The sequence below is a fragment of the Alkanindiges illinoisensis genome (assembly GCF_004377485.1).
GTDB classification, from domain to species: domain Bacteria; phylum Pseudomonadota; class Gammaproteobacteria; order Pseudomonadales; family Moraxellaceae; genus Alkanindiges; species Alkanindiges illinoisensis_A.
The window spans coordinates 1-46,762 of record NZ_SNTY01000018.1; the positions used below are offsets into that span (position 1 = coordinate 1).

Genomic DNA, 46,762 nt, shown 5'->3' on the forward strand with positions numbered 1-46,762 from the left:
ATATTCAAAAACATATTGCAGACATGTATGGACTGGATGTTTCAGATGGTGCAATTACCAACATTACAGACAAACTCCTCCCGCAGTTACAGGCATGGCGACAACGTCCACTGGATGCTGTTTATCCGTTTATGTGGCTAGATGCGATACATTATAAAGTGAGAGATAAAGGCATTTATGTCAGTAAAGCAATCTATACCATTTTAGCTTTAAATACTGAGGGCAGGAAAGAATTGTTGGGCCTATATCTATCGGAAAGTGAGGGTGCAAACCACTGGCTTACTGTTCTGTCGGATTTACAAAATCGAGGTGTTCAGGATATTCTGATTGCTTGCGTGGATGGCTTAAAAGGCTTTCCTGAAGCCATAGCAGCGATTTACCCCAAGACTGAGGTGCAACTGTGTATTGTTCATCAGATTCGTAACTCTCTACGCTATGTAGCCAGTCGTGACCAAAAGGCGTTTATGGCTGATTTAAAGCCAATTTACCGTGCTGATACCAAAGGAGCAGCAGAAGCGGCACTCGATGAACTGGAAGCAAAATGGGGTGAACAATATGGTGTGGTTATCCAGTCATGGCGTAACAAATGGCATCTACTTTCAGCTTATTTCAAATATCCAAAAGCGATTAGAAAACCGATCTATACGACCAATGCGGTTGAGGCTGTACATCGCCAATTCCGTAAACTGACCAAAACCAAAGGGGCTTTTCCTAATGATGATAGCTTGATGAAATTACTGTACATTGGTATTCAACAAGCTTCGGAAAAATGGACAATGCCTGTCACCAACTGGGGACAGACTATCACTCAATTATCTATTTACTTCGAGGGGCGTTTAGACGATATAATTAAAATCTAGTAATTTGGCTGACACAGATTTTTGAACGCCCCCCTTTTAATGCGGTAAGTTTTATATAAATCTAAAGTGTTTAGATTATTATCTTTTATTTAAAGCACTTTAGGTTCTTATTCTGCTCTAAGCAAAATATTAGATTTTCTTTAAATATTTTGAGTTAATTCTATTAGGGTGCATCTGTTCAACTTGATTAAAGCATAGGCAAGCATAGATTCTTGCCTACTACATCCTTAAATTACATATCTCAGCCTGCTTGTTAAAAGCCTACATGACTTATCCAGCTTTCAGCTCATCCAGATAATCAGCCCAGGCCTGCATCATTGCTTTACGCTGATCTAAGAAGCGGGTGCGGTTATAAGCACCACCTAGTGCATCAGGCACCCGGTGAGCCAACTGGTGCTCAATCACATCACGATCCATACCCAGTCGTTCATGCAGAATAGTACGCGCCATTGCCCTGAATCCATGGCCGGTCATTTCTGTCTTGGTGTCATAACCCATACGACGTAGAGCTGCGTTAATGGCGGCATCACTCATCGGACGGTTAGGGTCACGGCCACCAATAAAAACGTATTCGTATATCCCTGTTGATTGATGCAATTGCCTTAAAATTTCTAAAGCCTGCCTTGATAAGCTGACAATATGATCCTGCTTGGTCTTGGTGACAAAATAGCGCCATTCAGCCCGGTCAAAATCAATTTCTGACCACTTGGCCTGCCGTAATTCGCCTGGACGTACAAAGAACAGGGCAGCAAGCTGTAGAGCACACTTAACGACGAAGGTGCCATTAAACCCATCGATTGCCCTTAATAAGGCACCAGCATCACTTGGTTCGGTAATCGCAGCAAAGTGGGTTTTATGGCGCTTGGTGAGCACACCGCGTAATGCACTTGAAGGATCATTAACATTAGTACCGATTGCAATGCCATAGCGAAAAATCTGCCCACATTCCTCCAATGCCCGATAAGCTGTATCAACAGAGCGATCTTCAATACGGCGGATCACTTCAAGCAGTTGCGGCGCACTAATTTCTGCAATGTTCCTTTCACCCAGATAAGGCAATAAATCAACTTCAAGCCGACGCTTAACCTTATTAGCAGTACTGGTTGCCCAAGCTGCCTGTTTTTTGCCATACCACTCTAAAGCAACATGCTGAAAGCTGTTTAACCCGGCATCTTCCTTCTGCTGAACTTTTTTCAGGGCATTGGGATCAATGCCTTTTTTCAATAGCCTTCGCGCATCTTCCTTTTTCTCTCTGGCTTCGGCAAGTGACACTTCAGGATAGGTGCCAATGCCATAGGACTTCTGTTTGCCTTCAAAACGGTAGGCCATATACCAGGATTTACGGCCAGTGCTGAACACATGAAGTTGTAAGCCCTGAATATCGCTGTATTTGTCAGGGGATTTCTGGGTGGCAGGGGGAATCGGTAATTTCTTAATTTTGGCATCAGTGAGCATCTTGGCATCCTCAAATCATAAGGGTTATGAGTGATTTGGCTGATTTGTTGGTATGGATTTTTAAATACCATCATATACCAACAGATCTACCAACAAAATGCCTAGATTCCAATGGATCATATCGGATTCGCTTGGACAACAAAAAAGCCTTGGAGCTATATGCTTCAAGGCTTTTCGGACGATTTTGGACTTCTTTAAATCTAAATATGGTGGAGATAAGCGGGATCGAACCGCTGACCTCTACAATGCCATTGTAGCGCTCTACCAACTGAGCTATATCCCCATGGGTTGCAGATGTTAAGCAGTCAGCGCCATCCTGTCAATCATTAAGTTGGATTGGCGTCATCATCTGCTGAATTTTTCGGCATTTGCAGGCTTTCATTCAGTTTTTGCCAGGCTTTGGTTTCATTTTTACTCACACCACCCAGTACTTCCAGCGCCGCACGCAGGCGGGCGTAGGTGAGGTCAGCGCCCAGAATCACCATGGATTCCATCACTGGCGTACTGCTGGTTGAGCCAGCAATCGCCACAAAAAATGCCGGCATAAAGTCACGCAACTTAATGCCCATTTGTTCAGCCAGCGTCATCAGGGTTTGGCTGACACTATCCTTGTTCCAGCTAATCAGCGCCTCCAGGCGCCATACCGCCAGTTGCAGGCTCTGACGCACTTGTTCTTCGCTTAGCTTCTTGCTGGCAAAAGCCTCAGGCCCAACTTTAGGCACACGGTTAAAGAAAAAGCCTGCCCAGTCAATCGCATCAGACAGGGTGTTAATACGTGGCTGGATTGCTGCCGCAATTTGTTCCAGTTTTTCCCGGTTGCCGCGCCATGCCAGAATTTTGTCCAGTAATTGTCCCGGTGTTAGACCTTTAATCCATTGTCCGTTTAGCCAGTTAAGTTTTTCCACATCAAAAATTGGCCCGCCTAAAGACACGCGCTTAATATCAAAATTGGCAATCATGTCATCAAGCGTAAATTGTTCACGCTCATCCGGCATCGACCAGCCCATGCGACCCAGATAGTTCAGCAAGGCTTCCGGTAAAATGCCGATATCACGATAATAGGTAATGCTGGTGGGATTCTTGCGTTTGGACAACTTGGATTTGTCGGGGTTGCGCAGCAGCGGCATGTGGCACAGTACTGGCATGTCCCAGCCAAAATATTGATACAGCAATTGATGTTTAGGGGCGGAAGGAATCCATTCCTCACCACGAATCACATGGGTAATTTGCATCAGGTGGTCATCCACCACATTGGCCAGATGGTAGGTGGGCATGCCATCGGTTTTCAGCAAAATCTGCATGTCCACCTGTTCCCATGGAATTTCAATCGTGCCGCGTAGCATGTCATCAATCTGGCAAGTGCCACTTTCCGGAATTTTCATACGGATCACATGCGGTTCACCGGCAGCCAAACGTTGCTGGACTTCCGAATCGGATAGTTTTAAGCCACGGCCATCATATTTTGGCGTTTCGCCGCGTACCTGTTGATCGCTACGCATTTGATCCAGTTCTTTACTAGTGGCAAAGCAATAAAAGGCGTGGCCTTTTGCCACTAGGTCTTCAGCATATTGCCGATAAATGCCCATGCGCTCGCTTTGGCGATAGGGCGCATGTGGCCCGCCAATATCCGGCCCCTCGCTCCAGCTTAAGCCCAGCCAGCGCAATGAATCCAAAATCATTTTTTCAGACTCAGGCGTTGAGCGGGTCTGGTCAGTGTCTTCAATCCTTAAAATGAATTCACCACCATGTTGCCGGGCAAAGCACAGGTTAAATAGCGCAATATAAGCAGTTCCAACATGAGGGAAACCGGTTGGCGAGGGCGCAATACGGGTACGGACAGTCATAGGTCTTGGCGTGCAAAATTTCTAAATTGCAGCGATTATAGCGGAAAACTTACGGTAACGTCCCGCTATTCATGCGCTGGCCGCTGCTGGCAGATTTAGCAAAATATAAGATAAGAAAACATATTTTAATTATTTTTCATGGCAAAGGTTTTTGCGTAATCTTGCCAGCATAATCAATATGCAAGGTAATTACTGATGCGCACACGGGGGATAAGAAAAGTTGCAGTGACGCTGCTGATCGGCACGGGGATCATGAGCAGTGCTTTTGCAGAAACCAAATTCTTAAATGTGTCCTATGATCCAACGCGTGAGTTTTATCAGGAATACAATAAATCATTTGCTAGTTTCTGGAAAAATAAAACAGGTCAGGACGTTGATTTTCAGCAATCACATGGTGGCTCAGGCAAACAGGCCCGTGCCGTGATTGATGGCTTGCAGGCTGATGTGGTGACACTGGCGCTGGCTAATGATATTGATGAGATCAGTAATGCTGGGTTAATTGATAAAAACTGGCAAAAAGAGTTTCCCAGCAATTCCGCACCTTATACCTCAACCGTGGTGTTTCTGGTGCGTAAGGGCAACCCTAAAAATATTAAGGACTGGAATGATTTAACCAGGCCCGGTGTGGAAATTATTACTCCCAACCCAAAAACTGGTGGCGCACCGCGCTGGATTTATCTGGCAGCCTGGGGTTATGCACTGAAGCAGCCTGGTGGTAATGATGCCAAGGCGCGCGAGCTGGTTAAGCAGTTGTATCACAATGTTAAAGTGCTGGATTCGGGATCACGCGGTTCGCTCACCACGTTTGCCGAGCGTGGCATTGGTGATGTGCTGCTGTCCTGGGAAAATGAGGCACTGCTGGCAACCAAAGGCGGGCTGGACAAAGACCAGTTTGAGATTGTTTATCCGTCTGTTTCGATTTTGGCAGAACCATCCGTGGCGATTGTCGATAAAAATGTCGACAAGGATGGTAACCGCAATCTGGCCAAAGGCTATTTAAACTATCTGTATTCGCCTGTCGGGCAGGGGTTGGCTGCCAAGTATTTTTTCCGGCCACGTGACCGACAAGTACAGGCCAAGTATGCCGCACAGTTTCCCAAAATTAAGCTATTTACCATTGGTGATGTATTTGGGGGCTGGCGTAAGGCTCAGCAAACCCATTTTGTCAATGGCGCGATTTTCGACCAGTTGTATGAGTCCAAAAACTAAACTAACAAAACCTAGAATAACAGGACTCCAGCCAGCTCCTATGCTGCTGGTTAATTCAATGTACCTTGCATTGAATTAATCAGCAGTATGGTGAGGCCAAGCTTATAGATAGTGCATTAAGGTTAGTAGAAAAAAGCTCAGAAATAATTAGCCCGCTAAACTTTAGACAAGAAAATTAAATAATTCTAATAAATGTGACCTGCTACAAAAAGTTGCTTTGCGCAGCCGTGCAACAACATGATAATGTCGCCCCTTGCAGGTCTTATTCTTTACAAGTGTTGCGGTATGTCCCATATTTCTGTGCTATTACATGAAACGATTGATGCGTTACTGGCTGGACGCACAGAAGGTATCTACATTGATGCCACGTTTGGGCGTGGAGGCCATACCCAGGCTTTGTTAAACCGCTTAAGTGCCAATAGCCGGGTCATTGCATTTGATAAGGACCCGCAGGCACAGGCTGTGGGTGCCGAACTGATGCAGCAGGATGCACGCCTGACTATGGTGCATGCCAGTTTTGCCGAACTCACGGTTCAGTTGGCACAGCTCGGTACTGGTTTGGTTGATGGGGTCATGGCAGACCTGGGCGTGTCTTCACCGCAGCTGGATCAGGCCGGGCGAGGCTTTAGCTTTATGCAGGATGGCCCACTGGACATGCGCATGGACAATAGCAAGGGGCTTACGGCCAGGCAGTGGCTACAGGATATTGAAGAAGAAGACCTGGCCAATGTATTATTTCAATATGGCGAAGAGCGCTATAGCCGCCGGATTGCCAGAGCCATTAAGCAGGCTGGCCTGATTGAAACCACAGGTCAACTGGCACAAATTGTCAAGGAAGCGCATCCCAAATGGGAAAAACACAAGCATCCGGCCACGCGTAGTTTTCAGGCAATCCGGATTGCCATTAACCATGAACTTGATGATTTAACGAACTTTTTACCACAGGCTGTACAGGCCTTAAAGCCACAGGGACGATTGGCAGTGATTAGTTTTCATTCGCTGGAAGACCGCTTGGTCAAGCAGTTTATCCAGCAGCAATCTACATTGCCGGAGCAGGGCTGGTTGCCGCAACCAGAGCCTGATCCACGAACCATTAAGAAAGTTGCCCGTATTGCCCCAAGCCCTGCGGAAGTGAGCGAAAACCCGCGTGCCCGCAGTGCATGGCTGCGTGTGGCTGAGCGTTTGGAGCATGCCTAATGGGTATTCGATCAGTCTTGCATTCGCCATCATTAAAAACATGGTGTTTACCGATATTACTGATACTGCTGATTGTGGGTAGTGCCATTGCTGTGGTACAGCAGGTATTCATGTATCGGCAGGAGTTCAGGGGCTTGCAAGAGGTGCGTGAGGCCCGCGAAGACCTGGATGTGGAGTGGGGTCGCCTGCTGATTGAACAGCAGACCTTTGGTGCGACGGCACAAATTGGTAGCCGTGCTGTCATGACCCTGCGCATGTATTCTCCGCCACCTACCCAAACCGTGGTCCTAACCACACCGACGTTGTAAGCGGGCTTATTGCATCAATGAAAAAAAATATTCTTGCGGGCGACCAGAAAAAACGAGCCAAACAGCGCTCTGTGACTCAAAAGCCCAGCCTTGCCGTTGATTTGTGGCGCTTTAAAATCCTGTGGGGCTGTGTGGCGGCATTTTTTATGATCCTGATTGCCCGGGCCTTTTATGTGCAGGTACTGGATCACCAGTTTTTGCAGAAAAAAGCCGATGCCATGATTTTGCGTACCGATACGCTCAAGGCAACCCGTGGCGTGATTAGTGACCGTAATGGAGTCCCGCTAGCGATCAGCACCCCAATGGTTAACCTGTGGATGGATCCCAAGGAATACTTTGAGGCCGTGGCAGAGCATCGGGAAATTGAACAAAAGCTAAAAGAAAATCCCACCAGTGCGCGATTAAAGCGGCAACTGGCCCGAACCAATTTTGACTTAAATGCACTGGCTGATGCCATTGGTGAAGACCGTGAAAAGCTGATCAAGCTGGTTAGTGACAAAAAAACATCGCGCTATATTATTTTAAAGCGCCAGTTACCACCACCAACGGCCAAGGTGATCCTAAGCCGCAAGTTCCAGTCGGTTTATCCGGAAAATGATTTTAAGCGCTATTATCCGCAAGCGCAGCCCAATGCCCAGATTATTGGTCTAACCAACCGCAATGGTCGCGGGGTTGAAGGTCTGGAAATGGCCTGGAACAAGCTGCTTACTGGTGAAGATGGCAAAATGCGGGTCATGCGTGACCGCCGCGGCAACCGGATTAAGGATGTTGAGCTGATCAAGCCGGAAACACCGGGTCAGAACATGACCTTAAGTATTGATTCGCGCTTGCAGTATATTTTGTATCGCGAGTTAACCGCGGCTGGGATCGCGCAAAATGCACGTTCTGCCACTGCAGTGGCGGTGGATGTGAAAACCGGTGAGATTCTGGCCATGACCAGCTGGCCGTCGTTTAACCCGAATGATCCCAATGGCCTGACCAATAAGGATGCCATGCGTAACCGTGCAGCCATTGACATGTTTGAGCCGGGTTCCACCATGAAGCCCATTTCCATGCTGGCTGCACTGGAAAGTGGCAAATGGCAGGTGAACAATACGGTCAATACCAACCCCGGCAGCATGATGATTGGCAACCACCGGATCAGTGATACGCATAATTATGGCGTGCTGGACATGCGCGGGATTATTGTTAAGTCATCCAACGTGGGGATTGCAAAAATCGCCTTGTCACTGCCTTATAGCACCATGCCCACTTTCTTTAAACGGCTGGGTTATGGGCAGCGAACTGCCGTGCACTTTCCCGGTGAAGCTGCAGGCTTGATTCTGCCATCCAAACTGTGGAATGTATCCGAAGTGGCCACCATGTCGTATGGCTATAGTTTAAATGCCACGGCATTGCAGGTGGCTCAAGCCTATGCCACTGTAGCTAATAACGGTGTGGCGCATCCCCTCACCTTAAAAAAACTGGACAAAGTACCAGCAGGTGAACAATTGATTGATCCTAAAATCACGCAGGAAGTGCTGAGCATGATGGAGGGGGTAATCCAGCCGGGCGGGACAGCCACCCGTGCTGCCATTCCGGGCTATCGCGTGGCGGGTAAAACCGGGACAGCACGTAAGCTGGTGAATGGCCGTTATTCCACCACAGAGTACCGTGCCCTGTTTGCAGGCATTGCCCCAGTGAGTAATCCACGGATTGCCATGGTGGTAGTGGTCGAAAATCCGGTGACCAAATACGGTGGACTGGCGGCTGCCCCGGTGTTTAGTAAGGTCATGCAGGAAACCTTGCGCTTACTAAATGTCCCGCTAGACCGGGCACTCGACCTGCCAAAGTTAAGCCCGGCAGACTAAGGTGAGCCATGTTAGAGCCTAATTTAGCGGTTGTATCTTCACCCTGTTCACTGGGGCAGCTTTGGCCTGAATATGCTGATAATCACTGGCCAACCCAGCCAATAAACAATCTGGTTCTGGATAGCCGTAGCGTTAAAAAAGGCGATGTGTTTTTTGCCCTGCAAGGCACCGCACAGGCTGCACGCATGGCTGAGTTTATCCAGTCAGCGTTGACGCAGGGTGCTATGGCTGTGTTCAGCGAGGTGGCAATTAACCAGTTTGATGATGAGTTTGTTGGCCAGTTTGAAAACCAGCCGGTATTTTTTATTGAAGATTTACGCCAGTGGATTGGCATACTGGCCCAGCGCTGGCTACAACACCAGCAAACAGTAACGCTGCCGCGGATTGCAGCAGTTACCGGCACCAATGGCAAAACTACCGTAACTCGCCTGCTGGCCGAGCTGTTGTATCAGGCAGATTTCAAAAGCAGCGTCATGGGCACCACAGGCAATGGCATTTTGCCCAATATTGAGCCATCGACGCATACCACAGTAGATGCTATTCACCTGCAACAGCAATTGCATCGCTTTGGTGAGCAGGGCGCACAGTATGCCTGCCTTGAGGCCAGTTCACATGGGCTGGATCAGGGACGGCTGGCTGGGACGCCAATCGAAGTGGCCATTTTTACCAATTTAACCCGTGATCATCTGGATTATCATGGCACGCTGCAACACTATGCCGCCGCCAAAGCCAAACTGTTTGCCTTTCCTTCATTAAAATACATTGTCTTAAATGCAGATGATGCAGCATCGGCCATCATGCAGGATGCAGCCGTGCAAGCCGGGCATGGGAATGCTCAGGACGCAGGGCAGGGATCAGGACAAGGTGCAATGATCTGGACGTATTCCTTAAAAGATTCCACAGCCGATTTTTATGTTCGCCATGTTCAGTATTCACTGTCCGGTGCCGCATTGGCCTTAAGTACGCCACACGGCGAGTGCACCTTGCATAGCCCGTTACTGGGACATTTTAATGTGGCCAATTTACTGGCGGCGATGGCTGGTGCACTGGCATTTGGCCTGAGCCTTGCACAAATTCAGCAGTTTGTGCCATTGCTGCAAGGTGCGCCGGGCCGGATGCAGGTGGTTCAGGATCAGCAGCGGCTGTTTGTGGTGGATTATGCGCATACCCCCGATGCCCTCACGCAGGTGTTGGCCAGCTTAAAGCATCATGTCACGAATGAAGGCCAGTTATGGGCAGTCTTTGGCTGCGGTGGCGACCGCGACCGGGGCAAGCGTCCGTTAATGACTCAGGCTGCACTGGCACTTGCAGATCAGGTGTTGTTAACGGCAGATAACCCGCGTAGTGAGGCAGTGGAGCAAATTCTGGATGATATGCTGGCTGGTATTGACGAGCAGCAACGCCAAAAATTACAGATAGAAGCAGATCGCCGCCTTGCCATTCGTTTTGTGGTTGCTGAGGCTAAGCCACAGGATATTGTGGTGATTGCAGGTAAAGGTCATGAAAATTATCAGGAAATTGATGGCGTGCGCCACTGGTTTGATGACGTGGTGGAGTTAAGGGCAGCATTGGGTTTAAAGGGCGCATCATCAACCGGCTATCCGGCATAGCTGGTGTTCGTAAGTATATTGGTGTTTTTAGGCATATTAAGGCATATCGAGTAAATCATGGGTCAGTCTGATACTCTTCCAACATCTTCGGCTGCTACTGCGCCGTGGAGCAGTGAGCAATTACAGCAAGCCACGCAAGGCCAGTGGCATAACCTGCATGCACAAACGCCAGCATCATTTAACCGGATTGTGACTGACAACCGCCGGGTGCAGCCCAATGATGTGTTTCTGGCACTGGTGGGTGAGCGTTTTGATGGCCATAACTTTGCGGCTGATGCGGTTGCAAATGGTGCCAGTGCAGTGATTGTTTCTCGTGTGATTGAACAACTGGCGGTGCCCCAACTGGTCGTGCCGGATACGCGCTTGGCATTGGGGCATCTAGGAAGTTATCGCCGCCAGCAGCAACCGGATTTAACCGTACTGGCCCTCACTGGCAGTAGCGGTAAAACCACAGTCAAGGAAATGCTGGGCAGTATTTTGCGCTTGAGTGCGCCTACGCTGGTAACCCGTGGCAATTTAAACAATGACCTTGGCGTGCCTATGATGCTGCTGGAATTGCTGCCGGAGCATCGCTACGCCGTGATGGAACTTGGAGCCAACCATGTGGGCGAAATTGACTATACCTCAAATCTGGTGCAGCCACAGGTTGCCGGTGTGCTGAACATTGGCACAGCGCACATGGGGGAATTCGGCGGACGTTTGGGTATTGCAAATGCCAAGTCGGAAATTTTTAAACATTTAAAAGCCAATGATACCCATCCGGCGATTGCCATTGTGCCTGCACATGGGGATTTTAGTGACGTGGTGCAGCAGGCCGCTAGTCGTCATAAAACCATTTCATTTGGTACGGGCGGTAATGTCTTTGCCGAGAATATTGAATTACAGGCTACCAGCAGTCAGTTTGAGCTGGTGACACCGCAAGGCCGGATTGCCATTTCCTTGCCGTTTGCTGGCCAGCACAATATTGAAAATGCACTGGCAGCAGCCAGCTTTGCACTGGCGATTGATGTTCCCCTGCAACAAATTGCGCAAGGTCTGGAATCCGCCGTTGGCGCACAGGGTCGCCTGACTTTTAAAAAGTATGGCAACTGGCTGGTTATTGATGACACCTATAATGCCAATCCACATTCCATGCGCGCTGCCGCACAGGTACTGGCCGCGCAGGCAGGCCGCAAAATACTGGTGCTGGGTGACATTGGCGAACTGGGTGAAGCGGCTCGTGAAGAGCATTATTCACTGGGACAGGATTTAGCAAGCCTAAAACTTGATGCTGTATTTGCAGTGGGTGAATTTGCAGCACAAACCATTGATGGCTTGCAGTCACAAAACCAGCAGATGCAAGCACAGGCATTTACTGAAAAACCTGAGTTACTTCTACATTTGCGTCAATTTTTGGCACAGGCTAAAACGTCCAATGCCAGCTTATTATTTAAAGGCTCACGCTATACCAGAATGGAAAGCCTGATTGCTGATTTGATTGATGGCCTGCCTGCTGGCGCAATTGCTGGCTAAACTGCCAATTTAGGGGAGAACGCGTAATGCTGTTATGGCTATCTGAATTACTGGCTACACACTTTAGCTGGTTTCAGGTTTTTCGATATTTAACCCTGCGTGCCCTGTTGAGCGTGCTGACCTCAATGGGCATCGGCCTGCTGGTTGGGCCTTATATGATCCGCAGGTTGCGTGCGCTTAAATATGGTCAGGCAGTCAGTAGCTTTGCCCCGGAAAACCATGCGGTTAAAATGGGCACACCCACCATGGGCGGCATCCTGATATTGATCAGTATTGGTATTAGTACCTTGCTCTGGGCAGACTTGCGTAATCCCTATGTGTGGATTGTGCTGGGCGTGATGGTGGTATTTGGTGCCGTTGGCTGGGCAGATGACTGGATCAAGATTCGCTATAAGGATAACAAGGGCTTGCCCGCGCGCAAAAAGTTTTTCTGGACGTCAATTGCGTCATTGGGAGCTGGTATTGCGCTGTATGTTATTGCTGCCCAGCAAACCAATCCCGTGCATAGCGCCGGCATGCTGGATCTGCTGATTCCATTTTTCAAAAACCTGAGCTTGCCATTTTCAGTGATTCCGTATGGCCTGGCCTTCATTGTATTTACCTATCTGGTAATTAATGGCGCCAGTAATGCCGTTAACCTGACCGATGGACTGGATGGTCTGGCTATTATGCCGGTGGTGATGGTGGCTGCTGCACTGGGCGTATTTGCATACCTGTCCGGCGATGTGCGCTTTGCCGATTATCTACATATTCCCTATGTGGTCTATGCCAGTGAATTGGTTGTCATTTGCAGTGCCATGGTTGGGGCAGGACTGGCATTCCTGTGGTTTAATGCGCATCCTGCCCAAATCTTTATGGGTGATGTGGGTGCACTCGCCTTAGGCGCCATGCTGGGCACGCTGGCCGTGATGGTGCGTCAGGAAATTGTATTTGCCATCATGGGCGGTGTATTTGTCATGGAAGCCGTATCGGTGTTCCTGCAAATTGGTTCATTGCGCATGCGCCAGAAACGGGTATTTTTAATGGCACCACTGCATCATCATTATGAAAAGCAGGGCTGGAAGGAAACCCAGGTGGTGATTCGTTTCTGGATTATCACCATTATTCTGGTGGTCATTGGCCTGATGACCCTGAAATTGCGATAACTTGTTCACTAAAAAATAAACAGAAGCTGGCTAGTCCAGCTTTTTTTATACTTGTTGCTTACAGTTATCATTTGGCTGTCACAAATACTGCCTAAAATCTTTAACGGGTTAAATCGTTGAATCATGTGGAGTGTGTACAGTGACATTGCCTCAGTATTACCGTACGCCTAAGGGAAATCAGGCACTTGAAAACCGTTCGGTCAAACTGACTTCGCGCCAGCGCGCCTTGCTGCTGATGATCGAAAATGGCAGTGCCAGTCATTTAAGCCAGCAGCAGTTACGTCAGCTAGCCACCCCGGATAATCTGGCAGTACTACTGGAACACCAGCTGATTGCTGCACCAGAAACCAATAAGTTCCCAGAAGCGAGCACGGTGGCAGAAACTAATGTGCAGGCCATACCGTCGGTGTTCACTCCAGAAATTCAGCCTAGCGCGCCAATTCATGTTGAGGCTGGCATTTCACAGCACCAGCAAATCATCACTGAAAATCAAATAGCCCAGCCAGCCAGCGCTATAATATTACAAACCCATCAGGAAATTGTTACACCTGAACGAATGCCGGATTTAATCCCCAGTCTTGCTGGACAGGATATTATTATTTCTGCTGACCTGCATTCAGCGGCCATGTTGCCCAGTAATCCAGTTTATTTAAGTTTTGATGAGGTCAAGCAATTGATGATGAGTAGCCTGCGCGAATATTGTGGTTTGCTGGCCAGCGCACTTATCAAGGATATTCAGCATACCAGTAGCATTACCAAGCTACGCATGTGTCAGATGCGCTGGGTGACGACCCTCACCGAAACCCGTGCACCATCAGCACAAATCAAACGATGGGTAGAACAAATCAACGATAGTCTGAACCATGTCAGTGAAAGCCCAGTCAGCTCCCATGAGGCATTGACTTTATAAACAGCAGGACAAATCAGTGTCAGATCAGTTGAAACCCAAAAGTATTCTTAATGTGGTTTTTAAAAAATAATTATTAAAAAAACCACGGCTAAGGAGTCAGGTAAAAATAGCAGGGTAAAATTACTTCACGGTTAAAAACCCCTTACAATAGCGCTGCTTTTAAACAGGATAGCGCCATGACCATTATTTGTCCCTTGTGTCACACCGCGTTGCTGCAGGAAAAAACACGCTGGGTTTGTAGTAACCAGCATAGTTTTGACGTGGCAAGGCAGGGCTACGTCAACTTATTGCCTGTCCAGCATAAAAACAGTAAAAGTCCGGGTGATACCGTCGAGGCCGTACAGGCACGCCGTGAATTTTTGCAGGCAGGTTATTATCAGCCGCTTAAAGATCAGCTAATGAACTGGCTGGCTGAGTTACAGGCGCAGTTCGTGCTGGACATTGGCTGCGGTGAAGGGTTTTATACCAGTGGCATGCCAGAAGTTGCTAGTCAAATCATTGGCGTAGATATTGCCAAAACTGCCATACAAATTGCGGCCAAGCGCTACCCGGATATTAGCTGGCTGATTGCCAGTGCGGCCAAGTTGCCAATTGCCAGCCAGTCGATCGATGTCATCACCAGTTTTTTTAGTCCATTGCCCCGGGAAGAAATGGCGCGTGTTGTTAAGCCTCATGGTTACTTGCTGGTAGTAACCCCGGCAACAGGCCATTTACATGAAATGCGCGCGGCTCTGTTTGAGCAGGTCAATCCGCATCAGCCGGAAAAATTTATTGAAACGTTGGCACCAGATTTTTGCTTAATCCGGCAGGATGTTCTCACCTATGCACTAACGCTTGAGCAGAGTGCATTGCGGCATTTGATTGCCATGACACCTTATGCCTGGAAAGCCAAAGCAGATAAACGACAGCAATTGGAACAGGCTGATTTACTAAAAACCAGCGCCAGTTTTCAGGTTTATTTATTCCAAAAGCAGGGTTAAACCACTTTGCCCAGATTACATCTAATCAGGGCAAAATGATGGAGATTAACAACGTAATGCTTAAAGTGCTTTTGCCCTAGAAAATTTCTGAAGGGGCAACCGGACGTACTGGCGGCTTACTGGCTGGTGTGGCAGGAGACGTATTGGCAGGGTTGCCAGCAGTACTACTATTATTGTTGGCATTGCCATTATTGCCAGCAGGTGGTGTGGCAGGTGTAGTAGTAGGGATGGAAGGCGAGTCTGGCAGGTTTAGGTCATCGTCATCAATACCCATATCCGGCAAGTCTGCAAAATCATCAACCACAGTAACCTGCAATGGCTTGGGTTTATATAGCGGGGTTGCTACTGGAGGAACGCGACGCTGTTTGCGCTGTTCATCATTGGCAACCGGATCAAGCATGGGATCATCGGCATTACGATCCAGCGTCACCCATTTGCTAGGCGTGTCCTTAAGCGCATCGCCCATAAACTTGATCCAGATCGGCAGCGCAGCAACGCCGCCATATTCACGCCGTCCCAGTGTTTTTGGATTATCAAAACCCACCCATGAAATGGTCACCAGATTGCCATTAAAGCCAGCAAACCAGGCATCTTTGGCGTCATTGGTGGTTCCAGTTTTACCGCCCAGATCATTACGGCCCAGCTTTAAAGCCGCACGGCCTGTCCCATGTACAATCACGTCCTGCAAAATATTGGCCATATCAAATGCTGAACTGGACTTGATAATCCGGGTAGCCTGACGATAAGTTTTGCCGTTGCTGGCAGAAGTCGTTATCACTTGTGCAGGATTACTGGAAGCTGCATTTTGGTTTTCAGTGGCAGAAGGGGTCGATTCAGAAATTGATGCTACTGTTTTTTCAATAGGCTGCCCTTGCTTGTTACTTAACTCAACCACCTCACCATTATCATTAGCTGGCGTAGCGGTTGCGTTAGCCTGTTCAGGATTGCTCATGCAACTGGCGCAGGCATATAGCGGATTGGCTTCAAACAGGAGCTTATTATCTGGATCAACAACTTTTTCAATGACATACGGCTGAATACGAAAACCACCATTGGCAAATGTGGCATAGCCAGTTGCCATTTGGATGGGTAAAACCTGCGGTGTTCCCAGTGCAATGGTGAGGTTACGGGGAATTTTGTCTTCCACCAGACCAAAGTGAACCAGAAAATTACGTGCCCGGTCCAGCCCAACCGATTGCAGCAAACGGACTGATACCAGATTGCGTGACAGATACAAGGCGCGGCGCAAGGTAATGCTGCCCAGATAACGCCCATCCGAATTTTTAGGTTGCCATTTTCCGACTCTTAGCGGGCTATCGCTAACCATGCTATAGGGTGTCATGCCGCGTTCCAGTGCCAGGGTATAAATAAATGGCTTGATGGTTGAACCGGGTTGACGCCAGCCCTGTACAGCACGGTTAAACTTGCTTTGGGCAAAGTCATAACCGCCAACTACAGCTTCTACTGCACCATTATTGGGGTTTAACGCAATCAGTTGACCCTGAACTGCTGGAATCTGGGTGAGCACCCAGTTGGTTTTCTTGTCATCGGTTGGGCGCAGGCGAACAATATCATTGAGCTTAACCACCTGACTGGCATTGGCCGGAGTCCCGCCAACACGATCGGCACTATAATAACGTCGTGCCCAGACCATCCCATCCCAGCCTACAGTTGTGGTTTTACCATTGGCAAATACCGCTTCAAAGCTGCGGGAATTTACCTTGGTGACCTTGGCAGGCCAGGTATTGGCATACGGGACAAACTGTTTTAAGGGTTTGTCATTGGCCTCTGCACCGCGCCAGCCATGCCGACGGTCATAGGCTTCCAGCCCTTCGCGTACTGCAGTTTCTGCCATGCTTTGACGTTTGCTATCAACGGTGGTGTAAACCTTATAACCGGAATTAATGACCTGCTCACCAAAGCGCTTGACCATTTCAGCCCGGATCAGTTCGGCCAGGTAAGGATGTCTGGTTTGAACCCGATATTCCCGCATATTAAGCCGAATCGGTTCTTCTATGGCATTTTGATAGGTTTGCTGATCAATTGAACCTAATTGCAGCATACGCGCCAAAATCCAGTTGCGGCGTTCGAGTGCACGTTCCGGATTTACCACCGGGTTGTAGCGGGAAGGGGCTTTAGGCAAACCTGCAATCATGGCCATTTCGGCTACTGTCAGGTCTTTTAAATCCTTGTTGTAATAAATACGTGCTGCAGCTGCAATGCCATAGGCATTTTTACCCAGAAAAATCTTGTTGACATACAGCGTTAAAATTTCTTCTTTAGTCAGGCTTTGCTCAATCTTGCGCGCTAGAAAAATCTCGGTCAGTTTACGGCGCAGGGTGCGCTCAGGGGTTAAATAGTAATTTTTGGCGACCTGCATGGTAATGGTAGAACCGCCAGTTTGTGCCCCGCCACTCACCGATTCACTGACGGCACGTCCAAGGCCCTTAAAACTTACCCCATTATGTTCAAAAAAAGACGAATCTTCTGCAGCCAGAAATGCTTGTACCAGTTTTGGCGGAATCTGATTGTATTCCACGGGCATGGACAGCTTTTCGCCAAATTCGGCAATGAGTTCGTTGTCCTTGGTATAAACCTGCAATGGCTTTTCCAGTGCTGCTTCCTTTAACAGGTGCATGTCTGGCAAGCTCGGGTAAATATACAAATACATGCCATAAAAGCCCATTGGAATTGCCATAACCATCACAATTGCGAATAAAAAAAATGGATAGATACGGCCCGAACACGATAGCTTTTTCATAACAAGTGCGTTTTAATACCTGCAGGGATCGGAATTGACGCAGTATAGCGCCAGAAACTTAGGATTGTTAGTTTTACTATATTTATTATGGTGAGCTATTCGCACTATGTGTTGGCGCAGCTTGTGTTATATTCCGGATGTTTAGAACAATAACAGGGAACTTACGGTGCTTTCCTTTCAGCGTAAACAAAATAAAAGTCTTGTCGGGGTTGATATCAGTTCCACTTCTGTCAAATTACTTGAATTGGACATCAGAGATGGACGGTACTGGGTAGAAAGCTATGGAATTCTGCCATTACCTTCTCATGCAGTTGTTGAAAAAAACATTGCTGATCCTGAAAGTGTTGGTGAAACCATTGAGCGTCTGCTTAATCTAACCAATCCCAAAAGCAATGGCGCAGCAGCGGCAGTCGCTTCCTCTGCAGTGATCACCAAGATCATTGAAATGGATGCTGACATGACCGATGACGAACGCGAAGTGCAGATTCGTCTGGATGCTGAACAGTACATTCCATATCCACTGGATGAAGTCAGCCTTGATTTCGAGGTTGTTGATATTTCACCAACTAATCCTAACCGTGTCAGTGTGCTTTTAGTTGCGTCGCGTACAGAAAATGTAGATATGCGCAGTGAAGCACTAGAACTGGCTGGATTAGTACCTCGCGTCATTGATGTCGAATCGTATGCCATTGAGCGTGCTTTTTCCCTGATTATCGATACGCTACCGGGCACGCCGGATATTGTTGCGATTTTTGATATCGGTCACACCATGACGACCTTAAGCGTGCTTAAGGATGAAAAGATTATTTATAGCCGTGAACAGCTATTTGGCGGCAAGCAACTGACCGAAGACATTCAGCGCCGTTATGGTTTGTCCTTTGATGAAGCCGGTCGTGCCAAGAAAGAAGGCAACCTGCCGGATGACTATGAGCCAGAAGTCCTGATTCCTTATATGGATGCGATTGTGCAGCAGGCTGCGCGCTCATTGCAGTTCTTTTATTCATCAACGCAATATAATGATGTTGACCATATCCTGCTTGCTGGTGGTAATGCCAATATTCCGGGTCTGGCCCGCTTGCTACAGGAAAAACTGGGACATCGGGTTACGATTGCCAATCCATTTTTACAAATGGGCTTTGCCTCGCAGATTGATGCAAACCAGATTGAAAATGATGCGCCATCATTGCTGATTGCCTGCGGTTTGGCTTTACGGAGTTTTGATTAATGGCAAAAATAAACCTACTGCCATGGCGCGAAGCGCTCCGTGAGCAGCGAAAAAAAGAATTTATTAGTATATCAATTGGGGTGTTTTTACTGGGTCTTGTGCTCTCGGCACTCGCCTGGGCGTTTGTCAACCAGCGCTTAAACGATCAGCAACAGGCCAATCAGCTGGTGCAAACGGCCAATAGCGAACTGGATGTACGCTTAAAAGCACTAGATGGTCTACAAGCCCACCGTGATGAAATTATTGAGCGCATGAAGCTGATTCAGGATTTGCAAGGCAAGCGTCCGGTGGTGGTACGCCTGTTTGATGAGGTGGCACGTTTAACCCCTGATCAAATGTTTATTACCCGGTTTGAGCGTAAAGATGACAAGTTCATCATTAATGGCCGTGCAGAAAGTCCAAATACCGTATCCGAATTTTTACGTAACCTGGAAAATTCGCCCTGGTTTAGAAATGCTTTTATGAACTCCTATACTGCCAAAGCGACGGATACCCAGCCCAAGCCATCAGGGACTGTATTGCCGCGACCAGAAGATAGTTTTGGCGAATTTCTGGTTACTGTAGATATTAGTGATGAGGCAGCTACCATGGATGCTAGTACTAATGCCAGCGTATCGGCTCCTGTCAGTACTTCGGCACCAGCACCAACAACAGGGGGTCAACAGTAATGGACGATTTTGACGACTCTACACTCGAAAAAGACGAATTATTGGCACCAAAGAAAAAGCCGTTTAATTTTCAGGAGTTTATTAATAGCTTTAACTCTCTTGACCCCCAGAATATGGGGAGCTGGCCCACTTCAGTCAAAATTACCATTTATATTTTTATATTATTAATGACGCTTGCACTGGCTTATTTTGTGCTGATCCGTCCGCTGTTAAACGATATTGATAACGCCAGAGCACAGGAAGAAAGCCTGTTGAATGAATATCGTGAAAAAGATTCCAAGCTGAGAAATTTGCAATTATATCAAAAGCAAATTGAAGATATGGAGCGCACCTTTGGTGAACTGCTACAGCAGCTACCCAAGGAAACCGAGATTCCCGGTCTGGTTGAAGACATTAACTTTACCGGAGTTAGCAGTGGCTTACGCTTTAACAATATTAGCGTACAGCCTGAGGTAAAACAGGAGTTCTTTATTGAACTGCCAATTTCGATTGTGGCGCAGGGTGACTATCATGCGTTTGGTTCATTTGTTAGTGGCTTGGCAGCATTGCCACGTATTGTTACCTTGCATGACTTTGTAATTGAAACCTTACCGGAAGCAGAAACCAAAAGTGAAGTTCCTGTGCTGAAAATGACAGTACAGGCAAAAACTTACCGTTATAATGATCAGCCCGCTGAAGACTCAACAGCACCAGCAGCAGGAGCACCAAAATAATGAAGCTCAAGCTCCTCACAATTACAATACTTGGGACTGTCCTGTTAACAGGCTGTAGTTCACGGCTTGATGTGGTTAACGAACAAATGCAGCAAATCCGCAGTCAGCCACCACAACCTGTACCCCCTGCACCGGTATTTTTGCCAGTGCCTTCTTTTGCCTATTCTGCCCAGCAGTTAAGAAGTCCATTTATGCCGCCCAGTCTGGCCATGGAACTTAGAGTAGCGGCAGGCCGGCAAATCATGCCTGATCTTTCGCGGCCGCCGCAGTACCTTGAGCAGTTCCCTATTGAAGCCTTGGTGATGAAGGGTACATTAAGACGCTCAAATGGATCGCTATATGGCTTGATCCAGGCACCGGAAGGCGGTGTAGTCAGGGTAGAAAAAGGTAATTACCTGGGCAAAAACTATGGTCGTATTGTTGACATTTCACCAAGCCAGATTTCTGTAATTGAAATTGTACCTAACGGTCGTGATGGTTTTGTTGAGCGTCCACGTAATCTTGTCATGATCGATGTCGGCGCATAAGGAATTTGAGGAAATAAAAATGAGGAACCCAATTAATCAGTTTGGTATGGGGGCAACACCCGCAATGACTTCTTTTATGCGTCAACTTACACTTGCAAGTGCCTGTGCATTGACAGTTAAGGCCGCAATGGCCGCTCAGGTCAGCCTAAATCAGGTCATTCCACTGGCATTGCCCAATAATGAAACGGAATTACGTCTGGTATTCAGCAGTACGCCACCTGATCCGCAAGCCTATCAAATTGAACAGCCTACCCGTTTGGTGCTGGATTTTCCAGAAACGATCAGTGCGTTGCCAAGTAACCGGATTAGTGTTGCTAGCAAGAATGCTCAGGATGTTAGTGTAGTCACCAATCAGGAGCGTACCCGCCTGGTGGTTAGTCTCACCGAAGCAGGCAATTATAGTACCCGGGTTGAAGGGAATACCCTGATTTTAAAAATCAGTCGTGCAGCGGGGACGGCCGCAACTTCCACCATGACCCCTGTCGTTCCTGCTACGATTAATACCAGCATAGCACCAGTTTCTACTGATATTCGTAATATTGATTTCCAGCGTGGCGCTGCAGGTGATGGATTAATCACTGTTGATTTATTGAACTCTTCCTTGCCGGTTGATGTACAGCAGCAAGGCAGCCGTATTGTCGTGCGCTTCGTTGGTGCAAAAATTCCTTCACAATTACGTCGTCGTCTTGATGTGAATGACTTTGCCACACCAGTGTCAACCATTGATGCCTATAATGAAGGTGGTAATGGCATGATGGTGATTCAGCCGCAAGGTGAATATGAGTACATGGCTTATCAGACTGACAATAAGCTGACCATTAGTGTTAAGCCTGCTGTAAAACCTGAAGTGACTACGAAAGCCCGTGCTGAAGAAGTTTATACAGGCCAGAAACTTTCCCTGAATTTTCAGGATATTGATGTACGTTCGGTACTTCAGTTGATTGCTGATTTTACCAATCTGAATCTGGTGGCCAGTGATAGCGTTAATGGTCGCATTACCATTCGTTTGCAGAATGTACCCTGGGATCAGGCGCTTGATATTATCTTAAAAACCAAGGGTCTTGATAAGCGTCGCACTGGCAACGTAATCATGGTAGCGCCAGCCGTTGAGATTGCTGCACGTGAAAAACTGGAAGCACAGGCAATCCAGCAAATCCAGCAACTGGCACCGTTGCAAACAGAATACATTCAGCTGAGCTATGCCAAGGCCGCAAATATTCAAACGCTGATTACTTCTGGACGTAATAACGGTACTTCCGGGTCATCTACCAGTTCTGGTGAGACAGGACTGGACAACAATGTAGGCAGCTTGCTGTCATCCCGGGGTACGATTTCCATAGACCCACGCACCAATACGCTAATTATTCAGGACACCGCTGCAAAAATTGATGAAATCCGTGCCATGATCAGCCGGCTGGATGTTCCGGTCAAGCAGGTCATGATTGAAGCACGCATTGTACGAGCCACCAATAACTTCAGCAAGCAAATGGGAGTGAAGTGGGGCGTTCTGTCGCAAGGTATTGGTAGTAATAATAGCTTACTGGTGGGTGGTTCAGAAAATACGCTATGGAACTTGCGTGAACCAGAAGAAGATGATGTCACAGGTGGGTATAAATATACAATTGATCGTCCTGATAACCTTAATGTTGACTTGGGGGTAAGTACTCAAGGTGCTAGCCGAATTGCATTTGGTTTGATTAGCTTGTCTGATGTCATGCTGGATCTGGAGTTGTCTGCGTTACAGTCTGAAGGCAAGGGTGAAGTTGTTTCTACTCCCAAAGTTCTCACGGGTGACAAGCAAAAAGCAACTGTTGCTTCTGGTCGACAAATACCTTATCAAAAGTCTACTTCAAGTGGTGCTACTTCGATTGAATTTGTTAATGCTGAGCTAGGTTTAGATGTAACACCTAGTATTACGCCTGATGGCAAAATTGGTATGGAGCTGGAAGTTACAAATAATACCATTGGAGAAATCTTACAAAATGGGCAAGCTACAATTGCAACTAATCGTTTAAATACCAATGTATTGGTGAATGATGGGGAAACAGTGGTACTCGGTGGTATTTTCGTTAATGAAACTGGAAACACCGTAACCAAGGTTCCATTTTTAGGCGATATTCCTTATGTGGGAACATTATTTAGGAAAAACATTAACCGTGATGATAAGCAAGAGTTACTCATTTTTGTAACCCCACGGCTTGTTTCTGATACCACCACTCGCACGCCTAAATAAGGTGTGCTGCTAGAAAGGACAGTTTTTTGGAGTCAAACTGCTTAAACCCAGAGGCCAAGACCAGTATTTATCTGGTTGGGCCAATGGGTGCTGGTAAAACAACAGTAGGACGGCATCTGGCAGATTTGCTCGGCCGTTCTTTTATTGACAGTGACCATGAAATTGAAGCCAGAACAGGGGCCAGTATTCCCTGGATTTTTGAAAAAGAAGGAGAGAGCGGCTTTCGGCAGCGTGAGCAGCAGGTGATTGACTATCTCACCCGGCGGTCAGGCATTGTACTGGCGACAGGAGGTGGTGCAATCATGCGCCAGGAAAATCGTGAATTTCTAAAGCAGCGCGGTATTGTAATTTACTTATATACGCCTGTTGAAATGCAGCTGGCACGTACCTCCCGTGATCGTAATAGACCATTGTTGCAAGTAGCCAATCCAGAGCAAAAATTAAAAGAACTGTTAAGCCTCCGCGACCCTTTATATCGGCAGGTGGCTCATCATGTCATTCCCACTTCCGATGGTTCTGCACGCGATTTGGCACAAAAAATTATTCAATTGATTGGCCTAAACACGTTAAGATAAACATAGAATCTTCAAGGCTACATTTTAGATCATTTTATGCAAACGCTACATGTTGAGCTTGGTGAACGTCGTTACCCTATTTTTATTGGTAGTCATCTTCCTGTTCAGGAGTGCTTAGCGCCTTATATCAAAGGGCGTCAGGTGATGATTGTCAGCAACACAACTGTAGCACCACTCTATATGGCTGGCTATCAGGATGCCCTGGAACATGCTGGCAAGCAGGTGATGACCTGTATTTTGCCAGATGGAGAGGCTTATAAAAATATTGACACTTTAAACCTGATTTTTGATGCCTTACTTGCTGCCAGATTTAATCGTGATTGCACAGTGCTAGCACTGGGCGGCGGCGTGATTGGTGATATGGCTGGCTTTGCCGCAGCAAGCTTCCAGCGCGGTGTGGATTTTGTGCAGGTGCCTACAACCTTGTTGTCTCAGGTTGATTCCAGTGTGGGCGGAAAAACCGGAATTAATCATCCCCTAGGCAAGAACATGATTGGTGCATTCAAGCAGCCCAGTGTGGTCATGGCCGATATGGCACAGCTAGACACATTAGCTGATCGTGAATTGTCAGCAGGCTTGGCGGAAATTATCAAGTATGCCTTGCTGGGTGATCAGGATTTTCTGGTATGGCTTGAAGCGCACATGGAACAGCTGGTAGCGCGGGATGCCAATTTGCTGGCAGAAGCCGTTTATCGTTCCTGTGCGCACAAGGCCCGAATTGTGGCAGCCGATGAGCATGAACATGGTGACCGGGCCTTACTAAATCTGGGGCATACCTTTGGTCATGCAATTGAGGCTTATCTGGGGTATGGCGAATGGTTGCATGGTGAGGCTGTAGCCGCAGGTATGGTCATGGCTGCTGATTTATCCTGCCGCATGGGCTGGATTAATGCTGCTGATGTTAACCGTGTGCGCCAGATTATTGCGCGTGCGCATTTACCGACAGTTTGCCCCGCTATTCCAGTTGAACAGTTTATGGCATTAATGGCACAGGATAAAAAAGTACTGGCTGGCCAGTTGCGCCTGATTTTACTTAAGCAAGTGGGGCAAGCTGTAATTAGCCGTGATGCCACACCTGAGCTTATTTGGGAAACCATTGCTGCATGCCAGCAGCCTGCTCACCCAGTCGGGGAACAAAACGCATGAACCGTACTCGTATTTGGCGCACTGTGCAAAACAGTACATGGTTGCTGGGTGGCCTGATCATGCTGGCAATTGCTTTTTTCCTGTGGGTTGGCATGCAGATTCATCAACGAATTACGGTTGAAAAAGATTTAAAAGCTCGGGATGTGCCGGTAGAACCTGAAAAAGTACAGTTTTCACCAACGCTTGGCATGATGACTGATATGGTGCCAGAGCTGGACATTAATCAGGATGTGAGTAGCAGTGAAAGGGCCGCAGAATTTCGCGGTGTAAGTTTTGTTAAGACGCAGTCTGGTAACTGGACAGTGCATGTGATGAGTGTATCACAGGAAGACATTGTCAAAAGTTATCTGGACAAGCGCGCTGACCGCGACAAGTTTTTTTACTTGCGCTCCCGTACGCCTGAGCAGGGTGAACGCTATGTGCTGGTGTATGGTAGCTTTTCTACTGTGGGTAAAGCGCTTGAAGCCAGCAAAACTATAAACTTTGATTTGCCAGCCAGTGTAAAGGCCTATCCGGTGCGTTTTTCCGAGTTTAAGTCATCGGTTATTGATGATGTGGGTTCAGAAGACAGCATTACTAATCTATCAAAGGCAGGTCAGGTCTATCAGGTACGCCTTCGTTCGGTTCCTGTTCCAGTAGAGGCGCCTGCTGCACCACCCACGCCAACGGCACCTATTGATTCAAGTGCCAATAGCACGCAGTCAACCACAGGCGCAATTCCCGCATTGCCATCAGTTAATGGGCAACCGACCGGAACAAATCCTGCAGTTAATCCTTCAGGCACTGTTTCACCAAATCCGGCCAAGCCTGCGGGGTCTTCAGTAACTAACCCAGTCCCTGCAGAAACTAATCCAGCCCCAGCCAGCACAACGCCAATTGCTGATCCATTTAATTAAAGAATAATTGTACTCTGCAATATTTTGCCGCAAAAAATATTGCAGTCTTTTAAAATCATATAAATTTTATTTAAAATCATGCAATAAATATTTTATTGATCATTAAGGTAACAAAGCATTGCTTTAAAAATGGTCTAAAAGTTGCTTTAACCGCTTATAGCACGACTAATTTTTAATTTTATGTTGTTTCTTGTTGTGCAATATTGGTTTATTTATTTATGTTTTATCTGTAAAATACACCGCCGTTTTTTGTTTACACCAGCCTATAAGGGTTGTGCTTATTTGACCCTGGGCCGTGTTGCCTGCACATTATTGCGAATTGCATGCTTGACGCTGACAGCATATTTGGGTCGAACAGGTGGTTCACGGGCATCAAGTCCACGATGATTTTTTTGCTCTATTTTTTTCTGCCAGACGTAAGGGTCTGGTTGGACAATACCAAGACAAGGGTACGCTATGCAAATGCCATCGCTTAACACTTTAGCTCCCAACACTTTAGTTTCCGAGCCTGTAGCTCCCGCTCAATCCGCACAGGGTTTATATCAGCCGGATGAGTTCCGCGATAACTGCGGCTTTGGCCTGATCGCCCAGATGCAGGGTGAGGCGAGTCATCATCTGGTTCAAACAGCCATTCATAGTCTGAGTTGCATGACGCATCGCGGCGGTATTGCTGCTGACGGCAAGACAGGCGACGGCTGTGGCTTACTGCTGGCAATGCCCAAGGCATTTTTTCGTGATGAAGCCCAAAAGCTTGGGGTGAGCCTGACCGACATTTTCGCGGTTGGTACCATTTTCCTGAATATTGATCCAGCACTGGCGCAGCATTCCCGTGATGTGTTAAATGCAGAAATTGAGGCAGAAGGCCTTGCAGTGGCCACATGGCGTAAAGTGCCTGTTGATGTCAGTATTCTGGGTGAAATTGCATTACGTTCCCTGCCTGCCTTTGAGCAGATTATTGTTAATAACCCTGAAAATCTGCCTGAAGCTGATTTTAACCGTAAGCTGTTTTTGGCGCGCCGTCGTGCAGAACACAAGCTGCAAAATGACTCGCTGTTTTATGTGACCACACTGGCCAGTACTGTGATCAGCTATAAAGGCCTGATGATGCCAGCCGCTATTGCTGATTTTTATACGGATCTGGCGGATGAGCGTTTGGCATCGCATATTGTAGTATTCCACCAGCGCTTTTCAACCAATACCTTACCGCGCTGGCCACTGGCCCAGCCATTCCGTTATCTGGCGCACAATGGTGAAATCAATACCATTACCGCCAACCGTAACTGGTCGGTTGCGCGCACACCAAAATTTGAAAACCCCTTATTGCCAGGCTTGCTGGATTTAAAACCACTGGTTAACCGCACTGGTTCTGATTCATCCAGTCTGGATAACATGCTGGAAATTCTGGTCGGCGGCGGTATGGACCTGTTCCGTGCATTACGTATGCTGGTGCCACCGGCCTGGCAAAATGTGGAAACGCTGGATTCTGACCTGCGTGCATTTTACGAGTTTAATTCCAAGCACATGGAAGCCTGGGATGGCCCTGCAGGTCTGGTGATTCAGAATGGCCGTCATGCCATTTGTATGCTGGACCGTAATGGTTTGCGTCCTGCCCGCTGGGTAATTACCAAAAATGGCTATATCACACTGGCCTCGGAAATTGGCGTGTGGAACTACAAGCCTGAAGATGTGGTGTCTAAAGGCCGTGTTGGCCCCGGCCAGATGCTGGTAGTAGACACCCTGACAGGTGAAGTGCTGGATACTGCTGCCATTAATAACCATTTGAAAGGTATGCGTCCTTACCGCAAATGGTTGCGTGAGCGTGCTTTGAATCTGCAAGTGGATAACGAGCTGGAAGAGCAGCTGCTGTCTACTGGCTTGTATGGTGATAGCCTGAAAGCCGCGCAAAAAATGTTCCTGGTATCCTTTGAAGAGCGCGACCAGATTATCCGTCCGCTGGCTGAAAGTGGTCAGGAAGCAGTTGGCTCCATGGGTGATGATACGCCAATGGCAGTGCTGTCACGTCAAGTACGTCATCTGGCTGATTATTTCCGTCAGCAGTTTGCGCAGGTCACCAATCCACCGATTGATCCATTGCGTGAAGCGATTGTGATGTCACTGGAAACCTGTTTTGGTCACGAGCAAAATGTATTTGAGCAAAGTGCCGACCATGCAGACCGTGTGATTATCTCCAGTCCGGTGCTGTCTAACAGCAAGATGCACCAGTTGCGTGAGCTGGATCGTCCCGGCTATGGCATGAATGTCATTGACCTGAACTATCTTGAGAGCGAAGGCCTGCAAGCTGCATTACAACGTATTTGCAAGGAAGCTGCTGCTGCCATTGCAACTGGTAACTGCATGCTGGTGCTATCTGACAAGAACATTCGTGAAGGTTATCTGCCAGCCAATGCCATTATGGCAACAGGCGCGGTGCATCATTACCTGTCCGAAGTGGGCTTGCGTGCTGATGCCAACATTATTGTAGAAACCGGGCTGGCACGTGATCCACATCACTTTGCCGTGCTGCTGGGTTTTGGTGCCACGGCAATTTATCCATATCTGGCTTATGACGTGATCAATGAGCTGGTGGATAAAGGCGAACTGCTGGGTGATCCAGTATATGCACAAGCCAATTTCCGTAAGGGCATTGAAAAAGGCTTGCTGAAAGTCCTGTCCAAAATGGGGATTTCAACGGTTGCTTCTTATCGTGGCGGCCAGTTGTTTGAAGCGATTGGTTTGTCAAAAGACGTAGTCGAGCTGTGCTTTAAGGGCGTGCCCAGCCGTATTGCCGGTGCCAGCTTTACTGATCTGGAAAATGACCAGAAAAAACTGGCCACACTGGCGTGGCAGGCACGCAAGCCACTGGATCAGGGCGGTTTACTCAAGTTTGTTTATAACAAAGAGTATCATGCCTTTAATCCGGATGTGATTGCGACCCTGCACAAAGCCGTGCGTTCTGGCAGCTATGACGATTTCCGTGAATATGCCAATCTAGTCAATCATCGCCCGATTGCAACTATCCGTGACCTGTTCAAGCTAAAAACTGATAACAGCATTGCGCTGGATGAGGTGGAAAGTGTTGAAGACATTTTGCCACGTTTTGATTCTGCAGGTATGTCACTGGGTGCCTTGTCGCCAGAAGCGCATGAATCCATTGCCATTGCCATGAACACCATTGGCGGTCGCTCCAACTCAGGTGAAGGTGGTGAAGATCCAGCGCGTTATGGCACTATCCGTAACTCCAAAATCAAGCAAATTGCGTCTGGCCGTTTTGGTGTAACGCCAGCTTACCTGTGTTCTGCAGAAGTCTTGCAGATTAAGGTGGCGCAAGGGGCCAAACCGGGTGAAGGCGGTCAGTTGCCGGGTGGTAAGGTTAACGGTCTGATTGCGCGCCTGCGTTATTCTGTACCGGGTGTTACACTGATTTCCCCACCACCGCACCATGACATTTATTCTATTGAAGACTTGTCACAGCTGATTTTTGACTTAAAACAGGTCAATCCACAGGCCATGGTTTCAGTCAAATTAGTGTCTGAGCCGGGTGTCGGTACGATTGCAGCGGGCGTTGCCAAAGCCTATGCCGACTTCATTACCATTTCCGGTTATGATGGTGGTACAGCCGCATCGCCATTGTCTTCAATTCACTACGCCGGTTCTCCATGGGAGCTGGGTTTAAGTGAAGCGCATCAGGCGCTACGCGTAAATGACCTGCGTGGCAAGGTTCGGGTGCAAACGGACGGTGGCTTAAAAACCGGTCTGGACGTGGTAAAAGCAGCCATTCTGGGTGCTGAAAGCTTTGGCTTTGGCTCCACTCCAATGATTGCACTGGGCTGTAAATACCTGCGTATCTGTCATTTAAATAACTGTGCAACCGGTGTGGCGACCCAGCAGGATCACCTGCGTGAAGAGCATTACATTGGTGAGCCAGAAATGCTGATCAACTTCTTCCGCTTTATTGCTGAAGAAACCCGTGAATGGCTGGCAGCTCTGGGTGTAAGCTCCCTGCGCGACCTGATTGGCCGTACTGATTTACTAGAAGTGCTGCCGGGTGAAACTGACAAGCATGCCAATCTGGATTTAAGCGCGCTGCTAACTTCCCATGCCTCGGCGGATGGCAAATCCAACTATTGTGAAGTGGTGAAAAACGAGCCATTTGACAAAGGTTTGCTGGCGGAACGCATGGTTGAAGTGATGCTACCTGCGATTGAAGCGGGTGAAGGCGGTAGCTTTGAGTTTATCGTGGGTAACTGTGACCGTTCCATTGGTGCACGCGTTTCTGGTGAAATTGCCAAGCGTTATGGCAACCTTGGCATGGAAATAGCGCCAGTTGTGGTGCATTTAAAAGGAACTGCTGGTCAGTCACTGGGCGTGTGGAATGCGGGTGGCTTGCATATCCGTCTGGAAGGTGATGCCAACGACTATGTCGGCAAGGGCATGGCCGGTGGTCAGGTTGCCATTTTCCCGCCAAAAGGCTCACCATTTAAAACGCAGGAAACAGCCATTATTGGCAATACCTGTCTATATGGTGCGACTGGCGGCAAGCTGTTTGCAGCAGGGACAGCTGGCGAACGCTTTGCCGTGCGTAACTCAGGCAGCTTTGCTGTGATTGAAGGTGCTGGCGATCACTGCTGTGAATACATGACCGGTGGTATTGTGACCGTACTGGGCCGGGTAGGCCATAACTTTGGTGCGGGCATGACCGGCGGTTTTGCCTATGTGCTGGATCTGGACGGTGATTTCTTCGATTACTGCAACCATGAGCTGATTGACCTGAACCGTATTTCTACCGAGTCGATGGAAGATTATCGCCATCACCTGCTGGAAATCCTGCAAGATCACGTGCGTGAAACAGGCAGTGCCTGGGGACAAACCATCATTGATGAGTTTGACTCTTACAGCCGCAAGTTCTGGCTGGTGAAGCCAAAAGCGGCAAGCCTGAATAGCCTGCTGAAAACCACCATGGCAGATCCTCAATAAGTCTTTTTTACTTTGCACCAGGCACGTGCTGCCGTCTTAATCGGACTGGCAGCACTGACCCACGGAGATAAGCATGGCGACTCGCCTAAACAATGATTTTCAGTTTCTGGAAGTGCCGCGTCAGGATCCAGAGAAAAAAGATATTGCTGTTCGTACCGAAGCGTTTGTAGAAATTTATAAACCATTTACCCAGGAACATGCGGCCAACCAGTCACATCGCTGTCTGGCTTGCGGAAATCCGTACTGTGAGTGGAAGTGTCCTGTACACAACTATATTCCCAACTGGCTCAAACTGGTGACTGAAGGCCAATTGTTCCGTGCAGCTGAACTGTGCCACCAAACCAACACCCTGCCTGAAGTGTGCGGCCGTGTTTGCCCACAGGATCGTCTGTGCGAAGGTGCTTGTACCTTAAATGACGGCTTTGGCGCTGTCACCATTGGTAACGCCGAAAAATATATCAATGACACCGCCTTTGCACTGGGCTGGCGTCCAGATATGTCACATGTGAAGTGGACTGACAAAAAAGTAGCCATCATTGGCGCAGGCCCTGCTGGTCTGGGCTGTGCTGATATTCTGGTACGCAATGGGGTAAAACCCGTCGTGTTTGACAAAAATCCGGAAATTGGTGGGCTGCTGACCTTTGGTATTCCAGAGTTTAAAATGGAAAAAAATGTCATGGTGCGTCGCCGTGAGATTTTTGAAGGCATGGGTATTGAGTTCCGCCTAAACACCGAAATTGGCACTGACGTGACCATTGATGAGTTACTGGCCGACTATGATGCCGTATTCATGGGTATGGGTACTTACACCTACATGAAGGGTGGCTTTGCTGGTGAAGACTTTAATGGCGTGTATGATGCGCTGGATTTCCTGATTGCCAACGTCAACCGTTGTCAGGGCTGGGAGAAGAATCCTGCGGATTATATTGACCTTGAAGGCAAGCGTGTTGTCGTGCTGGGTGGTGGTGACACCGCAATGGATTGCAACCGTACTTCCATCCGTCAGGGTGCTGCGCATGTGACCTGTGCTTACCGCCGTGATGAAGCCAACATGCCTGGTTCAGTGCGTGAAGTGAAAAATGCGCGTGAAGAAGGCGTAGAGTTCCTGTTTAACCGTCAGCCTATTGAAATTGTGGGCGATACAGATGGCAAGGTAACCGGTGTTAAAGTCGTAACCACTCAACTGGGTGAGCCGGATAGCCGTGGCCGTCGCAGTCCTGAGCCAGTACCGGGTTCTGAAGAAATCCTACCAGCTGATGCGGTGATTCTGGCCTTTGGTTTCCGTCCAAGTCCGGCCAACTGGTTTGAGGGTTCAACCATTAGCATGGATGGTTCAGGCCGTGTGGTGGCACCAGAACATCAGGCCTACAAGTTCCAGACCAGTAATCCAAAAATCTTTGCTGGTGGTGATATGGTGCGTGGCTCCGATCTGGTCGTAACTGCGATCTGGGAAGGCCGTCAGGCTGCCGAAGGTATTCTGGATTACCTGAGCGTTTAATCGCGCTGTGCTTTAACCTTTAAAGCCCCATTACCGTTGTTGAGAAAGCAGCTTGGTCATTTGATTAAGCTGCTTTTTTAATGCTGATTTTTTGAGCAATGTCTTTATCCAATTTATGATTTACCGTACCCTTAATAGATCAATTTTCTCATCTGCATTGATGCTATAGGCATGCAGTAGCCTTATGGCCTTGGCTAAGCTTGCCCGAATAAGACCTGGAACCATGGGTATTCAACACATTTGAGCATTTTACCGCGTTACTGGGTGGTTATATTTTAAATCATCCTGAATTGCTGGAAACGCTGGATGATGATGCAGTAAAGCTCTGAGTATGGCATGCCATTGAAGAAATCGAGCATCGCAGTGTGGCTTTTGACACCTATCAAGCCTTGTATTGTGACCTAAAATTACGCCGTCAGGTCATGCAGGCGCGGTAACCACCAGTTTTGCCAGTTTAACGCTATATGCCACCCAGCGTTTATTCTGGCAGGACAAATTGAAAAGTCTGCCAAAAGTTGGTGGCAATCTTCGCGGACTGTATCTGGTCGCAAAAATGCTGGTTCAACTCACCCCTGAATACTTTTCCTATTATAAAAAGGATTTTCATCCTTCGGAAATTGACCATTCCAAAATTTTGAATTATTGGAAAAACCGACTGGCGAATGAATATCAGGTAGCAAGTTTTATGGAAGTTGCCAAGACCATCCATTAATCATTGGCTCCTGAGTGGTTTTTGTTGTTATCCTACCGCCCTGAGGTACGATTAGCAAAGCATCGCTTTGCCGTACCGCAAGACGAAAGCTATGCTTGAGTGTACGATGAGCAAAGCCACACAGTCTTGTATAGGTATAAGTGTTATTTGCCATATCGTCACTTCAAGGCTTTTTTTAAACTATCTAAAAGTTATTTGAAGCATCAACCGTAACAAGCCATTAAAAATATTCACAATTTCAATCTGGAAAAACCTGCGCATTGCCGCATGATGTCAACCATAGACATTGATAAAAACAGGTTAGACACATGACACGTCGGGTATTACCAGCATTATTACTAATAAGCGTACTGGCCAGCAGCTTGCCAGGTTGTGGCTACAATAACTTGCAGGCCAAAGATGAAGCGGTAAACGCCAGCTGGTCTGAAGTATTGAACCAGTATCAGCGTCGCGCCGATTTGGTGCCCAATCTGGTGAATGTGGTCAAAGGCTATGCCAGCCACGAACAGCAGGTCTTAACCGAAGTTACCCGTGCCCGTGCATCGGTGGCCGGTATTCAGGCCACGCCTGAATTAGTCAATGACCCGGTTGCATTCCAGAAGTTTCAGCAAGCCCAAAGCCAGTTAACCGGGGCTTTGTCACGGTTACTGGTAGTGTCTGAGAACTACCCAAACCTTAAAGCAGATGCCTCATTCCGTGATTTAAGTGCACAACTGGAAGGCACTGAAAATCGCATTACCGTAGCACGCAATCGTTACATCACAACGGTGCAGGACTACAATACCTATGTACGCCAGTTGCCACAGTCGCTAACAGCCAAAGTGATTGGCATGCAGCCACGTCCCAATTTTTCAGTCAATAATGAAGCCAGTATTTCAACGGCGCCCACAGTCAGTTTTGATACAGCAACACCTGCTGGCCAATCAGCGCCACCAGTGGCACAGCCCTGATTAATGTATATGGTTTTAAAATCAGGTTCTTAGGATCATGTTTTTAAAACCACGTTGTTAAAACAACCTGCTTGTGAGAAAGCTGATTTTAATGCCGTAACGCTGGATAACTAAAAATTATCCGCAGTTGAAAGGCCAAACCAGAAGACAATGCTATGCCGCTACTTGCAGTTTTACGGGACAAATGCCATCAATATTTAATCATTTTTATAATGATGGTATTGCTGTTAACTGCTGTCCAAACCCATGCAGAAGCAGCGACGCAAGCAGACCAGGTGGCAGAAGCGGCTATCGTTCTAAATCAGGCCAAGCAGGCGGGTGGGCCAGTACTGAACAGTGCTATACCGCCAATCAGTGGACCCACTAATAATCAAAGCAATATAGAAAACTCAACGTCGGCAGAGAGACCTGCACAGGCTGACCCTAACCTCATTCAGGCCACATTGCCCGATTTAAACAGCCCGGTGATTGATCAGGCCAACTTATTAACCAGTGAGCAACACCAACAACTTAGCCAAAAAATTCTGGAAATCTATCAGACAGGACGGGCACAAACCGGACTTATTATCTTGTCCAGTACCGGACAGGAAGCCATTTTTGATTACGCTACCCGTGCTTTTGAACAATGGAAACTGGGCAATGAAAAAACAGATAATGGCTTGCTCATTGTGGTTGCAGTCAATGATCACCGTATCCAGATTTTAACGGGTTATGGGCTAGAAGGCGTATTACCCGATGTTGTGCTTAAGCGCATTATTGAAGAGCAAATTACCCCCCAGTTTAAGCAAGGCAACTATGCGGCTGGATTGGCTGCTGGCTTAAACCAGATTGACCAAATCTTAAAACTTGATCCAGAAATTGCTAAAAACAGTGCGGATCAACTTAAACAACAGCAGGCAGCTCAAGCCCAACAACAGGCCCGCACCCAAAGCAGTTTGACCATGCTGATTATTCTTTGCTTGGGCGGCATGTTTGCAGCACTGTTTATAGGAAAATCCTTAAGCGCCAGTATTGCCGGTGCAGTGGGAATCGGCTGGGGCTTAAGCAGTGGACTTGGCCTCATTGGTAGCTTGATGCTAGGTGGGGGCGTATTCTTTTTATTAATTAGTTCAATCGCACAACTGCTTCTATCTGGTGTACTAAATGGTGGTGGGTTTGGCGGGGGACGCGGTGGCGGTTTTAGCGGCGGAAGCTATCGCGGTGGCGGTGGCTCATTTGGCGGCGGTGGAGCTTCTGGATCATGGTAAATAACGAGACTGACCTGATAAGTAGTCATCAAAAACTAACAGATGATTCTAAACAACTGGATTTTTCACGTTGGCTTAGAAATTTTATTTATCTACCATGGCAGACACGCCGATGCTTTAATGCGGATGTACAAAAGCAGATTAGCAACGCCGTCGCGCGTGCTGAGCAAAATCATGCGGGTGAGATCCAAGTGATTATTGAAGGCCATCTGCCACTGGATATGGCATTACGCAGTAATACCAGAACCCGTGCAAAACAGCTGTTTGCTGAATATGGGGTGTGGGACACTGCCTATAACAGCGGTGTGCTGCTATATATCAACTTATGTGAGCGCAAAGTTGAAATTGTGGCTGATCGCGGCATAAATCATTTTGTTACAAGCGAGAATTGGGACACAATTTGCAGTAATATTACTGCGCTGCTCAAGCAAAAACAGTATTGTGCTGGGGTAATTAGTGGTATTGACCAAATTGGCGAAGTGCTTAACCAATTTTATGCTAATAAAATAAAAGACTTAGGTAATGAACTAAGCAATCAGGCTATATTTTTATAATGTTTTAAAGCTTTTAACTGAACTGACTATTTTTTTAGACAGCATTGTTAGGCGACAAAAATTGTCAGTTATTCCCCTAAATTACTTTTTATTAGTAACTATAAATGTGCTCTAACTAACAAAATGGCTTTATTTGCCTGTTTTTGCAGCGTTAAAAATTCACATGTATTGATTTGGCATGACAAATGCAATATAACAGCGTGTGTGTTAGAGCGTTGGTCAAAACAACAAGCCAACACTACTATTTTTGTATTCCTGGGAGAATTTATATGAACGCACAAAAGGGTTTTACGTTAATTGAATTGATGATCGTTGTTGCGATCATTGGTATTCTGGCTGCTGTAGCAATTCCTGCTTATCAGGATTATACCAAGCGCGCTAAAGTGACAGAAGGCTTGTCTTTAGCATCAAGCGCTAAAACTGCTGTTGCAGAAAATGCTTCTAATGCTTCTAAATACAGCTTAGGCTGGACTACTCCAGCAGCTACTCCAAATGTTAAGAGTGTAGCAGTAAGTGATACTAATGGTGAAATTACTGTTACTTATGATAAGCCAGTAAGTGATGGTGCTACTTTAGTATTAGCTCCTTACACTGGTGCTACTCCTGCTGCACTACCAGATTCTACAAAAGCTTATACACCACCTGCTGATGCCGTACAGTGGCAGTGTTTAGCTGCTGGAGCTACGAAAAAAGTTTCTAGTGCTACGGCAGGTACTTTAGAGGCTAAACTTGCTCCTTCTAATTGCCGCTAATAGATTGCTGATAGAAAGACTGGCTTGCCAGTCTTTTTTATTTTTAAAAAAATTAAGTTTATAATTTTAATAGGAACAAAAGTGGAAAACTATTTTAAGAATGGCTTATCGCATAAAAGTTTAAATAAATTAAAAGCGTTTACCATAAGTGTTAATATAACAATGAATGCGAATTTCAATTCTAGTGATGAAATAAATTTCTATAAGTTAATAATTCAATTGTTTGAAAGTTCAGATAAATTTATTGAAGAAGAATTTATAGAATATTTTATGTCTGAAGTTGGATTTAATGAAGAGATAGCAAAAATATTAGTTGGTAGAATTCAATTTGGACTGAATTTACTAAGGCAATATCATATAAGCTGACCAAATAACCTTTTCTACCTTTTATTTGATGCAGTAATTTTAAAAATGCCCAAACGCCTTAAATTTTTCCTAAGTCATCTTGCCATTTCAGCCATTATTGCATTTATTGCAATCATCATGGTGTTTTGCGTTTGGTATCCTGTGCCACTTGCTAAAGCTATTGGTGTCACGCATATTTTTTTAATGCTGCTGGCCATTGATGTCATCATTGGGCCAATATTAGGTTTTATTGTTTATAAAGAACATAAAAAAAGTCTCAAAATGGACTTAGGGATTATTATTTTAATTCAGGCTTTAGCTTTGTCTTATGGTATCTATAGCATTTTTGAAGGCCGCCCTGCGTGGCTGGTATATAACGTAGACCGTTTTGAGTTAGTAAGAAATAATGAGGTTGTTAAAGAAAATATAGAAAAAGCTTTACCGCAATATCAGCAGCCTTCATGGTTAAAACCGCAATACGTGGCGGTAGAGTTCGCAAAGGATACTCAGCAGCGTAATAATGACATGTTTGCCGAAGTGTTAGGCGGAGTATCACTTGCTCAGCGTCCTGAACGCTATGTATCACTATTGCAAGCTAAGACACAAATGCAGCAACGCGCCCTACCTTTACAGGCGCTAGAGCAATTTAATAATAAAGATCAGGTGCAAAAATTATTATCCAAATACCCTGCGGCCAACGGTTGGGTACCTCTAAAGGCCAGCAATCTGGATATGACAGTACTGGTAAGTAAAGAAACAGGGCAGGTCATTAAAATCGTAGATTTAAGGCCATGGAGCTAGGGTTTACGCCTTGTATCATTCTAATGACGTTAAGTTACACCCAATCTACATTCAACTAACAGACAGATTTACAGTTTAACCGTAATATTATTACTGTCCCCAAGACAGTAAGACCCCCTTCAGCCCGCCCCCCGCGGGCTTTTTTTTACCTTTTTTGTCAATTCAAGGCTATTCCAATGTGCCGCATTATATAGTTTACTTAAAATCCTTTAGTTATTTTAGAACAGGTTGAATATGCTATATTTGAGCTATTATGCTACTAAGGTTTAAAAATGACTATTGCCAATAAATATCACCTAACTGAACAAGAGTACCTGCAAGGCGAATTACAAAGCCAAACTAAACATGAATTTGTGCACGGTGAAGTATTCGCTATGGTGGGTGCAAGCGCAGGCCATAATCTGATTTCAGGGAATGTTTTTGCGGAACTTCGCGCTCATCTTAAGGGCAAACCCTGTCGCCCTTATATTAATGATATGAAAGTAAAAATAGCAAAAAACTTCTATTATCCCGATGTGGTGGTGGATTGCAGCCAGATATCAAATGATGCTTATTTTGTAGAAACGCCAATTTTGATTGTCGAAGTATTATCGGCATCAACCAAAATGTATGATAAAACTTTTAAGTTACAGCAATATCAGCAAATTCCGACCTTGCAGGAATATGTGATGATCGAACAGGAAACCCAACTGGTAGAGGTGTTAAGTCGGCTGGATGGCTGGCAGCCTCATTATTATGAACCTCATGAGTCTTTTATTTTGCAGTCTGTTGGATTGACGCTATTGGTTGCGGATATCTATGATGGTATAAACATGTAGCGAACTTGGTAGACCTGAGGGTGCTAATCAACTATGGTTTGGACAACCTTATATTAGTAGTGAATTCTGTAAAATTTGCAAAATCATCATAAAAAAAGCTGGCTTAAAGCCAGCATTTATTTGAGTAATAATTAAAGCTGCGACTGGATATAGTTTTCCAATGTCACACTTTCAATCAACGCAAGCTGGGTGCCAGTCCAGTCAATATATTCTTCTTCCTCAGCCATAATTGCACGTAGCATGTCACGGGTAACAAAATCTGCAGCTTGCTCAGCATAGACAATAGCAGCTTTTAAGGTAACATGCGCATCAGTAGCCATGCGCAAGTCACACGCTAAAATTTCTTGGGTATTTTCACCAATATGCAATTTGCCCAGTTGCTGCAAATTAGGGAGACCTTCTAAAAATAAAATGCGTTCAATCACTTTATCCGCATGTTTCATTTGATGAATGGATTCTTTATAAATGTGCTGACCCAGCTTTTCAATCCCCCAGTCTTTAAGCATACGCGCATGAAGGAAGTACTGGTTAATCGCCGTAAGCTGGTTATATAGCACATTATTTAAATGAATGATGACTTGACGATCGCCTTTCATGATTCGCTCCTGAGCGAGAATTAAGGGAATTTAAAGCATTGCCCGAGTGTATAAAGAGCATTGCTCGGCAAGAAGCTTCGCTCGACGTGTACAAGATTAAACGAGGCGTTGCTTTTCTAAGCGCTAGGCGACAATTCACTCCAAGCACAAGAATATATAAAGCTAAAGCGCCGTTGTTTGATGACCTGAATCCAAAGTAAAGATTTAACTAAACGTATCAAGGATAGAACAAGAAATCGTTTGGCTGGCCTTTTAAATTGCTTATAGATTATAAAAATCAGTAGAATTTTTCGAGCAGTTTATGGAACTGCAAATGAAAATGACAATCACATTAAAGCTAAGCTTTTTAAACTTATGAAAATTGCAGGTTAAAAAAGAAAAATCCCGCTACAGGTTATGATCTTTCATGAGAGCGGGAGAGGAGAAACAGAAACTTATTTTAGAATCAGGCAACTTTTAAAATTAGGCAGCGACCGAAATACGGCCAGCAATTTCAGAAAGGGTTTGATCAATCAGTTCACGGGCTTCAGGCACACAACGACCACAACAGGTACCAACTTCAAGTTCATCGCGTACTTCACGGAAGCTGGATGCTCCATTTTCAACACTAGTTCGAATTTGGCGATCAGTCACGGCACGGCATAGGCAAACGTACATGGTCTCTTGTTTCCGTAGTTGGAAGTACAAATAAGATAATAGATATTATTGATAATTATTATCAAATGTCAAGTTGTCGTATTCTTATTTACAAAAAAAATTAAATTCTTAGTGTTCATAAAAAAGCCGCACAAGGCGACTTAATGGTTTGGCAGAACAGCGAAAGAGTTAGTGATTGATAACCAGAATACCATCCATTTCAACCAAAGCATTGCGAGGCAGGGTATTAATTCCTAGGGCTGCGCGGGCAGGATAGGGCTGGGTAAAGTATTCACCCATAATCTGGTTTACTAGCTGGAAATTACCCAGATCAGTTAAAAAGATGTTGAGCTTGGCAATATCTGCCAGGGAACCACCGGCTGCTTCACAGACTGCTTTAAGGTTATCAAATACACGACGGATCTGGGCTTCAATACCCTCTACCAGTTCCATGCTATAGGGATCAAGACCGATCTGGCCTGACAAATACACCACGTTGTCAATCTTGATGGCTTGTGAGTAAGTTCCAATAGCGGCTGGTGCTTGTTCACTATGAATGACAGTACGTGTCATGAAAGACTCCAATCATGTATAAATTTTGCTGGATAATAACCAATTCCTGAGTCAAGCTAAAGAATCTTGTTTGGCTGAGTATTCACGTTCGCGAATATTAAAGGCACTATCTAAACGGGTCAGGCTGGGAAAGTCCAGTAAAATACGTAATTCACGAATCAGGTGTGCCAGATGGTCACGATCACGGACAATCAGAGATAGATAAGTTTTTTCATCATCGCTGGTCATTTGCTCAAGGCCAGCCTCAAACTGCCGGATTTTATAGATAATTTCGGTTGTTTGCTCATCATCCAGTTTTTCATCTATGCATAGATAGGCTGGAAAACGGGCATCAGCCTCATCACATTCTTGCCAGTTCAAGGGAATAATATTTTCCGGGTGCTGCTGGTTCTCATGTAACAGGTTACTACAGCGTGCGCGGTGAACAATCAAGCCGCGACGGGTGAGATGGCCACGGATGGGATCATCCAGAATCGGAGTGCAGCAGTTGGCATAGCGTACATCAATGCCTTCTGTACCCCGAATAAGCTGACTGGAGGTAATCAACGTCTGCTGGTTCTGGTCGGCAAACAACCGTGAAGCAACCAGTTGGGGAAGCAAATCACCAATGGCAATTTGTTCAAACAACTGTTCTTTAGTATTTACATGCCGCCACGTGAGCAAGTTTTGCCAATCCTGAGTACTCAGATCAGTCAAACTGTGATGGTAGAGTTTAAGCGCACGATTTAACGCTTGCTGGCCAACCAGACGCTGCTCTTCGATATCCTGATCGCGCAAGATATTTTGAATGGAACGGCGGGCTTTTTGGGTATTGACGAAGCTTAGCCATTCAGGATTAGGGGTTGCCAGCACATCAGTAATAATTTCAACCACTTCACCACTATTGAGCGGCGTGCTTAAAGGCTTGATGATGCCATCAATCTTGGCACCAATTGCATGGTTACCCAGAAACAAGCTGGCCGCATAGGCAAAATCAACCGCTGTTGCCCCGCGTGGCAGTTCATGAATATCGCCATCTGGTGTGGATACCAGAATTTTTTCGCGGTGCAAGTAATCCAGCAACGAGTTTAAGGTGGTTTTGGCACAGTCGCGATCAATCAATTCGCTAAGATTGGTTAAGGACGCCTGAATGGCCGAGCGGCTAGCCTGTGGTGCGGATTCACCCAGCACTACGCCAAGGCGCGCCGCTTCGCGCATACGGGGGGTTTGTAGCATTAAGTCCAGTGTGGTAACTTCACCGCGCAACGACAGCTCCAGCGCCTGATTGCCGCCAGGCAGGGGGTTGCGGATATGATCTGCCAGTTTCAGCACATGATAATGCTGCTTGAGGTAAGCAGCGAGTTGATCGCAGGCAGCCACAGTTTCTAACACAATGTCAAAAGCATGAATATGAATGAGTGAATTTAAATCGGTTTTATTTTTAAAGAAACGTTGGAAGAGTTGAATGTTATTGTCTTTTTCTTCAAGTGTGCCGTTAAGGCCAAGGGTTTTAATGATTTTATCAAGGCGTTCTGCCCAGACTTTCTGGTAAGTACTACGTTGGGTACGGGTGGTTTGTAAGGCGGTCTGAATGCGGTTAAACAGGGCAGGATCAAGATTTTCATAACATAACAGTTCAAGCTGGTCGGCGATGTCATTCATTCCCACCAGCCGCGCCATGGGCACAAAAATGTCATAGGTTTCCTGTGCAATCCGCTGCCTTTTTTCCGGGCGCAAGGCATCCAGCGTTGACATGTTATGCAGGCGATCAGCCAGCTTAATAATAATGACCCGTGGATCATGCAGGGTGGCTAACAGAATTTTACGAAATGAAGCAGCCTTATTGTCCTGCTTATCCTTGGAAATGGTGAGCTTGGTCACGCCATCCACCAGTTCTGCAACCTTGGCACCAAACTGTTTGGCAATTTCTGTTTTACTGATTGGTGTGTCTTCAATCACATCATGCAGTAACGCTGCCATAAGGCTGTCGGCATCCAGATGCATGTTACCCAGAATACAGGCCACCGCAATGGGATGCAAAATATAGGGTTCGCCACTTTTGCGAATAACACCGTTATGGGCATCGTTGGCAAAATCGCAGGCAGCAATGATCTGCTGAATTTGTTCAGCATTTAAATAGGCTGCCAGAATGTTGGCAAGTTGTTGCTGGGCATGACGAATAACGTCGCCTTGCATAGGCATGATTCCTAAATCAATACGGGCCTGGACGAATAAGCTCTACGTTAACCCTCTAATGAAAAGCAAAACGCAGGTCTTGTCAATTGATTATTTGGCTTTTTATGCTAAGGACAGCATAAAAATTAAAAAAGCCTGACTTGAAACAAATCAGGCTTTTTTAATGACAGCAAGCAGTCGCACTTGCCGTTAACATTGAACATCAGAAGCTGACAGTAAAACTGATTTAAAAGCTAAAGTTGTCCAGATTCAGGGCAGGAGCCAGTGCCAGATCAAGGCTGGAAGGTTGCAGCGCGTCATCTTTTTGCTTGAGGATGTCACGGCTAACATGACCTTCAGCAATTTCACGCAGTGCCATAACAGTTGGCTTGTCGTTATCCCAAGGCAAGGTTGGCTCACTGATACCACGTGCCAATTGACGTGCACGTTTAGCAGCAACCAGAACCAGTTCAAAACGGTTGTCTACTGCACTCAGGCAGTCTTCTACAGTTACGCGTGCCATTATGGTTCTCGCTTGCGATTAAGGTAAGGATTTGGAAAGACCGAAAATTATACGGCTAATATGTATTTAACTCAAGGTTATTTCAGTTGCACACTGCCAGTTGCCTCAACAATAATTTGACTTTGTCCTGCCTGCATCGGCGCAGGTGCAGAAGCAGTTGCGGCGGCGTCGCCCATAGCGGATTGATAGATAATGGGTTGAGTAGATTGAGTATTACTTAAAATTTTAAATCGGACCAATTCATAGTTAGATGAATGCCAAGCCTGTTGAGCAATAGTTGCTCTTTGCTGGAATATTTTAGAGACTTCGGTAATCAATTGATTTTCAACCTGCTTACGCTGTTGGGTAGAAACCTGAAATTTTAACGACTGCAACATGAGTTGATCCTGCAAAATACCCAGCAGCTCACTGACTGATTTTAAATCAGTGCTTTTAAGAATGATTTCAGCATGCGTCGTCCATCCGGTAATCCGTTGCCTCTGATTATAAATGGGCGAGGTATTTTGCTGGCCTGAACTGATCTTTACGCTTGGATATTTTTTGGCAATAGCAAAAGCGGTATTTAATTTTTGTTGAATCAGCTGATTGAGTTGCTGTGGATTGCCTGCCTGTTGCTGCGTATAAAGAATGGCAACGGCCTCATCATTATTCACTTCATGCCATGCCTGAGCTTGCAGTTCAATAATACGGTGTTCCGGTTGCGTAGGAGAGGTGCAACTACTTAAAGTTAGACCTAGGCTAATAGGTAAAACAACCAAAAATAAATTATGAAATTTTAAGCGCATAGGAGGATGGCTCACTAAATGATAAGTTGCCGCCATGTAAAATTGCATGACGGCTTTAATCCTTTATTCTTTGGATTTAGGTTTTGCGTTGGATTTCTTGGCTTTCTTCCGAGGTTTTCTGGTTTTCTTTGACTTTTCAGCAGGGTCAAGCTTAGAGGGCTTGCCACCCTTCGCTGGCTTGCCTGTCGTTTTCTTTTTGCTGCTAGAATTGACCTCATCCGCAATTTGGGTACGGGGCGCCTTCTGGCGTACAGCACGACCCTGCGCGGTTAACTGCTTGACCAGTCCAAAGTCAATTTTGCGCTCTTCCAGATGGACAGCCATCACTTTTATGCGGACTTGATCCCCCAAACTAAAGCGCTGGCCATTGTGCTGACCCACCAGACTCTGGCTAATAGCATCATAAACAAAATAATCCTCACCCAGCTGGCTGATATGCAGCATGCCGTCAACATATAGCTCAGTAAGGGTAACAAACAAACCAAAGTCGGTCACTGAGGTAATGGTGCCATCAAATTCTTCACCAATATGTTGTTCCATATAGTGACACTTGAGCCAGCTCATCACACTGCGTGAGGCTTCATCGGCACGACGCTCGGTTTGCGAATAATGCTCACCGGCCGTTGCCAGTGCCTGACCTTCAAGCTCACTGGGCTTTTGCTTTAAGAACGCCTTAATGGCACGATGCAGCAGCAAATCCGGATAGCGGCGAATCGGCGAGGTAAAGTGCGTATACGCATCATAGGCCAAGCCATAATGCCCCAGGTTTTTAGAGCCATAATAGGCTTGCATCATGGAACGCAACAGCACGGCATGAATACTGGTGGCATCCACCCGATCTTTGGTTTTTTCAATGATGTATTGATAGTCGCTCTGGGTCGGTTTTTCAGGAAAATCAAACCCTAGCAGGCGCACATAATCCCGCACTTTTTGCACACGAGTGGCTTCAGGCGCTTCATGGTTGCGATATAGGATCGGCAAGTCATTTTTAAGCGCAAAATCCGAGGCACACACGTTGGCCAGCAACATGCATTCCTCAATCAGGCGATGCGCATCATTACGGCTACGTGGCAGAATCTGCTGAATGGCGCCCAGTTCATCAAATGTCATGTAGGTTTCAATGGTTTCAAATTCCATTGCACCGCGTTCCTGACGAACAGTCAGCAGGGTTTGAAACAACTGGAACAACACATTAAGTGACTTGCGTACTGCGGCTTTGTCTGGCACCGCATCCGTCTGTCCATTTAAGTACGATGCTACCTGATTATAAGTCAGGCGCGCTTGCGAATGCATGACGGATGGGTAAAACTCATAACCAGTAACGCGGCCCTGCCGTGACAGCTTGATGTCACACACCATGCATAGGCGGTCAACCTCTGGTTTTAATGAGCATAGGCCATTGGATAATGCTTCTGGCAGCATGGGAATTACATGGTTGGGAAAATAAACCGACGTACCCCGATCCTGTGCTTCATCATCCAGTGCTGTACCAACCTTCACATAATGGCTAACGTCTGCAATGGCAACCACCAGCCGATAACCACCGCCGGCGCGTTTTTCAGCATATACGGCATCGTCAAAGTCGCGCGCATCTTCACCATCAATAGTAACCAGCGGCAGATCCCGTAAATCGATACGATCTTTACGGTCACGCGCGCCGGGTTCACTGAATTTTGCAGTTTCAGCTAAAACTTCATCGCTAAATTCAAAGGGCAGATCAAAGTCCAGAATGGTTGCCGGAATAATAAGCTGGCTATCAGCCTTGTCGGCCAGATTGGCAATGATATGACCATTGGCAAATTCTTCACGGGTTGGCCACTCATCAATGGCAATTTGGGTGGAATCACCAGGCTTTAACCCGGCATTGGCAATTTGCTCCGGCTCTAGGGCAATGGGCTGGTGACCATTCGGCTGGGCAGGCTGCACAAAATAGTCGCCTTCATGCTCGACCACTTTACCAATTAGCTCACGCTGCTGGTGTTCAACCACCTCGACAATATAGCCAGTCATGCGACCACGGCGGTCTGTACCATTCTGGCGTACTTTGACAATATCGCCATTAAACACCAGTCGCATTTCACGCTCAGGCAGGAAAATATCCATCTGGCCGTCCAGCACCACAAAGCCAAAACCCTTGGCATTGGTTTGTACGCGGCCAATCAGGAGGTCTTCATCAGTGGCCACCCGGTAAAGTGGCGGATAACCGGCAGAGCGAATTAATTGTCCATCACGTACCATTGCGGTCAGACGGCGGCTTAATGCCTCAATGGCATCAGGTTGGTCTAGCTGGTATTCTTCAACCAGCTCTGCATGCGACAGGCCATCCTTGCGCGATTCAATCGTAGTTTGAATCAGGGTACGGCTGGGAATCGGGGAGTCGTAGCGTTCAGCTTCGCGTGCGGCATCAGGGTCTTGCCAATTCATAGGTTCTCTTTTATACGCTTTAATGACGAAAATCAGTTCACCTTGCTACCATACACTAAAATTGATAATTCAAGATGACAAGTTGCAGTTTGTTGTATTCATGCTGAATTTGTAGGTGCAAGCTGGTTTTATATGGGGTTTAAACTTCTTAATGCAAGATTTGGTTAAATTTAAGGCAAACCATTACTTATTAGCTCAAGCTTTAAGCAGAGTGACTTGACGATGCACTAAATTATTCCTAATATAACGCACCTACTGCATGCGGATGTGGCGGAATTGGTAGACGCGCTAGTTTCAGGTATTAGTGTCGCAAGACGTGGAGGTTCAAGTCCTCTCATCCGCACCAAATTTGATTCCCAGTGAATCTGCAAAAAGCCTTGATGCCATACATCAAGGCTTTTTTGTTGCCCCAAAGTTTATTACTGCCAATTTTAGGCATAACCGATTTGTAATCTAGAGGCTTAACTATTCTTATTTATTAAAAAATTATACTGGTTAATAATAAAAATTAATCTCTTGGTCAAGCTGAATAAAAGCCAGTGAGGCTTAGTATGTACTTTGAGATTACTTCTGCTTAATACAGCCTCAATAAACAGTGAATGGCCAGCATATTATTTGTCTTTAAAAAATGGGTTTTTAAAACACAGGCACCCAATAGATAAATGTGCCAATAGACCTCTTTCATAAATCATTTTTTGCTCAGTTCCAAGTTGTAGATTCCAGCGATTAAATTGAATCTCAAACCAAGCCTTTTACCTCTATTTCGATAACGCTCAGCAAAGATTTTGAAGGTTTT

37 protein-coding genes, 2 tRNA genes and 2 pseudogenes are annotated in these 46,762 nt (G+C 46.5%); 29 read left to right on the plus strand and 12 right to left on the minus strand.

Annotated elements, in window-relative coordinates:
- The coding region (locus E2B99_RS05935) for an IS256 family transposase (RefSeq protein ID WP_134244037.1) at positions 1–860 on the plus strand (860 nt) is incomplete at its 5' end.
- A 270-nt stretch (positions 861–1,130) separates the two neighbouring features.
- Here the strand turns inward: E2B99_RS05935 and E2B99_RS05940 are convergent.
- From E2B99_RS05940 to gltX, 3 genes are all read right to left on the minus strand, one after another.
- Positions 1,131–2,315, minus strand: a complete 1,185-nt coding sequence (locus E2B99_RS05940) for a tyrosine-type recombinase/integrase (protein WP_134244038.1) — start codon at positions 2,313–2,315, stop codon at positions 1,131–1,133.
- Positions 2,316–2,522: 207 nt separating this feature from the next.
- Positions 2,523–2,598: transfer RNA gene (locus E2B99_RS05945), tRNA-Ala, on the minus strand.
- 43 nt (positions 2,599–2,641) lie between these two features.
- On the minus strand, positions 2,642–4,159 hold the full coding sequence (gene gltX, locus E2B99_RS05950) for a glutamate--tRNA ligase (protein WP_134244039.1): 1,518 nt from the start codon (positions 4,157–4,159) through the stop codon (positions 2,642–2,644).
- A gap of 195 nt (positions 4,160–4,354) precedes the next feature.
- Here gltX and E2B99_RS05955 point away from each other — a divergent pair, with 195 nt between their 5' ends.
- The 9 genes from E2B99_RS05955 to E2B99_RS05995 all read left to right on the plus strand — a co-directional run bounded on the left by E2B99_RS05955 (position 4,355) and on the right by E2B99_RS05995 (position 14,880).
- Positions 4,355–5,368 (plus strand): sulfate ABC transporter substrate-binding protein, encoded by a 1,014-nt coding sequence (locus tag E2B99_RS05955; protein ID WP_134244040.1) that lies wholly within the window; start codon positions 4,355–4,357, stop codon positions 5,366–5,368.
- 285 nt (positions 5,369–5,653) lie between these two features.
- The gene (gene rsmH / locus E2B99_RS05960) at positions 5,654–6,565 is read left to right on the plus strand and encodes a 16S rRNA (cytosine(1402)-N(4))-methyltransferase RsmH (protein ID WP_134244041.1); all 912 of its coding nucleotides are present in this window, start codon (positions 5,654–5,656) and stop codon (positions 6,563–6,565) included.
- A complete protein-coding gene (locus tag E2B99_RS05965; RefSeq protein WP_134244042.1) occupies positions 6,565–6,873 on the plus strand; it encodes a cell division protein FtsL in 309 nt (102 codons plus the stop codon). The genes rsmH and E2B99_RS05965 overlap by 1 nt, the downstream gene beginning before the upstream one ends.
- A 17-nt stretch (positions 6,874–6,890) precedes the next feature.
- Positions 6,891–8,723, plus strand: a complete 1,833-nt coding sequence (locus tag E2B99_RS05970) for a peptidoglycan D,D-transpeptidase FtsI family protein (RefSeq protein WP_134244043.1) — start codon at positions 6,891–6,893, stop codon at positions 8,721–8,723.
- A gap of 8 nt (positions 8,724–8,731) precedes the next feature.
- Complete coding sequence (locus E2B99_RS05975) at positions 8,732–10,333, plus strand: UDP-N-acetylmuramoyl-L-alanyl-D-glutamate--2,6-diaminopimelate ligase (RefSeq protein ID WP_134244044.1); 1,602 nt, start codon at positions 8,732–8,734, stop codon at positions 10,331–10,333.
- A 57-nt stretch (positions 10,334–10,390) separates the two neighbouring features.
- Complete coding sequence (locus E2B99_RS05980; protein WP_134244045.1) at positions 10,391–11,845, plus strand: UDP-N-acetylmuramoyl-tripeptide--D-alanyl-D-alanine ligase; 1,455 nt, start codon at positions 10,391–10,393, stop codon at positions 11,843–11,845.
- Between the two features lie 26 nt (positions 11,846–11,871).
- Positions 11,872–12,990 carry a phospho-N-acetylmuramoyl-pentapeptide-transferase gene (gene mraY / locus E2B99_RS05985; RefSeq protein ID WP_026471578.1) on the plus strand — a complete coding sequence of 373 codons (1,119 nt, stop codon included), beginning with the start codon at positions 11,872–11,874 and terminating at the stop codon, positions 12,988–12,990.
- A 139-nt stretch (positions 12,991–13,129) separates the two neighbouring features.
- The gene (locus tag E2B99_RS05990; RefSeq protein WP_134244046.1) at positions 13,130–13,900 is read left to right on the plus strand and encodes a hypothetical protein; all 771 of its coding nucleotides are present in this window, start codon (positions 13,130–13,132) and stop codon (positions 13,898–13,900) included.
- Positions 13,901–14,076: 176 nt separating this feature from the next.
- Positions 14,077–14,880, plus strand: a complete 804-nt coding sequence (locus E2B99_RS05995) for a putative RNA methyltransferase (protein ID WP_134244047.1) — start codon at positions 14,077–14,079, stop codon at positions 14,878–14,880.
- A gap of 76 nt (positions 14,881–14,956) precedes the next feature.
- Here the strand turns inward: E2B99_RS05995 and E2B99_RS06000 are convergent, their stop codons facing one another.
- Positions 14,957–17,641 (minus strand): penicillin-binding protein 1A, encoded by a 2,685-nt coding sequence (locus tag E2B99_RS06000; protein ID WP_134244048.1) that lies wholly within the window; start codon positions 17,639–17,641, stop codon positions 14,957–14,959.
- A 166-nt stretch (positions 17,642–17,807) separates the two neighbouring features.
- On the opposite strand from E2B99_RS06000, the gene E2B99_RS06005 reads away from it, so the two are divergent.
- The 18 genes and pseudogenes from E2B99_RS06005 to E2B99_RS06090 all read left to right on the plus strand — a co-directional run bounded on the left by E2B99_RS06005 (position 17,808) and on the right by E2B99_RS06090 (position 38,275).
- Positions 17,808–18,866 carry a pilus assembly protein PilM gene (locus E2B99_RS06005; RefSeq protein WP_134244049.1) on the plus strand — a complete coding sequence of 353 codons (1,059 nt, stop codon included), beginning with the start codon at positions 17,808–17,810 and terminating at the stop codon, positions 18,864–18,866.
- A complete protein-coding gene (locus tag E2B99_RS06010) occupies positions 18,866–19,534 on the plus strand; it encodes a PilN domain-containing protein (protein WP_134244050.1) in 669 nt (222 codons plus the stop codon). Before E2B99_RS06005 ends, E2B99_RS06010 begins: the two co-directional genes overlap by 1 nt.
- Positions 19,534–20,247: a type 4a pilus biogenesis protein PilO gene (locus E2B99_RS06015; RefSeq protein ID WP_134244051.1), complete on the plus strand. Its 714-nt coding sequence runs from the start codon at positions 19,534–19,536 to the stop codon at positions 20,245–20,247. Before E2B99_RS06010 ends, E2B99_RS06015 begins: the two co-directional genes overlap by 1 nt.
- Positions 20,247–20,774, plus strand: coding sequence for a pilus assembly protein PilP (locus E2B99_RS06020; protein ID WP_026471572.1), 528 nt, complete (start codon positions 20,247–20,249; stop codon positions 20,772–20,774). The genes E2B99_RS06015 and E2B99_RS06020 overlap by 1 nt, the downstream gene beginning before the upstream one ends.
- Positions 20,775–20,793: 19 nt before the next feature.
- The gene (gene pilQ, locus E2B99_RS06025) at positions 20,794–23,007 is read left to right on the plus strand and encodes a type IV pilus secretin PilQ (RefSeq protein ID WP_134244052.1); all 2,214 of its coding nucleotides are present in this window, start codon (positions 20,794–20,796) and stop codon (positions 23,005–23,007) included.
- 26 nt (positions 23,008–23,033) lie between these two features.
- Positions 23,034–23,582 (plus strand): shikimate kinase AroK, encoded by a 549-nt coding sequence (gene aroK, locus E2B99_RS06030; protein WP_276320933.1) that lies wholly within the window; start codon positions 23,034–23,036, stop codon positions 23,580–23,582.
- A 36-nt stretch (positions 23,583–23,618) separates the two neighbouring features.
- Positions 23,619–24,728 (plus strand): 3-dehydroquinate synthase, encoded by a 1,110-nt coding sequence (gene aroB, locus E2B99_RS06035; protein WP_134244053.1) that lies wholly within the window; start codon positions 23,619–23,621, stop codon positions 24,726–24,728.
- Entirely contained in the window at positions 24,725–25,624 is a 900-nt protein-coding gene (locus E2B99_RS06040) for a hypothetical protein (protein ID WP_134244054.1), read from the plus strand. Before aroB ends, E2B99_RS06040 begins: the two co-directional genes overlap by 4 nt.
- A gap of 462 nt (positions 25,625–26,086) precedes the next feature.
- Positions 26,087–30,598: a glutamate synthase large subunit gene (gene gltB / locus E2B99_RS06045; RefSeq protein WP_430981449.1), complete on the plus strand. Its 4,512-nt coding sequence runs from the start codon at positions 26,087–26,089 to the stop codon at positions 30,596–30,598.
- 73 nt (positions 30,599–30,671) lie between these two features.
- On the plus strand, positions 30,672–32,096 hold the full coding sequence (locus tag E2B99_RS06050; protein ID WP_134244056.1) for an FAD-dependent oxidoreductase: 1,425 nt from the start codon (positions 30,672–30,674) through the stop codon (positions 32,094–32,096).
- A gap of 239 nt (positions 32,097–32,335) precedes the next feature.
- Positions 32,336–32,808, plus strand: a pseudogene (locus tag E2B99_RS06055) (metal-dependent hydrolase); the annotation flags it as partial.
- 308 nt (positions 32,809–33,116) lie between these two features.
- Complete coding sequence (locus E2B99_RS06060) at positions 33,117–33,758, plus strand: LemA family protein (RefSeq protein WP_134244057.1); 642 nt, start codon at positions 33,117–33,119, stop codon at positions 33,756–33,758.
- Positions 33,759–33,913: 155 nt separating this feature from the next.
- Positions 33,914–35,005 (plus strand): TPM domain-containing protein, encoded by a 1,092-nt coding sequence (locus E2B99_RS14995; protein ID WP_430981450.1) that lies wholly within the window; start codon positions 33,914–33,916, stop codon positions 35,003–35,005.
- Positions 34,996–35,559: a TPM domain-containing protein gene (locus tag E2B99_RS06070; protein WP_430981451.1), complete on the plus strand. Its 564-nt coding sequence runs from the start codon at positions 34,996–34,998 to the stop codon at positions 35,557–35,559. Before E2B99_RS14995 ends, E2B99_RS06070 begins: the two co-directional genes overlap by 10 nt.
- Before the next feature lie 269 nt (positions 35,560–35,828).
- Positions 35,829–36,311, plus strand: a complete 483-nt coding sequence (locus E2B99_RS06075; protein WP_134244060.1) for a pilin — start codon at positions 35,829–35,831, stop codon at positions 36,309–36,311.
- A gap of 81 nt (positions 36,312–36,392) precedes the next feature.
- Entirely contained in the window at positions 36,393–36,677 is a 285-nt protein-coding gene (locus tag E2B99_RS06080; RefSeq protein ID WP_134244061.1) for a hypothetical protein, read from the plus strand.
- A 45-nt stretch (positions 36,678–36,722) separates the two neighbouring features.
- Positions 36,723–37,457: a TfpX/TfpZ family type IV pilin accessory protein gene (tfpZ, locus tag E2B99_RS06085; RefSeq protein WP_134244062.1), complete on the plus strand. Its 735-nt coding sequence runs from the start codon at positions 36,723–36,725 to the stop codon at positions 37,455–37,457.
- Positions 37,458–37,729: 272 nt separating this feature from the next.
- Entirely contained in the window at positions 37,730–38,275 is a 546-nt protein-coding gene (locus tag E2B99_RS06090; RefSeq protein WP_134244063.1) for a Uma2 family endonuclease, read from the plus strand.
- 131 nt (positions 38,276–38,406) lie between these two features.
- Here the strand turns inward: E2B99_RS06090 and bfr are convergent, their stop codons facing one another.
- The 7 genes from bfr to rnr form a co-directional block, all read right to left on the minus strand.
- Complete coding sequence (gene bfr / locus E2B99_RS06095) at positions 38,407–38,871, minus strand: bacterioferritin (protein ID WP_134244064.1); 465 nt, start codon at positions 38,869–38,871, stop codon at positions 38,407–38,409.
- Positions 38,872–39,333: 462 nt separating this feature from the next.
- Positions 39,334–39,528 carry a bacterioferritin-associated ferredoxin gene (locus tag E2B99_RS06100; RefSeq protein ID WP_134244065.1) on the minus strand — a complete coding sequence of 65 codons (195 nt, stop codon included), beginning with the start codon at positions 39,526–39,528 and terminating at the stop codon, positions 39,334–39,336.
- A gap of 168 nt (positions 39,529–39,696) precedes the next feature.
- The gene (locus E2B99_RS06105) at positions 39,697–40,080 is read right to left on the minus strand and encodes a RidA family protein (protein ID WP_134244066.1); all 384 of its coding nucleotides are present in this window, start codon (positions 40,078–40,080) and stop codon (positions 39,697–39,699) included.
- Between the two features lie 51 nt (positions 40,081–40,131).
- Entirely contained in the window at positions 40,132–42,255 is a 2,124-nt protein-coding gene (locus tag E2B99_RS06110) for a RelA/SpoT family protein (RefSeq protein ID WP_134244067.1), read from the minus strand.
- 226 nt (positions 42,256–42,481) lie between these two features.
- The gene (gene rpoZ / locus E2B99_RS06115) at positions 42,482–42,757 is read right to left on the minus strand and encodes a DNA-directed RNA polymerase subunit omega (protein ID WP_026471552.1); all 276 of its coding nucleotides are present in this window, start codon (positions 42,755–42,757) and stop codon (positions 42,482–42,484) included.
- 77 nt (positions 42,758–42,834) lie between these two features.
- A complete protein-coding gene (locus tag E2B99_RS06120) occupies positions 42,835–43,590 on the minus strand; it encodes an SIMPL domain-containing protein (protein WP_134244068.1) in 756 nt (251 codons plus the stop codon).
- A 15-nt stretch (positions 43,591–43,605) separates the two neighbouring features.
- Positions 43,606–45,966, minus strand: coding sequence for a ribonuclease R (gene rnr / locus E2B99_RS06125; protein WP_134244069.1), 2,361 nt, complete (start codon positions 45,964–45,966; stop codon positions 43,606–43,608).
- A 261-nt stretch (positions 45,967–46,227) separates the two neighbouring features.
- Between rnr and E2B99_RS06130 the strand changes: the two genes are divergently transcribed.
- Positions 46,228–46,312, plus strand: a tRNA-Leu gene (locus E2B99_RS06130).
- A gap of 342 nt (positions 46,313–46,654) precedes the next feature.
- Here E2B99_RS06130 and E2B99_RS06135 read toward each other — a convergent pair.
- Positions 46,655–46,762: pseudogene (locus E2B99_RS06135) on the minus strand (IS5/IS1182 family transposase); the annotation flags it as partial.

Excerpts from the sequence above, each read along its gene's own strand:
- E2B99_RS05940 (WP_134244038.1), bottom strand. The coding sequence starts at position 2,315 with ATGCTCACTGATGCCAAAATTAAGAAATTACCGATTCCCCCTGCCACC.
- gltX (WP_134244039.1), bottom strand. The coding sequence starts at position 4,159 with ATGACTGTCCGTACCCGTATTGCGCCCTCGCCAACCGGTTTCCCTCAT.
- E2B99_RS05955 (WP_134244040.1), top strand. The coding sequence starts at position 4,355 with ATGCGCACACGGGGGATAAGAAAAGTTGCAGTGACGCTGCTGATCGGC.
- rsmH (WP_134244041.1), top strand. The coding sequence starts at position 5,654 with ATGTCCCATATTTCTGTGCTATTACATGAAACGATTGATGCGTTACTG.
- E2B99_RS05965 (WP_134244042.1), top strand. The coding sequence starts at position 6,565 with ATGGGTATTCGATCAGTCTTGCATTCGCCATCATTAAAAACATGGTGT.
- E2B99_RS05970 (WP_134244043.1), top strand. The coding sequence starts at position 6,891 with ATGAAAAAAAATATTCTTGCGGGCGACCAGAAAAAACGAGCCAAACAG.
- E2B99_RS05975 (WP_134244044.1), top strand. The coding sequence starts at position 8,732 with ATGTTAGAGCCTAATTTAGCGGTTGTATCTTCACCCTGTTCACTGGGG.
- E2B99_RS05980 (WP_134244045.1), top strand. The coding sequence starts at position 10,391 with ATGGGTCAGTCTGATACTCTTCCAACATCTTCGGCTGCTACTGCGCCG.
- mraY (WP_026471578.1), top strand. The coding sequence starts at position 11,872 with ATGCTGTTATGGCTATCTGAATTACTGGCTACACACTTTAGCTGGTTT.
- E2B99_RS05995 (WP_134244047.1), top strand. The coding sequence starts at position 14,077 with ATGACCATTATTTGTCCCTTGTGTCACACCGCGTTGCTGCAGGAAAAA.
- E2B99_RS06000 (WP_134244048.1), bottom strand. The coding sequence starts at position 17,641 with ATGAAAAAGCTATCGTGTTCGGGCCGTATCTATCCATTTTTTTTATTC.
- E2B99_RS06010 (WP_134244050.1), top strand. The coding sequence starts at position 18,866 with ATGGCAAAAATAAACCTACTGCCATGGCGCGAAGCGCTCCGTGAGCAG.
- E2B99_RS06015 (WP_134244051.1), top strand. The coding sequence starts at position 19,534 with ATGGACGATTTTGACGACTCTACACTCGAAAAAGACGAATTATTGGCA.
- E2B99_RS06020 (WP_026471572.1), top strand. The coding sequence starts at position 20,247 with ATGAAGCTCAAGCTCCTCACAATTACAATACTTGGGACTGTCCTGTTA.
- pilQ (WP_134244052.1), top strand. The coding sequence starts at position 20,794 with ATGAGGAACCCAATTAATCAGTTTGGTATGGGGGCAACACCCGCAATG.
- aroB (WP_134244053.1), top strand. The coding sequence starts at position 23,619 with ATGCAAACGCTACATGTTGAGCTTGGTGAACGTCGTTACCCTATTTTT.
- E2B99_RS06040 (WP_134244054.1), top strand. The coding sequence starts at position 24,725 with ATGAACCGTACTCGTATTTGGCGCACTGTGCAAAACAGTACATGGTTG.
- gltB (WP_430981449.1), top strand. The coding sequence starts at position 26,087 with ATGCCATCGCTTAACACTTTAGCTCCCAACACTTTAGTTTCCGAGCCT.
- E2B99_RS06050 (WP_134244056.1), top strand. The coding sequence starts at position 30,672 with ATGGCGACTCGCCTAAACAATGATTTTCAGTTTCTGGAAGTGCCGCGT.
- E2B99_RS06060 (WP_134244057.1), top strand. The coding sequence starts at position 33,117 with ATGACACGTCGGGTATTACCAGCATTATTACTAATAAGCGTACTGGCC.
- E2B99_RS14995 (WP_430981450.1), top strand. The coding sequence starts at position 33,914 with ATGCCGCTACTTGCAGTTTTACGGGACAAATGCCATCAATATTTAATC.
- E2B99_RS06075 (WP_134244060.1), top strand. The coding sequence starts at position 35,829 with ATGAACGCACAAAAGGGTTTTACGTTAATTGAATTGATGATCGTTGTT.
- tfpZ (WP_134244062.1), top strand. The coding sequence starts at position 36,723 with ATGCCCAAACGCCTTAAATTTTTCCTAAGTCATCTTGCCATTTCAGCC.
- E2B99_RS06090 (WP_134244063.1), top strand. The coding sequence starts at position 37,730 with ATGACTATTGCCAATAAATATCACCTAACTGAACAAGAGTACCTGCAA.
- bfr (WP_134244064.1), bottom strand. The coding sequence starts at position 38,871 with ATGAAAGGCGATCGTCAAGTCATCATTCATTTAAATAATGTGCTATAT.
- E2B99_RS06100 (WP_134244065.1), bottom strand. The coding sequence starts at position 39,528 with ATGTACGTTTGCCTATGCCGTGCCGTGACTGATCGCCAAATTCGAACT.
- E2B99_RS06105 (WP_134244066.1), bottom strand. The coding sequence starts at position 40,080 with ATGACACGTACTGTCATTCATAGTGAACAAGCACCAGCCGCTATTGGA.
- E2B99_RS06110 (WP_134244067.1), bottom strand. The coding sequence starts at position 42,255 with ATGCAAGGCGACGTTATTCGTCATGCCCAGCAACAACTTGCCAACATT.
- rpoZ (WP_026471552.1), bottom strand. The coding sequence starts at position 42,757 with ATGGCACGCGTAACTGTAGAAGACTGCCTGAGTGCAGTAGACAACCGT.
- E2B99_RS06120 (WP_134244068.1), bottom strand. The coding sequence starts at position 43,590 with ATGCAATTTTACATGGCGGCAACTTATCATTTAGTGAGCCATCCTCCT.
- rnr (WP_134244069.1), bottom strand. The coding sequence starts at position 45,966 with ATGAATTGGCAAGACCCTGATGCCGCACGCGAAGCTGAACGCTACGAC.